The organism is Streptomyces shenzhenensis (assembly GCF_003688995.1).
GTDB classification, from domain to species: domain Bacteria; phylum Actinomycetota; class Actinomycetes; order Streptomycetales; family Streptomycetaceae; genus Streptomyces; species Streptomyces shenzhenensis_A.
On record NZ_PENI01000006.1, the window covers coordinates 1 to 57,037 of the forward strand.

The following is a 57,037-nucleotide window of genomic DNA, read 5'->3' on the forward strand; positions in this document are numbered from 1 at the left end:
GCTGTACCGACCGGACACCGACCCGCAGGTCGTGCGCGATGACCACGTTCTCCTCGCCCAGGACGAACCGCTCGGCAGCCTCCATCCTCAACTTCTCACGGAAGGCACGCCACTCGTCGGTCAGCCCACCCCCTTGCGCATACCTCATGCAATCGGCATACCGCAGGGATCACGAACCGTCAGCCCCCACCGACACCACGCTTTGAAGCTCAGTAACAACCTGGTGTACTTCAGTTGGGTCACGCGTTTCTCCTCACTCGATCGGCACCCGGCGTACTGGGGAAGCAGATGCAGGACGAACGTGTCGGCACGTCCTCGGAGTCATTGAGCAGACCAGCAAGGACTTCGGCTGCCGCGTAGAGGCGGTCGGCAAACACGGTGAGCCGACTGGTCAATCTCCGCAGTCGGCAGAGAGCCTGGGACAGGCCGGAGGCCGGGCCGTCCGGCCCGGCGCGGGACGGCCCCGGAATCTGGCTGCTCCCGGGGAAGGAGTTGTAGATGGTGATGTGGTGAGCCGATGCACCGTGGAGAGCGGTGCCCCACCCCACGTACTGTCCGGCGAGAGGCGGGGGTGTGGTCCAGTCTGGATCGGGATCGGCCGGGTCCGATGCCGTGCTCACGAGCGGTCCGGAGCACGCCGAGACGCCTCATGATGGTGAACGTCACGCAAGGTGCTGTCCATGATGGCGACGCCGGACGTCACATGTTGGATGCGCGATTGAATCGGTCGCGGCGCGGCAGGGCTGGCACCGTCAGTCTCTTTCGTCGCCCCAAGCACGGATGCGGCCTGGGCGGTGGGGTGACTGAGCAGGCCACCGGAGGGTGACGGAACGTACATCCACGCGGTCTGTGTGAAGCCCTTCCCCGCGACCTCGGCCCGGACCTCGGTGAAACGGGAGGGCGGCACAGCGCAGTAACCTCCGAGAACCGCCGCGCGATGGACAGCGTCGGAGACGATGACGACGAGGGGTGTGCCGTCCTCGCCCGCGTCGGCGAGCCACCTACGAGTGGCCTCGCAGTCCAGGAGGCGGTGCGCCTCGCTGCGAGGAGCGGCGTTCCCGTCGCCAGCCGTTCCCGAAGCAACGGGAACTGGCCCGACGTGGATGCTCATCCGAAGCCTGATGTGCGGGTCGGCTCCGGTGTTGTGTCGCTGGAGAAGAGTGTCCAGCACGTCCGCGAACGGACTGATGACAAGCGGAAGCCACGACGGATCAAAGCCGAAGGCGAGCCCGTCCCCAGTATTGCACTCGAACTCCCTGCGCATCTCACCCAAGCCTGCGAATTCCAGGCCACGGTAGATAATTTCGGTGATGGTCCTGCTGAGCGGAGCGTGCTGAACCGACGGCAGTCGGGTCGAATCCTTTGCGTCCACCGCCAGAAGACCGAAGTAGGGCGGCAGAGGACAACTGTCGGCCCTGACCGACCGGGACCGTTTGGACATAGAAACTCTCCCAGAAGAAAGACCGGGCACTACGGACGAGTTCAACGATCGGGAATCGACGGGAATGCCATGCAGAAAAAATTCCGCTTCGTGCAGTGACGTCAGTCACCTCAGGAGCAGGCACCGTCGGTATATCTGCACTCTCACGCTTCACTCCGGGCCAGTTCCTTCAACACCGCCTCATCCGTGAGGTGGACCACGGGCCAACGCGCTGAGATCGCACCACGACGCTCCAGTTCGGCGACTGCCCCGTACAGCGTCCTGGGCGTCACGCCGAGGGCGTAGGCCAGCACCTTCTGGGGAATCCCTGCCAAGAAGGGCGTGCTGGCGGTTCGGGCCAGGTCGAGCAGTAACCGGCTCAGCCCACTGACCACGCCGAATCGCCGTACACCGACCCGCACATTGGCCGTTCGGTGCAAGTGTTGTGCATCCAGCAACATGACCAGGACGTCGTTGCATCCGAGTCCGGCAAGGAACCGTCCGTGGCCGACTGCCTGGACGACGGTGCGACAGACAGCCGTCACATCCGCGTTCCGCAGCGCACCCGATAAGGCCGAGGTCTCCCCCAGGAGCTGACCCTTTCCGCGGATTTCGAGAAAAGCACGCGTGCCATCCGGGTACGGCTCGGTCACCAAAGCCCATCCTTCGACGATCCGTAGGACATTTCCTTTCTGGCTGCCTTTCAGGAGCATAGGCTGCCCTGACCGGTAGCAAATAGTCCTAGACCGTTCGAATATTCTCCCCCATGGCGGATCAATATCCATCGCGCTTCCTCCATGATCTCGCTTTCTCGTTGACACCAGCACCCCTTCGCAACTACCTCGAGAAATAGTGGATGCTCACACATCCTTGATAAAAGGGCGCGCGAGGGGCCAATAGGGGCGCATTCGGACACCGATCGATGATCGTGTACTTCCACACGCCAGTCACAGTGGCGGACTTCAATCTTGCGCGCGCTCCGATCGACCCCGAGGTGCTGAATAGCCGAAGCAGCGTAGGCATCTGCCGCGCTGCGCTAGCTGCGGGACGAGGTGCCACGCTTCGTCGGGGCGCACCCTGTGGGACAGACGGCGTGATCGCCAGCGAACCCGGCAGAGCGTCCGAACGGCTCCGTCGTGGCCGTCCGTATGCTGCGCGGCGACACCGACAAAGGCAGATGAGACCTGATGGCAACTGATGGACTCACCCCCACTTGCCCAGCTACCGAGGTGAAGCTCTTGCGGAGCGCGCCCGGCTGACCGGGCGAATAGCGTGGAGGACGTTAAATGACCTTTAGCCCGGCGCCGGTCGACGGCCAGCCGTGACTCGGGGACGGCCGATCACGCCTGCAGGCACGTCAGCAAACCCGCAGCCGTCGGCACCGGAGACAGCCGCAGATCGGACAGGCCAAGCCCCTCCTCCAGGTCCGGAGCACTCAAAATCAGGGCTGGCCAGAGTTGAGAACGTCATGGCTGTGGGGCGGCGCACCTTGCTGGTCTTCAGCCGCCCCGCCACTGCCAGGCCCTCTCAACCTTCGGATCACTCCCGAGGAGAGCCAGGAGGCAATGAAGGTCACCGAGCGCCTGCCGGCCCAGGCGTACTTCATGGCCTTCACTCACCCCGATGACCAACATCTCGTCACGGACCCTCGACCCGAAGTCGGCCCGCTCCAGCACCTCGAGCAAGCCCGCGTTGCGGGGGCCGCTCCGAGCCGCCTCCGCCCCGAACTGTCCGGTCGCCGCTGAGCCCTCCTCGATGTGCTCCTGCAACGGCGCCCTTCCGGCCAACGCTCGTTTCCAGGGCTCGGCCGCTCGCCGGTCACCAGGAGGGGCCGTCCACGCCTCTGAGTCGACGGCGTGCCCATAGCGTGCCCTCAAGCCTGGTGATTACTCGACCGCGTTCCGGGCCTACTGGGCACACGAAGATCGGGCACGCGGAGGCCCGAGTGCTGGGTGGCCGCAATCTTGCCCACGGTTGTGTTCTGCTTCAGCTCCCGGGAGGTTCGCCCGGCTGGAACTCTCAGCCTGCTCTTCTCCAGGGGCATCGGATGCGAACCAGGCAGGGCCTTGCTGGAAGACATGCCTTGTGACGACCCAACGGGCACACGGGCCGGGGCACGGCGAGCCAGGACACTTCGGCCGCGTCGAAGCACTCGGTGCCGTCGGTCCCCTGCGGACTGCTGGATGGCCTTCGGGGCCTGGCCCGGTCCGTACTCGGTTGCCATGTGAAGCGCGGCGGCAGCGGCAACTGTATGGCGGCGCCGATCGCCGCAAGCCGCCCTGTTCAGAACGGCTGGTCCGTAGGCACCGGCACGGTCGCCGCGGACACCCCGGCGCGCGGCGCCGGCCGCTCGGGCGCGCGTGTCGTGCGGCCCAAGCCGTGGTAGGCCGCAGTCACGGCGACCGCGCGGGGCGGTGGGCGTCGCCGGGTCCCAGGCCGTCGGGGTCAGCGGGCGTCGGCGTAGTCGTCGGCAACGGTGGCGGGTGCGGTGGTGGTCGAGCCGGCGAAGGCGTAACGCCAGTAGCCGTCCGCCGACGCCTTCACCGTGGTCTTCAGCTTTCCGGAGCCGTCGGTGGTGATCGTCTTCACGGTCGTGTACGTGGACGTCCCCTTCTTCCGGAGCTGCAGCTTCACCTTCTGACCGGAGTAGCCGTGATAGCCGCCGCAGGCCACCGGCTCGGGAGCCGCGTCGGCCGTCAGCTTCGCGTAACGCAGGACAGGCACCGACTCGGCGGCGTGCAGGTCGACGTGGCCCGCACCGTCCGCGGACTCGGTCCAGGCAGCCAACTTCCAGGTGCCGGCAAGGGCGTTGCGGCCGAGGTTCCAACGCGGGTGGATATAGGCGAAGTTCGCCTCGCAGGTGGACGTGGTCGCGTTGGCCTTGGTGCAGGCTGCCGGCTTCCTCGTGTCAGAGTGGGAGGTCGTCGGGGAGGACCCGGAACGACTTGTGGCGGCTCAGCGGGCGCACGGCGCGGAAGTCGCGGCGGTCGAGGGTGAGAATCGCGTCGGTGTCGTAGTCGGCGGCCAGGGCCACGTTCACCGCGTCGGCGAGGTCGAGATCCAGGGCGCGGTAGCGGACACGAATCGTCTGCGCGGCGCTCAGGTGGTCCTCCGTGACTTCCGGGACGACGACCCGGCCACGGCGCATCCAACGGCGGATGTCATCGACGGCGCTGAGGGCAGCCTCGCGGCCGAGCTCACGTGTGGTGACGTGGTCGAGCTCCGCCAGCAGGAGCGGTGACGTGATCAAGAGGCCGGCAGCCATGATCGCCTCATTCGCTGCTCCGTGGTCCGGATGCGTCGAGTCGAGGGCGGCCAGCAGCCCGGACGTATCGGCGATGACAATGATCACCCGGTGGCTCCGGCATCGCGGCGGACCGCGTCCGCGACCGTGTCACGGACCTCCGACTTGGACGGCGTACGGCCCGGCCCCTCGAAGGTGCGCGAGAACAGGGGTTCGTCCCAGACACGGTTCGCCATCGCCGCGAGGTGGATCCCCTGGCGGATGATCTCAGCCTCGCTTATTCCTCGACGCTTGGCCGCCTCCTTGATGATCGCCAGGTCCTCGGGGTCGGCGTAGACGTTGGTGCGCTTCATGGACATGTACCAAGCTTAGTCCATGTACCGAAATGATGTACGTTCCTGGCCGTGCTCAGCAGACGCGCTCAGCAGACGCGCTCAGCAGACGCGCTCAGCAGACGCGCTCAGCAGACGCGCTCAGGCGATGAGGATCCTCCCGGCTCGGCCGCGGTCGGCCGTCCAGGAACGTGATGCGGTACGGCCCGCCGGAGTCGGGGGCGGGCCGTACCGGATCAAGAGGTCAGTTGGTGAAGGTGATGTACTTCCAGGCGCCGTGCGTCGTGGAGTTGACGGTGTCGCCGGAGGAACCGTTGATGTACGACGAGCGAACTCGGGCACGGATGCCGGACTCGCCCGGTGCCCCCACGCGCACGGCCGACTTGCCGTTGGTGGCCAGGGCGAAGTACTCGGAGCCCGAGTCGTACCAGGAGCCCTGGTAGTACACCTGGAGCTGGAGGCGCTGCTTGCGGCCGGAGTAGTAGTTCATGGTCGTGGTGAACACCGGGTCGGTGTTCTTGCGGAAGTAGTAGTACGTCCTGGAGCCGATCTTGCCCGTCTTGTAGTGCCGGGAGACGGCGGTGGAGACCTTCGCATGGGCGTACGCGGTCGACTTGACGGTCTTGGCGGCGTAGCGGGCGTCGCCGGCGAAGACTGCGGTGACGGCGGTGTCACGGGTCATGTCGACGGTCGCCGACAGTTTGCCCTTGGAGTTGACCTTGGCCGTCTTCAGCAGCTTCTTCGGCTTGTCGGAGCCGAAGGGGTCCGCGTAGATCGAGACGGTGCGGTTCTTGTACGTCGTACCGAGGTGCGCGGTGAAGGTGACGTCCTTGCCGTACGCGTACAGCTTGCCGTTGTTGTTCAGGGTCAGCGCGGTCGCCTTGCGCGAGACGTTCACCGCATCGGAGCCGGAGGCGGGGGCGTGCGTGGCGTCGCCCGCGTAGGAGACCTTGTAGGTGACCTTGCCGCCGGCGGGCGGGGTGTCCGTGAAGGAGAAGCTGCCGTCCGCCTTCGTCTTGACGGGGGCCAGTGCCTTGCCGCTCGGCGACTCGATGTCCGTGCGGGTCACCTTGAGGCCGGTGCCCGCGGGGAGCCGTGTCTTCGAGGTCAGCTTGCCGGTGACGGTCAGCTTCTTGGCGCGTTCCGACGCGGCGGGAGCCGACACCTTGACGGTGGGCAGTTCCTTGGTGGGGTCGGTCAGGGCGCGCAGCGTGAAGGTGCCGTAGTGGTTCGCGGAGACCGCGAAGACCCGGCTCGCGTCGGGCGCCCAGGCGAGCGCTCCGGATACGAGGGTGTCGGAGCCGCTGCTGTTGTCGGTGTCGGGGAAGTCGTACTCCCGTACCGGCGCCGGGTCACCGGGCCGGTAGATGTGCACGTCGGGGTCGTACCAGGATTCGCTGCCGCCCGCGACGCTGCCGTCGGGCGCGACGCGCACGGCGTTCGGGTACGGGTCGATGGGGTAGCCGGCCAACTCGGTGAGGTCGGTGGTCGAGTAGGTGCCGAGGCCGTAGCCGCGGTCCGGGGCGCCCCACGAGGTGAGCACCTGGCTGCCGTCGGGCGTCAGGTCCAGCTGCTCCACGGCGGTGTCCATGTCGCCCTTGACGCGAAGGGCGGCTCCGTCGGCCGAGACGTCGTACACGGCGAGCTGGCCGCCGTTGCCCGCCACCAGGACGCCCGGGACGGCCGGGTCGGCGGCCAGGAACATCCCGAAGGCGCCGTGGAAGTCGACGTCGCCGCGCTGGGCGAGGTGGACGACGGGTTCGGCGCCGGAGACGTCGAGCGAACCGAAGTCGGTGCCGTGCGCGAACCAGATCCGGCCGTCCACCACCTCCAGATCGCCGGGAGCCGCGCCGACCGGGTAACTCGCCGTCTGGGTGTACGTGCCCGTCTCCACCGAGACGATCCGGTTGCCGTTCTTGACGGCCGCGTACACCTGTCCGGAGTCGGCGGACAGCGCGAGGCCGGTCACGCCGGTGAGCCCGGTCAGCGTTGCCTTCACGGTGCCCGAGTAGTCGGTGACGACGATCTTGCCGCCGGTCGGATCGGACACGTAGACCCGCCGGTGGGCGCCGTCCACGACGATGTCGCCGACCGACTTCACCGGAAGGACCTTCGCGGCGTCGGCCGCCGCCGGACCCGCCATGCCCGTCACCAGGGCCGCGGAGCTGAGGACGACCGCGAGTGCCGTCGCGGTCGAGATGCTGCGCCTGCGCACAGTGATGTGAACCCCCACAGAAGAAGCCCGGTGGTCACCGGGCGGAGATGAAAGAGGCCGCGCGTCCCCCCTCGCACCGACGACGGGTGCGTGGACGCTGCCGAAGAAGCAGCGTATGGCATGCAAGTGACAGTCGAGGACTGGATTTGTCGCGACAACCTGGCTCTCGTCGCGACAACCTGACTCTCGTCCACGAGAAGGCCGGGGATCCGGCCCGGGCCGTACCGCTCGACTCCGCCGTCGCCCAGTCGGCGCGGGTCCCGGGTGACACCCGTCCCGACACCTCGGTGGCCCGCCACAACCTCGCCGCCGCTCGCCGGAAAGCCCGAGCCGCGCAGCAGCCCGGTACGTCGGCCCCGGCAGCCGCGTCCACCCGGCGCCGCTCCGCGGACCCCTCCTACGCTCCTCCGCGTGGGCCGCGCCGCGCGCCACGGCTGCCTGCTGCATTGGCAGCACGGACGTCACCGGGTCGGGGGACTGCGCCGTCGGCTGCCGCGCAGGACATACCAGATCGGTGTGACTATCACTCCAAGCGACACGCCAACTCCCGAACGTCACCACGGAGGACCATCGATGAACATCACTCTGAAGCGCCTGCTCGGCGCGACCGCGGCGGTGACCACGGGCGCGGCGGCGCTGCTCGGTGCCGGTGCCGGTACCGCCAGTGCCAAGGGCAGGGTGCACTGCGACCGCGCCGAACGGGTCATATGGAGCAGCAACGGGCCCGCCACCGAGGTGATCGCCCACGGGTGCGACCTGCCGGACGACAACCACCGCTGGTACAGAATCGATATCGACACCCTCGTACACACCCACCACGAGATGGACTATCAGAACGGAAAGGTCGACCGGACCAAGACCTTGCACGACAGAACCGTCAGATGCCTGGGCCACATCGCCAAGAAGGACACGGTGCTCTGGTTCGGCTGCCCGCCCTCCTGATCCACCCGCCGAGGACTGCGCTGCGCCTTTTGGACCGCCCGCCCGGCGGGCCGCACCGCACCGGACGCGACGGGGGCGGCGGAACCGACCGCCGCCCCGGCATCGTCGCCGTCGCCCTTCTCGAAGGGGGTCGGACGGAGGGTCGGACGAACTGCACTCCGCACACGCCGACCGTAAACCGCGCAGGTACGGCACCTGGCTGAACGCGCTCCCCACGGAACGCGCTCCCTACGGAACGGGCGCCCGCCGACGCGGGCGGCGACGCGGGCGGCGACGCGGGCGGCGCAGGGTCTCGGTGGACACGGTCCGCGCCCATATACGCGCCGTGCGCTCGCCGCGGGGCGCTGCATCGGTGGGGTGAGCGATCGGTGGCCGTCCCTCCTGGGAGCTACGCGCAGGTGCACTCCGTGGAGTGACGATTTCGGGTCGGCGGATCCATAGATTTCAGGGGTGGGCGCCGCGCTCCAGTCGAGCATCTGGCGCAGGGGCCCTCATGGGGAATGCGGTGCCGAGTTCCTGTCGGACCGCCGCCGCAATCCCCCTCCTTGTCTCACCCCATGGCCTTTTGGGAGGGCTCGATGATGCGCGCAATCAGGGCGACCGCGATGACGGCGCTGTGCTGCACCGTGGCCGGCGCGGGGCTTCTCGCCCGCGAGGAAGCCACCGCGACGCAGTTGCAGCCGGCATCCGCCACGACCGTACAGAAGGCCCACGGGTCTGCGTTTTCCGGAGCCAGGAAGATTCGCGTCGCCGGCCATTCGGTGAACGTCTCCTGCTCCGGACGTCCTGCGGCCGGCAGGCCGGTCGTCGTGCTGATGGCCGGAGGGGGCGACGGGTTGGACAAGCTGGCCGACCTGCAGAAGACCCTGAGCAAGAAGGACAGGGTCTGCTCCTACGACCGGCTCGGCGAAGGCGCGAGCGACCGGCCCGACGGCCTCCAGACCTTCGCCGACAGCGGAAGGATCCTGACCGCGGTGCTCGACCGGATCGCCGGGGACGGTCCGGTCGTCCTGGCCGGCCACTCGCTCGGCGGGCTGATCGCCGCCCGGTATGCCCCCGATCATCAGGACAGGGTCAAGGGGCTGGTGTTGATGGACGCCACCATACCGACGTTGAGCGCCGACATTTCGAAGGTGATTCCCGAGTCGGCCACCGGCCAGGTCGCGGAACTGCGGGCGCAGACCCTCGCGGTGAACGAGGGCCAGAACCCCGAGAAGATCGTCATCGCCGACGCGGAGGTCCGCTCCGCCGGAGACATTCCCGTGGAGATCATCAAGCACGACAAGCAGTACGACTCGGTTCCCGAATACGGGCCCGCCCTGGAGCGGATGTGGTCCGAGGGCCAGCGCCGGTGGCGCGCGATATCCAGCCGCAGCACCCTCGGCACCGCCGCCGGAAGCGGTCACTACATCTACGTCGACCGGCCCGACCTCGCGGTCCGTGCCGTTCAGCGCGTCACCGCACAGGCCGCGGGCCACGGCAGCCGCCCCACCCGGTAGGGCACGGCCCGAACACCCCACCGGCGCCCTACCGTTGGCGGTGTCAGGTGACCAGGCCCTGGCGGTAGGCGTAGACGACCGCCTGGACGCGGTCGCGCAGTCCGATTTTGGTGAGGATGCGGGAGACGAAGGTCTTCACGGTTTCCTGGCTGATCTGGAGGGTCGCGGCGATCTCGCTGTTGGAGAGGCCGTCGGCGATCTGGCGGAGCACCTCCAGCTCGCGGGGCGTCAGGGGGATGTCGTTCGTGCTGCCGCCCTCGGCGGGCCGGATCCGGGCGGCGTAGCGGCCCACGAGCTGACGGGTGACCTCGGGGTCGAGCAGGGCCGCGCCGGTGGCCACCGTTCTGATGCCGTGCAGGAGTTGGGCGGGGGGTGCGTCCTTGAGGAGGAAGCCGCTGGCACCGGCGCGCAGTGCCTCGTAGACGTACTCGTCCAGGTTGAACGTCGTCACCACGAGCACCTTCACGGGGTGGTGCACGCCGGCGCCGGCCAGCAGGCGAGTGGCCTCGATGCCGTCGAGCACGGGCATGCGGACGTCCATGACGACGACGTCGGGGTGCAGTCGGCGGGCGAGGTCGATCGCGGCCTTCCCGTCCGCGCATTCGCCGGCGACCTCGAGGTCGGGCTGTGCGTCGATGATGGTCACCAGGCCGGTGCGCACGAGCATCTGGTCGTCGCAGACCAGGACCCGGATCGGGCCGGTCATGAGGGGTTCCCTGCGGGTATGCGGGCCCGTACCAGGAAGCCGCCCTCTGCCCGCGGGCCGGCGCTGAAGTCGCCGCCCAGGACGTCGACCCGTTCCCGCAGGCCGGCCAGGCCGCGTCCGCTGCCGCCCGGTGAGGCGGTCCGTGAGGCGGACGCGTCGGTGCTGACCTCCACGGTGATCTCCTTCTCGGTGTGCTGCACCCGGACCGCGGTGCGGCTGCCGTGCGCGTACTTGAGGGCGTTCGTGAGTGCTTCCTGGACCACCCGGTAGGCGACGAGGTCGGCGCTGCCCGTCGTCGGTGCGGGCGTGCCCTCCTCGGTGAACTCCACGGGCTGTCCCGCCTCGCGTGTCTGCTCCACGAGGGTGCGGAGCCGGCCCGCCGACGGGGTCCGGGTGCCGGTGCCGTGGTCGGGGTTGAGGAGGTCGAGCAGATGGCGCAGGTCACTGATGGCTCGTCGGCCGGTGTCGGTGACGGCGGTGAGGGTCTGGTCGAGGCGGTCGGGTGCGGCGGTCAGATAGCGTGCGGCCTCGGCCTGGACGACCATCGCGGTCACGTGGTGGGTCACCACGTCGTGCAACTCGCGGGCGATACGGGTGCGTTCGGCGGTCCTGGTCTCCTGCGCGACACGGCGGCGGCGTTCGGCCTCCGCGGCCCGCGCCGAACGCAGCCACCCGCCGATGCCCCAGGCGAGGACCAGCGCCAGGTAGAACAACACGAACTCGCCCGGCGACTCACCCGAACCGAGCCGGTACAGCGCGAGGGCCAGCACCGCGTACGCCGCCGAGAAACCGAGCGCGGTGGCGCGCCGGTGCCGCTCCATGCGGGAGCCCACGGCCGCCAGAGCGAAGGGCAGCGCGGTGCCCGCGAGCGAGTGGTAGCCGCGCAGTTGGTCGATGGCGAAGCCCACCGACACCAGCGCCAGACAGGCCACCGGCCACCGCCGGAACACCGTCAGCGGGAGGCATTCCAGGGCGATGGCCAGAACGGCGAGCGTGTCGAAGGGGCGGGGCGGCAGACCGCCGAGCTGGGTGCCGTGGCTGTGGAACGCCGGCACCAGCGACGCGGCCAACAGCAGCGGGCCGAGCGGCAGATACCAGGCCGTGATGTCGAATCCGCGCCGCAGCCCGGCAAGCCGCCGAAGGCTGATCACCGGGCGAGTGTAGCGGTGGTGGCGCCGGCTCGTTCGGTGCGCGGGCGGCGGGGCTTGAGATGGCCGCGCCGGTGGGCGAGCCACAGGAACACGATGGTCGTCAGCACGCCGAACACCACGGTGTACAGGCTGCCTTCGGGGCCGAAGTCGCCGCCGCTGATCAGCGAGGGGCCCGAGGTGGCGGCGTCCAGCAGGCCCTGTTGGGTGTCGTTGCCGGAGACCTCGGTGCTGAAGATGCCGCCCAGGGCGAAGTTCCAGCCGAAGTGCAGGCCGATCGGCACCCACAGGGTACGGGTGGCGATGTACGCGGCGCCCAGCATGCCGCCGGCCTCGATCGCGATGGCGATCGCACCGACCAGGCCGGCGTGCGGGTTGAGCAGGTGCGCCAGACCGAACAGCACACCGGTCAGCGTCAGCGCGATCCACGTCCCGGTGCGTTCCTCGATGATCCGGAACAGGAACCCGCGGTAGAGGAGTTCCTCCGTCACCGCGGCGGCGGCCATTAAACCCAACAGGCCCACCGCGCCCGTCGGCGAGCCCAGGCCGCCCACCGTGTAGTAGCCGAGGAAGGCCAGGTTCGCGATGACGGCCCCGCACAGCACCACCCCAGGCATTTCCTTGCAGGCTCCTTGCAGCACCCTTGCCGGAGGTATCGCGGGCTCGTGAGGGGGTGTGGGGGGGCGGCATGGGCGGGAGAACAGCGCGCCTCGGCCGCGCGAGCTGCTGGTGGGGTACCTGGGACCCGCCACCTCCTCGGGTTCCGGGGCGTCTCGGGCTTCGTCAGGGCCGTAGGGCCGTTGTCCAGGCGCTGGTTGGGCCGAAGGTCAGGAAACCTGATGCCGCGCCCGCCAGCTCGTCGGCGGCGGGGGTGAGGCGGGCCGCCAGGGTGGTACGCAGGGCCTGGTCGTCGAGCTCCAGTGCCGCAGCCGCCGTCAGGCAGCACAGCGCCTCGTACATCAGGTCGGCCGGGGGCTCCGGCAGGGACCGTAGCGCCGCGTGGGCCTCCTCGGTCCGGCCCGCACCGAGCAGGGCGAGCGGCTGGACCCACGGGCGGTAGGGGCCCCAGTCCTCGGCGAGGTCGACGCGGGCGGCGGGCGGGCGGCGGCCCGGGCGGAGGGCCAGGGACAGCCGGGTCAGCGGGATCAGGCCCGCCGTCAGGCCGGGCATGCCGCAGCCGTCGAGCGCGGCGTACAGGGACCGGTAGGCGCGCTCGGCCTGCGTCGGGGTCGCGGTGGCGGCGGCGCGCAGGGCGGCGTACCCCGTGGTGAACACGGTCACGAGCGGCAGTTCGTGCCGCCCGGACAGCCGGTCCGCGGCGGCGGCGTGCGCGTCGGCCGCCGCGAAGTCGGCGAGGGCCGCACGGGCCTGCACCCGGATCAGATGGCCGAGCACCTCGTAGGTGACCAGGCCGTGCCGGGCGGCGAGCGCGACGAGTTCCGCACCGGTCGCGTCCCGGACCGGGGCGAGGCCGGCGCGGGTGCAGGACTGCATGAAGACGCCGTTCAGGGCGAAGGCGAGCAGCGCGGGGTCGTCGAGGCGGCGTGCGCTCTCCTCGGCCTCGCGGGCGGCGGCCGGGCCGCGCGGGGACCGGGTGCCGCGCATCTCCACGGCGACGGCGGCGAGGAGACGGCAGCGGGTCGCCTCGTACGACGCGTCCGGCGGCAGCGCCGTCAGGGTGCGCTCGGCCGCGGCGACGATGCGCGACGCCGCCTCCGGGTCGTCGGCGCGGGTCCACAGCGCGGGCACGTCGAAGGCGCCGATGACCCGGGCGGTCAGCTCCGCGTCTCCGGTCTCCTCCGCCGCGGTCACCGCCGCGAGCCGGTGCTCGCGGGACTCCGCGAGACCGCCGCCGCCGGTGACCGCCAGGTTCCTGAGCAGGCCCACGGTCGACTCCAGCCGGGCCCGGGCACCGGCGGCCACCGTGCGGTCGTACGCCTCGGTCGCCCGCGCCCACAACCGGGCCGCCGCCACCGACGGTTCGGCCGGGCCGTCCAGGCGCGGGTCCTGGGCGAGGATCTCCGCCTCCAGGCGGCGCAGCTCGGGGCCGGGGTCGACGCCGAGCCCGTCGGCCAGGCTCGCGCGGGCGCGGCGCAGCACGGCGAGCGCGTCCGCCTGCCGGCCCGTGCGGTACAGGGCCAGCGCCAGCAGCCGCCGGGCGTGCTCGCGCCAGGGGTGAGCGGCGGTGTGGGCGTCGAGGTCGGGCACCGCCTCGGCCGCCCGGCCCAGCGCGAGCAGCGTCTCGGCCCGCCGCTCCACCGCGTGCAGCAGCAGTTCGGTCAGCCGGGCCCGCTCGCCCCGGCACCATTCCTGGCCGGCGAAGTCGGCGTAGGCGGGCCCGCGCCACAGCGCGAGCGCCGCGTCGAGCCGTTCCAGGGCGCGTTCGGGCCCCAGCGCGGCGGCGTCGGCGACGGCGTCCTCGAACCGCCGGGCGTCGACGGAGCCGGGCACGGCGCGCAGGACGTACCCGGGTCCCTCGGTGACCAGGAGCCGGGCCGGCGCCCGCGGCGGCCGCTCCGGCTCCAGGGCGCGGCGCAGATCGCCGACGAAGGTCCGCAGGGCGCCGACGGCGTTCGGCGGCGGTTCCTCCCACAGGTCGGCGACGAGCCGGTCGACCGGGACGACCCGGCGGCGGGCCACGATCAGCCGGGCCAGCACGGCGCGGTGGCGCGGGCCCTTCAGGGCGACCGCGGCACCGTCGCGCTCGGCCCCGACCGCCCCGAGCACCCGGAACACCGTCCGCTCCATACGTCCGCCTCCATACGTCCGCCTCCCTGCGTCCGCCGCGACGCCGCCGCATGCCGATCAGGTGCCGATCAGGGTGCTGATCGGGTGCTGATCGGGTGCTGATTCGCGGGCGGCAGCCTCGGAGCATGGATTCCCACGACACCACGATCCCCGGTTTCGCCCCGCACCGCGTCCTCGTAGCCGACGGCGTCGCCCTGCACGCGGCCGTCGGCGGCAGCGGCAGCCCGGTCGTGCTGCTGCACGGCTTCCCGCAGACCCACCTGATGTGGCGGCACGTGGCCGCCGACCTCGCCGCCGACCACACCGTCATCTGCCCCGACCTGCGCGGTTACGGCGCGAGCGACAAACCCGCCGAGGATCCCGACGGGACCACGTACGCCAAGCGCACCATGGCCGCCGACGTCGTCGCGCTGGCCCGTGCCCTGGGCCACGAGCGGTTCGCCCTGGCCGGGCACGACCGTGGCGCGCTGGTCGCGTTCCGGGCCGGCCTCGACCATCCGGCGGCGGTCGACCGGCTGGCCCTGCTCGACGTCCTGCCCACCCTCGACATGTGGGACGTCCTGCACGGCAGTTCGGCGGCGGTCGCCTTCCATCTCTATCTGATGGCCCAGCCGCCCGGCCTGCCCGAGCAGCTGATCGCCGGGGCGCCGGACGCCTTCTTCGGTCACTTCCTCGATGTGTGGACCCGGGACCCGGAGGCGATCCCCGCCGCGGTGCGCGCGGTGTATCTGGCGGCGGCGCGGGCCGCCGTACCGTCCGTGGTCGCCGACTACCGGGCCTCCGCGGGCATCGACGTGGCGCACGACCGCGCCGACCGGGAGTCGGGGGCCGAGCTGCGCATGCCCGTCACCGTGCTCCAGCAGGACTGGGGCGCCGCCCTCGGCTACGACGCCGCGGCCCTGTGGCGGGCCTGGGCCCCGGACCTGGACCACCGGACCGTCGCCTGCGGGCACTTCATGGCCGAGGAGGACCCGGCCGCGGTCACCGCGGCGCTGCGCGCCCTCCTGAAGCGCTGAACGCACACACGCAGAGACCCGGGTCATACCCCCGGACACACGAACGGTCCCGCAGAGCACGGGGAAACGTGCTCCGCGGGACCGTGTACGACCGTGCGCGACGGCTACTTGAGGTAGACGAGGCCGTCCGTGGTGATGGTCGGGCGGCCGCTGGTGCCGACCACGACGATCTTGACGGTGTGCTTGGCGCTGCTGGACCAGGACTTGGTCCAGATCGCCTGCCGGTACTGCGTGCTGGACGACTTCAGGTCGACCGTCGCGACCTTGGTGCCGTCGACGTACACGTACGCCTGCCCGGAGCCGGCGGCGCGGGAGACCACCCAGGCGGCCGAGCGGCCGGTGAAGGTCCAGGTGAGGCTCGCGTTCTTGGCGGAGCTGGAGTACGACTTGCCGCCGAGGTAGCTGGAGCTGGAGCGGGTGGACCAGCTGCCGGCCTTGGTGGCGGAGCTCTCCTGCAGTATCACGGGGGTGTAGGAGGGCGAGGAGGTGCGGTAGTTGCCGGCCCAGTCGTACGCCCGCATCGACCAGGTGGCGGCGGAGCCGGACGCGGCGGTGCGGTTGGAGCCGGTGGTGGTCGCGCCGAAGGTGGCGGCCGTCGGGGACAGCAGCTTCACCTGGCGCAGGGCGGTCTCGTCGGCCGCCTTCCAGCCCAGCGCGACCGGGACGGCGGTGGTGTTGACGGTGCCGGTGCGCAGGGACAGCTTCGGCGAGCTGGTGAAGGTGGGGGCGGTGGTGTCCGCCACGACCTTCACCGAGGCGCTGGTCGCCGTCCTGCCCGACTGGTGCACGGCCCGCACGGCGACCGTGTGGCTGCCCACGGCCAACGTGGTGCCGGCGGAGGTGGCGGAGCCGGCCAGGGTGGCGACGGACTTGCCGTCGACCAGCAGCTCGTACCGGGAGATGAGTGAGGCCGGCGTGGTGGCCGACCACTTCACGGTGACGGCGCCCTTGGTGTAGTAGGTCGAGCCGTTCTGGGTGGCGCCGGTGACCGAGGTGACCTTCACGCCCTGCACCGGGCCGGCCGCGAGGGTGCGGATGGTCGGCAGCTGCGCGTAGAGCGCGTTGCCGGGGCACTCGGTGTTGTAGCCGTCGCGGTGCGCGGAGATCCGCGGGAAGGGGTACTTCACGCCCGCGGTGAAATTGGCGCCGAAGTAGTTCTTCTGGGTGGCGCCCGCGGTCAGCTGCACGGTCCCGGACGGATCGGCGCCGTACTGCCCGAGCTTCCAGGCCGCGACCCGGGCGACCGAGGTCAGCGTGGCGTCCGAGGCGCTGACGGTGGTGTTGGTGCCGAGCACCGCGATGCCCGCGGACTCCCGGTTCCAGCCGTAGGTGTGGGCGCCGAGCACCGGCCGGTCGACGCCGCCCTTGCGGCCCTCGAAGACGGTGCCGCACTTGTCGACCAGGAAGTTGTAGCCGATGTCGTTCCAGCCGTTGGTCTTCACGTGGTACGTGTAGATGCCCCGCACGATCGCCGCCGAGTCGGCGCACGAGTAGTCGTTGGCGCTGTCCGTGTGGTGCACGAACACGGCCTTCACGTCCGCGTTGTACTCCGACGGGTCGGGGCTGATGGACTCGTCGGCGCCCCAGCCGGCCCGCGCGACCATCGTGGGCTGCGGCACGGTGGACGGCGGTGCCTCGGGAACGCCGGCCGACGCGCTCGCGGAGGGCGACGCGGAGGCAGACCCGGCGGCCGAGGCGGACGGGGACGCGGGGTCGGCCGGAGCGGCGCCGGGGCTCTCCGCGACGGCGAAGGCGGCCGGGTCGGCGTCGCCGCCGGCCTTCAGCTCGGCGTCGGTCACCACGCCCGGGTCGACCAGGTTGACCTGAAGCCCCGGGGGCAGCGCGCGGGTCGCACCGTCCTCGCGGACGACCTGGGCCTGGACCCCGTCGGAGGGGCCGACCCACAGCGGGTCGGACGCGCCGCGCACCCCGGCCTCGGGGTCCTCCAGCGGGTCCGCGTTCACCTCCAGGTCGTGCCAGGCGCTCCAGTCGCCGGTTTCCAGGCTGCGGGTGCGCACCTGCGCGGTCCCGTCCAGCCGCTGGGCGGCGCCCTTCCAGGAGACACCGAGCATCGAGAACTGCTGGGTGCTCGTCCGGGCCAGCTCCCGCTTGTTGCTCGCGGCGCCCTTCAGGGCGAGGGCGTAGACCTTCACGGGGCGCTTGGAGCGGGCCTCGGCCCCGTGCCCGTCGGAGGGGCTGGCCACGGCGTAGCCCACCACGCCTCCGCCGCCCAGGACGACCGCCCCCAGCGTCAGCCACGCCCGGCGCTTCAGGCTCAACGGTCTGTACGCATGCGACGTACGACGACTCACGACGTAATCCACCCCTAAAAGGCCGCTGTGGGTCGCTCGGACCCGCGGCAGGAAGTCACGGAAGGCACACCCGACACACAGGTGCACTGTTTTCTTCAGCGCGCCGGGAGCGCCAAGCATCACTCGGGCCCCAAATGTATGGGTATGCCCGCGCCGGCCGCGGGTGGGACACGGCCGTGGACGACACCGCGCATTCACGTCGGGTCCATCCGCTGATCGCTCGGGCGTGCGAACGTCCTCCGGCGACCGGGCGCACGGCAGCGCCGGTTCGCATGGGAGGGAGCATCATGCGTGGAGCGAGTGCCGGAGACCGGTCCGGCACCGGCCGGAGACGGCGTACGGCGGCGGCCCTGACGGCCGTCGCCCTGGCGGCCGGAGCGATCGTCACCGGGGCGGGCGCGGCCCAGGCCAAGCCCCAGCCGCAGGACTGCGGTGCCGGGCGGGCGGCCTACGCGTGCGTCCGGCCGGGCGAGCTGCTGGACGTCACACTGGGCGAGCTGCACCCGACCCAGTCGGCCGTCGGCTACGACGAGATCTACTACAAGCTCGGCCGCTACCGCCTGGACAAGGACGTGGCGGCGGGCGACTTCAACAAGCGGTTCGACGACTGGTGCGAGGCCAACGGGCAGGGCGAGACCGCGTCCGCGCGCCCCGGCGCCCGCCTGGACGACCCGGCCAGCTTCTCCTGCACCGTGCCGCTCGGGCAGGAGACGGCCGACAGCGTCGCCCCGATGAAGACGGCCGTGGTCGGCCCCGGCGGCAAGCTGTACCTCACCGATGGGCACCACACCTTCACCGTCTTCGACGAACTTCCCGACGGCGGGGACGATCTGCACGTCCGGGTGCGCATCACCGACAACTTCAGCTCGCTGTCGACCGCGGCCTTCTGGCAGCGGATGACGGACGAGAAGAAGGTGTGGCTGCGCGACGAGAACGACCGGCCGATCACCGTCGGCCAGTTGCCGGACCGCCTCGGTCTCGCCCACTTCCACGACGACGCGTACCGCAGCCTCGTCTACTTCACCCGGGACATCGGCTACGCCGTGCCCGACGACGCGAGCGAGTTCCTGGAGTTCTCCTGGGGCTCGTGGCTGCGCGGCCGGCTGCCCGTGAAGCCGTCCCAGCTGAACGACTCCGCGCCCTACTTGAGCCTGGTCAAGCAGGCCTCCCAGGCCATGGTCGCGCTCGCTGACGACGATCTGGTCGCGGGCGGCCGGACGGCCGCCGAGCTGGGCAAGATGGCCGAGTGGAACGACGGCAAGAAGGAGACCGGCGGCGAGTTCGCCAAGCTGAGCAGGGCGATCACGGAGGCGAAGCCCGGCAAGCTCGCCTACGCCCTCGGCTTCAAGGCGGACGTCGCCCCGGCCCCGTCCTGCACCACGACGCTCACCGGCACCCGCAGCGGCCCGCTGACCGTCGGCTCCGGGGTCACCTGCCTGGACCGGGCCCGGCTGACCGGCCCCGTCACCGTCCGCGCGGGCGCCTCCCTGATCTCCCGGGGCAGCACGGTGTCGGGTCCCGTGGCCGCGAGCGGCGCCCGTACGGTGCAGTTGTGCGGCACGACCGTCAACGGCCCCGTGTCGATCACCCGCACCGACGGCCCGGTCCTGCTCGGCGGCCCGGGCTGCACCGCGGACGCCGTCACCGGCCCGGTGGCGCTCACCGGCAATACCGGCGGCGTCACGGTCTCCGGCGGCACCGTCACCGGTCCCCTGGCCTGCTCCGCCAACAGCCCGGCCCCGTCCGACGCGGGCAAGCCGGTCACCGTCCGCGGCCCCAGGTCGGGCCAGTGCGCGACGCTCTGAACCGACCGGAGGGCATGGGATCATGACCCCATGTTCGATGCCCTGAAGAACCTGAAGGACCTGAAGGACAAGGCCGAGGACCTCGCCGAGGACCACGGTGACAAGATCAGCGCGGGCCTGGAGAAGATCGGCGACCTCGTCGACGACAAGACCGGCGGAAAGTACAGCGACAAGATCGACACCGGCGTGGACAAGGCGCAGGACTACGTCGAGCGCCTCGGCGAGCGGAAGCAGTCGGACTGACCGGTCACGGCCCGGTCCGGGCCCGGAGTTCTCCGGGCCCGGACCGGGCCGTCGTCATGCCGCCGCCGTCACCCGGCCCTCCTCAGGCGGCCGGCTGTGGGTGCAGGAGGCGGGCGAGCAGGTCGTCCAGGGTGACAAGACCGGTGAGGCGGCCGTCGCCGTCGCGGACCACGGCGAGCGAGGCCCGGTGCCTGCGGAGCTGCTCGATCGCCTCACTGACCGTGTCCCGGTCGGTCAACTCCGGTACCGGACGCGCCAGTTCGCGGGCGGTGACGCCGCGCCCCCGGGACCGCGCGATCAGCGCGTCGCGGGCGTGCACGGAGCCGACGATCCGGTCGCCGTCGCGGACCAGCAGCCGGTTGCGGTCGTGCGCGGCGGCGGTGGCGAGCACGGTGTCCGCGTCCGCGTCCGCGGGTACGGTGGTGATCCGGTCGGCCGGCACCTGAAGCGCGGCGACCGGGTTCTGCGGCTCGGTCAGCGAGCTGGTGAGCAGCTCGGAGTCGCCCTTGCTGATCAGGCCGAGCCGCTCGGACTCCGCGACGAGATGGGTGAGCTGCTCGCGGTTGTGGACCGCGGCCAGCTCGTCGCGCGGGGTGACCCGGCACAGCGCGACCAGCGCGTTGCTCATCCGGTTGAGCAGCCGGATCAGCGGCCGTACGGTCCGTACCACCGCCCGGAACGCCGGGGAGAGCAGCATGGCGGACCGCTCGGGATGGGCGATGGCCCACGACTTGGGGGCCATCTCGCCGACCACCATGTGCAGGAAGACCACCACGATCATGGCGACGGCGAAGGAGACGCCGTAGCTGACTCCGCTCGGCAGGCCCACCTGGTGCAGCAGCGGGTCCAGTTCGTGCGAGATCGCGGGCTTGGACACCGAGCCCAGGCCCAGCGTGCACACGGTGATGCCGAGTTGGGCGCCGGCCAGCATCAGCGACAGCTCGCGCATGCCGGCCAGCGCCGCCTTCGCGCCGCGCCGCCCGTCGGCCGCGGCCTTCTCCATGCGGTGCCGTTTGGCGGCCACCAGCGCGAACTCGGCGGCGACGAAGAACCCGCTGCCGATCAGCAGCAGCACGGTGACGAAGAGCGCCATCGGGAAACTCATGCCTGCCCCTCCTCACGCGCGGTCCCGGCACCGGCGCCGGCGGCGGGCGACCGCTCCAGGCGGACCCGTTCGGGGACGTGCCGGTCGAGTCCGCGGACCTCCAGGACGGCGCGGCCGCCGTCGGCGAGGTCCACGGTGATCCGGTCGCCCACGGCGGGGAAGCGGCCGAGCCGGTCGACGATCAGGCCCGCCACGGTGTCGTAGTCCTCCTCCTCGGGCAGGTCGATCCCGGTGGCCTCGGCGATCTCGTCCAGCCTGCGCCCGGCGTCCACCAGCCAGCCGGTGCCGTCGGCCACCGCGGGCTCGGTCACCGTGTCGCTCTCGTCGGCGATGTCCCCGACCAGCTCCTCGGCGATGTCCTCATAGGTGACGACGCCGGCCACACCGCCGTGTTCGTCCAGGACGACCGCGAACTCGTCGTCCTGCTCACGCATGCGCCGCACGGCGTCCGGCAGCGGCAGCGTGTCGGGCAGCAGCAGGGGCCGCCGGGCCACCGCGCCCGCCGTGGTGGCGGCGAGACGCCCGGCGGGCAGGGCGGTCAGCTCCCGTACGCCGAGCACTCCGGCGACGTCGTCCGGGTGGTCGCCGAGCACGGGGTAGTTGGAGTGCCCGTGCACGGCGATCAGCTCGACCGCCTCGGCCGCGGTGGCGTCCTTGCGGACGAAGACGGCGTCGGCCCGCGGCACCATCACCTCGTCCAGGGTGCGCTCGGAGAACTCCAGGGCGTGGTCGAGCAGGTCGGCGGTGTCCTTGGGCAGCTCGCCCCGCTGGTGGGACTCGCCGATGAGATGGCCCAGCTCCTCCAGGGTGGCGCCGTGGTGCAGTTCCTCGACCGGTTCGATGCCGGCCTTGCGCAGCAGTCTGTTCGCGGCGCCGTCGAAGACGTGCACGAGCGGGCCGACGACCTTCAGATACGCCAGTGTGGACCCGGCCAGCGCCTTGGCCAGCCGCTCCGGCACGGCGATCGCGAGGTTCTTCGGGGCCAGTTCGCCGAGCACCATCTGGACGACGGTGGCCCCGGCGAAGGCGAGCACGACGGAGACTCCGCTGACCGCGGCGTCGGGCAGGCCGAGACCGGAAAGCGCCGGCCGGAGCAGCGCGGACACCGACGGTTCGGCGATGAAGCCGACCACCAGTCCGGTGACGGTGATGCCGAGCTGGGCGCCGGACAGCATGAACGACAGCCGCTCCAGCACCTTCAGGGCGCGGGCGGCCTTCTTGTCGCCTGCCTGTGCCTCGCGCGCGAGGGCGAGCCGGTCGGCGGAGACGTAGGCGAATTCCTGGGCGACGAAATAGCCGGTGGCGGCGGTCAGGACGAACACGGCCAACAGGCCGAGCGAGGCGCTCGCGGCACTCATCGAACACCACCCCGCCACGTGCCGTGCTCGGAAAGGATCCGGCGGGATGGTCGGGGACTGTGCCCCGGGGGGTCCGTCGATCTGGCGGACAAGGCTGGTGCTCCTCCTCTTGGGGGTGGGACCGGTGCAACGATCGTGGCCGCGGGTGGGTTCCCCGGGCCTGCGGTGCGGCGCTGCCCGCGGCCGGGCCGGCCGCGGGCAGGGCGAAGGGGCGACGCGCCGGACGCTGACGTGTCTGACGTCGCCGCGCCGGGGCGCCGGACGCTGACGCGCCGGGCGTCGACGCGTCAGACGTTGACGCCGAAGTCGGCGGCGATGCCGCGCAGGCCCGAGGCGTAACCCTGGCCGACCGCGCGGAACTTCCACTCGGCGCCGTGCCGGTACAGCTCGCCGAAGACCATCGCCGTCTCGGTCGAGGCGTCCTCGGACAGGTCGTACCGGGCGATCTCCTGGCCGTTCGCCTGGTTCACCACCCGGATGAACGCGTTGCGGACCTGGCCGAAGCTCTGCCCGCGCGGCTCCGCGTCGTGGATGGAGACCGGGAAGACGATCTTGTCGACGTCGGCGGGCACGGCGGCGAGGTTCACCTTGATGCTCTCGTCGTCACCCTCGCCCTCACCGGTCAGGTTGTCGCCGGTGTGCTCCACCGAGCCGTCCGGGCTCCTGAGGTTGTTGTAGAAGACGAAGGACGCGTCGGAGGCGACCTTGCCGGACGCGTTCAGCAGCAGCGCGGAGGCGTCCAGGTCGTAGTCCGCGCCGGTCGTGGTGCGCACGTCCCAGCCGAGGCCGATCAGTACGGCGCTCAGGCCCGGCGCCTCCTTGCTCAGCGATACGTTGCCGCCCTTGGCGAGGGAAATTCCCACGGCTCGTCCTTCCGGTGTGTGGTCCGTCGGTACCGTCACTGAGATCCAACGCGGACCTCGCGCCTATGGTTCCAATCCTTGCGCAACAACTAAAGTGTTCTCGGCGCAGACACGACGGCAAGGGCAAGGGGTGTCGGATGTTCACGGACGTGGGCCCGCTCGAACTGGTCACCCTGGCGGTCCTCGCCGTCCTCCTGTTCGGACCGGACCGGCTGCCGGAGTTCATCGAGAACGTGACCGGGTTCCTGCGCAAGGTCCGCGCGTTCTCCGAGGACGCCCGGCAGGAGGTCCGCACCGCGCTGGGACCCGAGTTCCAGGACTTCGAGTTCGAGGACCTGCACCCGAAGACGTTCGTCCGCAAGCACCTGCTCGACGGCGACGACCTCGACCTCGACGGGATCCGTTCCGCCCTCGACCCCAGGGCGGAACTGACGGAACTGGCCGAGGCGGTCCGCGACCCGGCCCACGACGCCCCGGCGGCGCGGCGGGTGTCCCTGACGAAGACACCACCCGCCCACACGGCCTTCGACCCCGACGCGACCTAGGGCCTCTCGTTTGGATCAGGCCGGGCGGCGGGGGTGTCCAGTGTGCGCAGCAGGGTCAGCGAGCGGTCGAGGAGCAGTTGCGAGGCCACGGCGTCGTACGACGGGAGCGTGCGGTCGGCGAAATAGTGCTGGTCGCCCGGGTAGAGGAACAGCTCGGCCCGGTCCGCCGACGCGACCAGCTCCCGCGCCGCGTCGAGGTCGCCCTCGTCGGCGAAGAGCGGGTCGGACTCCTTGCCGTGCACCTGGACCGGTACGTCGTCGGGCCAGGCGGGGCCGAACTCCGTGGCCGGCACGCACGAGTAGTACAGCAGCGCCCCGCGCGCACCCGGCCGGGTCTGCGCGAGCATCTGAGCCGGCAGTACGCCCAGCGAGAACCCGGCATAGACCAGCTCGGCGGGCAGGTGCTCGACCGCGCGGGCCCCGCGCTCGATCACCTCGCCGAAACCGATCTGCCCGACATGGGCCATCCCCTCGTCCAGGGTTGCGAACGTGCGGCCCTCGAAGAGGTCCGGGGTGTGCACGGTGTGCCCGGCACGCCGCAGCTCGTCGGCGAAGCCGGTCACCCCCGGGGTGCGCCCGAGTGCGTGGTGGAACAGGACGACGTCGGCCATCCCTGCCTCCTGTGGTGCGTCGGCGACTGCGATCGGCCCATGAACCTACTGGCCCCCACCGACAACCCGCCGTCACCTGGGGTGATGCGGGCAGCGGTGCGGTTCGACGGCAGTTTATGTGACAGACACCACAGAGCGCGCTGCAAGTTTTACCCAGGGCGATGATCGGCCGGTGCGGTCGCTGCGTACCTCCGAATACGAGTCGTTCGCCCCAGGAGGCACCATGCGCATGTCCCGCAGCACGATCGGCACCGTCTTCGTGGCCGGCGCGCTGGGCATGACCCTCACCGCCCTCGCCTATCCCGCCATGCTCGGTGTGCAGAAGACGTCGGACAACCCCTCCCTGGTCATCGCCAACACCCGTTATGGGCCGCTCACCGAGGCCGACCGCGACTTCGTCATCAAGGTCCGCTCCGCCGGGCTGTGGGAGTACCCGCTGGGCGAGATGGCCCTGGAGAAGGGCTCCACCCCGCAGATGAAGGAGGCCGGCAAGCATCTGATCGTGGGGCACGCGGGGCTGGACGAGCTGTGCCGCAAGATCGCCCCGGAACTCGGCATCACGCTGCCCAACCAGGCCACGCCGCAACAGCAGCAGTTCGTGGACACCTCCGCCGCGCAGTCGGGCCGGCAGTTCGACACCACCGCCGCCAACATCATGCGGATCACCCACGGCCAGATCTTCCCGACGATCGCCAAGATCCGCGCCGACACCCAGAACACCCTCGTGCGCGAGCTGGCCGACCTCGCCAACGACACCGTGCTCGATCACATCACCGTGCTGGAGAAGACGGGGGTGATCAACTTCGACCAGGTCAATTTCCAGCAGACCACCCCGCCCAAGCTCCCCAAGGAACAGCTCACCCCACCCCCGCCCCAGCCCGGCGCCCCGGTCGTCGCCCTGACCCCCCGCCCCGACCTGAACATCAACACGAAGTCCCCCACCCCGAGCCCCTCGACCGGCTGACCCCCTCACCAGAAGCCCGGCGCAAGCCGAAAGCGGCCCCACTCCGCGAGCGACACGACCGAAACGGCCCGTCGCACCCGCGGAGCATCGTGCTGCCACCAACCCGTCACCGCCCCCGGCAGAGGGCCGCGACGCGGGCGCCCAGCGGCGGCAGAAGCACGGGCCACAGCCGACGGGAGACTGGGCCCGCAGGCCAGATGCCAGGCGGAAAGAGCGGCATCAACCCCCCTCCACGGGCCACGCGACCGACAGAGCCCGCAGCACCCGCGGAGCGGCAGCAGAAACACGGGCACGGTCAGCGGAAAGCTGGGCCCGGGGCCACGAGCCCGGCGGAAGCCACCAGGCAGAGCTGGATCTGCCCCACCCCGGAGCGGGGCCCCATGCCATCGCCCTGGGCGCCTGGCGCCCGCGGATCCGACCGCTTCGGCGACACCCCCAGCCCGTTCAAACGGCACAAGGCGACGGGCCGCAGCCGACGGAGGCTGGGCGGAAAGACCGGCGCCAAGCCCCTCCACGGGCGACCCGACCCGAAAGGACCCGCAGCACCCGGCCACAGCCGGGAGATCCCAGCGGCAGCAAAAACAGCGGCCGCAGCCGACGGAAGCTGGGCCCGCAGGCCAGGTGCCGGGCGGAAAGAGCGGCATCAACCCTCTCCACGGGCCACGCGACCGACAGAGCCCGCAGCACCCGCGGAGCATCACGCTGCCACCAACCCGTCGCCGCCCCCCGGCAGAGGCCACGGCACGGGCGCCCAGCGCCAGCAGAAACACCGGCCACAGCCGACGGGAGACTAGGCCCGCAGGCCAGGTGCCAGGCGGAAAGAGCGGCATCAACCCTCTCCACGGGCCACGCGACCCGAAAGGACCCGCAGCACCCGGCCACAGCCGGGAGATCCCAGCGGCAGCAGAAGCACCGGCCACAGCCGACGGAAAGCTGGGCCCGCAGGCCAGGTGCCAGGCGGAAAAGGCGGTATCAACCCTCCCGCGACCGACAACGCCCGCAGCACCCGCGGAGCATCACTCCGCCCCCAGCGGCGGCAGAAGCACCGGCCGCGGTCAGCGGAAAGGTGGGCGTCGGGCGCGTCAGCCTCGTACGCACTCCCCGCCCCGCGAACAGACCGGCCCCGTAACCCGACCCCGCGCCCCGAAGACAAGGCGACCGCACGGGATCTGGTGCTGAATGCAGGCCGGAGGGAACGCGGCGGCGTTCGGCGCCGTCCTCGGGGGCGGGGACGCGTCGGGCGAGGAGAAGAGGGGCCGTGTCCAGTCGGCAACCGGACAGTGACAGACCGAAGGGCGAGGGCGACGGCACTCCGCCCGTCCCGGACACGGTGTGGCAGAAGTTCCTCGACGACACCGAGCGGGCCATCCGCAGGTCCGCGCCCAGGGAGCCGTCCGCCTGGGAGCGGACCGCACCGCCGCCGGAGCCGGACGCGGTCGGCGAGCTGTGGCAGCGCCCCGACCCATGGCCGGGCCCGGCCTGGCGGGACATGGACCGCCCCGCCAGGCGCCGCCGAGTGGGCCGCGTCCTCGGCACGCTCGCCGCGGCGGCACTGGCCCTGTCCGCCCTCTCGCTGCTGCCCGCGGGCTCGGGCGGCGGCCCGGCGAGTGCCGACGACGCCACCTCGCAGCAGTCGGAGGACGTCCCGGATCGGCTGCCCACGGCGACCGCCTCGCCGACCCTCCCGACGCCGGCTGCCCCGACGCCGACGGTTCACTCCGGGTAGGACCTGCCGTCGCGCCGCCACAGGAGGACACTGAAAGGCGAGAGGTGTCTGTCGGTGCCGCAAAGGGGGTGTCGACCATGGCTAGGACACAGCTCCGCCGGGTGCGGACCTGGCGCTGGCGCCGTAATCCGCTCAGGCGCCGCAGTGACGTCGTCGAGGCCTGGATCGTGCTCGCGGCATGGGTGATCGCCCTGGTCGGCAGCGCGTTCGCGGGACTGCTCGCGGCGTCCACGGTGGGCCGGGACCTGGCCCAGCAGCGGGCGGAGCGGCACACGGTCTCGGCCGTCGTCACCGAGAAGGCGCCGGTCGGCCCGTCCGCCCAGACGCTGGACGGCGGTCATGTCTGGGCCACCGTGCGCTACGCGTCCCCGGACGGCTCGACGCACCTCGCCCGGACGGAGGTGCCACCCGGCGCTCCGCAGGGCACCCGGGTCACGGTGTGGACGGACGCGCACGGCAAGGTGACGTCGAAGCCGCTGGCCGGCGGTGACGCGACGTTCCAGTCGGTCTGGACCGGCGTCCTGGTGGCGGTGGCCACCGCAGGCGGCGTGGCCGGCTGCGCCCAGTTCGCCCGCTCCAGGCTGGAGCAACGCCGTATGGACCAGTGGGCCGAGGAGTGGGAGCGCGTCGACACCCGCTGGGGCGGCAAGACGGGCTGACCCCGCCCCCGCCCCGCCCGACACCAAGGCGCGCCCCGCCCACCACCAAGGCGCCCCGCGCAGCGCCGCACACCGGCCCGCCCAACCGGGCCCACACACCGCACACCAGCCCGCTCAACCAGACCCACACACCGCACACCTCACGAAACTCCCACGCCCCACCAAACACCTCCGCACCGCCGCACGCCCCCACCGCGTGCGGCGAATCTGCGCAGGAGTGCCACACGGGCTGCACACAGACATTCGAAAGGATCGTTAGCGTTGCTGGCCGCTCGTCCGGTGTGCGAGCGCGATCAGGCCGTGCCCGACGGGCCCACGGCGCCAGCGACCCAGGAAGACCGCGAATGGACTACTGCTCCTCGTGTCGTCGGTACCTCAACGGCGCCCTGGTGTGTCCCGGGTGCGGCGCCTACGCCCCGGACATCGCCCCCGACCTCACCGCGCACGGCACCGCGGCCACCGCTGTCGCCCCGGCCCTGCCGGCCCTCGCGGCCGACACCCCGGCCGCCCGGCCGGCCACGGCGTGGGACACCTGGCAGGACCCGGCCGCGCCCGACGGGCCGGGGTCCGGGCCCGACGCCACGGACGCCACGCCCGCGGCCGATGACCTCGCGAGCCCGGAACCCACGGGCGAGGGCCGCGCGGCGCGCCGCCGGCAGCGGGCCCGGTGGAAGAAGAACCAGCGCCGTGCCGTGGTGGCGACGGCCGTCGCGCTCGTCGGAGGCGGCCTCACCCTCGCCTCGCTGGACCGCCATTCCGGCGCCAGGCCGCAGGCGGCAGAGGCTCCGGACAACCGCAGCATGGGCCTCGCGGACGAGCTGCCGGAGCAGACCCGCCCGGCGGCGCCGACCGCCGACCGCACCTCGACCACCGCTCCCCGCTCACAGGATCAGAAGACCGGCGACGCCCCGCGGCAGCGCGCCGTGGCGGTGGCCGCGCCGCGCACGACGTCACCGGCCACCCGCCCGGACGCCGCCGGCGCACCTCGTCCGGCCGTCACCTCCGTACCGGGGCAGCCGAGCGCCACGCCGTCCGCCGCCGCGTCGGACCCGGCCCGCACGGGCACGGCGGCGCAGCAGCCGAGCGCGCCCGAGACCGCCACCACCACGGCACCGGCCGAGGACACCCCGCAGACCGACACCCCCGCCTCGTCGGCGCCCGCCGCAGAGCCGACGCGGCTGTGCCTGCTCGTGCTGTGCCTCGGCTGACGCCGGGTCACCCACCGTCCGGCACCCGGTCACCCCACCCCGCACCCCGCCTCTCCTCCCGCCCGCCACCCGAACAGAAGGAGCAGATAGGGCAGATGGGGGCATAAGTCGCCGCGCCCGCTCATCGCTGCCATAGTGCGGCCATGAAGATCAGGAAGGCGTCGGCCCTCGTTCTCACCGGTGCCGTCGGGATCACCGGTGCCGCCCTCCTCGTCGGCACCCTCCCTCACGACAGCCGCCGCGCCCCTGCCCGCTCCGGCGCCCACGCGCCCGTCGCGGCCCCGTCCCCCGGCGCCCCCGGCATCGGCGACCCGCTCGTGCCGCTCGACGGCAACGGCGGCTACACGGTGCGCCGTTACACCCTCGACTTCGACTGGCGGGCGCCCCGGACGCCGTTCGCCGCCGGTGCCACCATCGACGCCACCGCCACCCAGGCGCTGTCCCGCTTCGACCTCGACTTCGCGGGCAACACGCTGCGTACGGTCACCGTGGACGGCGCCCCCGCGCGGGCGGTGCGCGAGGGCGACGAACTCGTCGTCACCCCGGCCCGGCCGATCCCGGACGGCGCCGCCTTCACCGTGCACGTCGCCTACACCGCCGACCCGACGCAGCAGCGCCACCGCGACGACGCGATCGGGTCCTACGGCTGGATGCCGACGGCCGACGGCACCGTGCTGTGTCTCCAGCCCGACGGCGCCAAACTGGTCTTCCCGGCCAATGACCACCCGAGCCAACGCGCCCCGGTCACCTTCCGCGTCACCACCCCGCCGGAGCTGAGCGCGGTGGCGGGCGGCCGGCTGGTCGAGCGGGTCCGCCGGCCCGACGGCCGGATCCGCTGGACCTACGACTCCGAGCAGCCGGTCGCCGCGCAGCTGGTGCAACTGGCCATCGGCAGGTTCACGTTCACCGAGAGCCGCGGCCCGCGCGGGCTGCCCGTGCGGGACGCGGTGCCGCAGGACCTCGTGGACGGCACCGCGGCCTACCGCGCGCTCACCCCGGAGCACCTGGACTGGCTGGAGCAGCGGCTCGGCCCGTACCCGTTCCGCCGCTACGGCGTGCTGGTCGGCGACACCGGTCTGCCGGTGGCCCTGGAGACGCAGCAGCTGTCCGTCGTACCGAGCGCCAGGCTGCTCGGCGACCGGGTCGGCGCCGAACGGGACCTCGTGCACGAGCTGGCCCATCAGTGGACCGGCAACAGCGTCGCCCTGCGGCGCTGGTCCGACCTGTGGCTGAGCGAGGGTCACGCCCGTTTCTACGAACGCCTCTACACCGACACGCACGGCGGCCCCGGTCTGGAGGACGCGATGCGGTCGGCGTACGAGCAGCACGACCGGTGGCGGCACGACGACGGGGCGCCCGCCGAGCCCACCGAGCCCTCGCTGTTCCGTCAGATCCGCTACGACGGCTCGGCGCTGGTGTTCTACGCCCTGCGCGAGGAGGTCGGCGAGGAGACCTTCGAGCGGATCGAACGCACCTGGGTGACGCGGTATCAGGGCCGGGCCGCGGGCACCGGGGACTTCATCGCGCTCGCCTCCGAGGTCGCGGGCCGGGATCTGCGGCCGTTTCTGACCCCGTGGCTGTACGGGGAACACGCCCCGCCGATGCCCGGTCACCCCGACTGGCGGGTGCGTCCGGTCGAGGACTGAACGGGCCCGTCGGCGGGGCGGACGCACTGCCGCCGACCGGGTGGCCTGTGCGGGGCGGATGGTCCACGCCGGTGACCTTCGGCGCGCGCCTGCGCGCCCGGCACGGAAACGTACGAGAAGTGGCGTGCGGGGCAACTCCCTTGCCCTGGTTGCGCTTGTCCGTGCTGCGACGAGCCCGTTGGAGTCACCCGCAATGAGAGAACGTGTCGCCTCCCGTGTCCGCGTCGCCCTGCGCGGACACCGCCTGACGGTCTGTGTGGCCACGTCGTCGGTGCTCGCGCTCCCGCTGCTGGCCTTCCCGCCCGGCGGCGACACGGTGGACGAACGGACCCTGCAGCACGATTTCCAGGCCGCCGCGAAGGAATACCGCGTGCCGCAGAGCGTGCTCATGGGCGTCTCCTACCTGCAGTCGCGCTGGGACACGCACTCCGGTGCCCCGAGCGTCAACGGCGGGTACGGGCCGATGCACCTGGTGGACGGGGCCCGGACGGCGCCGGCGGCCACCTCGGCGCCGCCGCGGACCGGCGACCGGAACCTCGCCGGGCCGCCGCCGGAGGCACCGCTCCCGATGAGCCCGTCACTCCAGCCGGCCGAACTGCGCCGCGCCGCCCGGCTGACCGGCGCCTCGGCGGAGCGGCTGCGCACGGACCCCGCGGCCAATGTGCGCGGCGGCGCCGCGGTGCTGGCGGAGACCCAGCGGCAGCTCGGCAAGCCGCTCAGCGACAACCCGGCCGACTGGTGGGAGGCGGTGGCCCGGTTCCCGGGTGCGGCCGACACCGCCGCGGCGACGGCCTTCGCGAACGACGTCTTCTCGCTGATCCGCAAGGGCGCGCAGCGCACCACCGAGGAGGGGCAGCACGTCACCCTGGCCGCCCAGCCGGGTGTGCGCCCGCAGGTCCAGCCGAGTGCGCGCCCGCGCCCCCAGCCGACGGTGCAGGACCCGGACCGGCCCGAGCAGGTCGAGTGCCCGGCGGAGGTGATCTGCGGCTGGCTCAGCGCGCCGTACGTCCAGTTCGACGACCGGTACGGCAATCACGATCTGGCCGACCGGCCCCGGGACGAGAAGATCGAGTACATCGTCATCCATGACACCGAGGCGTCCCTCGACTCCATGCTCAAGACGGTCCAGGACCCGTCGGAGGCGTCCTGGCACTACTCGGTGCGCTCCAGCGACGGCCACATCACCCAGCACATCAGGACCAAGGACGAGGCCTGGCACTCGGGCAGCCAGTTCGTGAACGCCCGCTCGATCGGTATCGAGCATGAGGGTTTCCTCACCCGGCCCGACGCCTGGTACACCGAGGAGATGTACCGGTCCTCGGCCCGGCTCGTGCGCTATCTGGCCGAGAAGTACGACATCCCGCTGGACCGGCAGCACATCTTCGGCCACGACAACGTGCCCGCCCCGACCGGCGACTCCATTCCCGACATGCACGACGACCCGGGCCCGTTCTGGGACTGGCGGCACTACTTCGACCTGCTCGGCGCGCCGCTGAAGGCGACGGCCGGGGCGGACAGTTCGATGGTGATGATCCTGCCGGACTACACCGCCCACAGGCCGGCGTACACGGGCTGCGCCGGCGCCGGTCTGCCGTGCGCGGCGCACGGGTCCAGCGCCGTGCGGCTGCACACCGAGCCGCGCGAGAACGCCCCGCTGATCCAGGACCGGGGCCGCCGCCCGAACGGCGAGGAGTCCACGAAGGACGTCAACGACCTGGGGTCGCGGGTCTCCGCCGGCCAGACCTACGCGGTCGCCGGGCGCCAGGGCGACTGGACGGCGATCTGGTACCTGGGCCAAAGGGCCTGGTTCAAGAACCCGAAGAGCGCGCCGACGGCCGTCGGCGCGGCGGGGAAGACGGTGACGCCGAAGAGCGGCCTGGCCGAGATCCCGGTGTACGGACGGGCGCTGCCGGAGGCCGACGCCTACCCGGCGGACATCGAGGAGGCACCCGAGGCGCCGCTGCCGTACACCGTCAAGGCGGGCCAGCGGTACGTCACCCAGGCCCGGCTGACCGGCTCCTACACCGACCGGTCCGCCTTCGCCTACTCGCCGAGCCCGGTGGTGCAGGGCAGCGAGGAGTACTACGAGATCCAGTTCGGCTACCGGCTCGGCTACGTCCGGGCGAGCGACGTGGAGGTGGTGGACGCGCCGGGGCCGGCGCCCGAGCAGCCCGCGCGGCCACAGTCCAAGTGACGGCGGCCCGGCCCCCCGCTTTCCATACCTGTTGCATAGGAAACCCGCATACGGTCGCCCGCATGGATCTGTCCGGGCCGATCATCGTCGCGGGGGCCCTGGTGGGCTTCGCCGTGGGACTCACCGGCATGGGCGGGGGAGCCCTGATGACCCCGGTCATGGTCATGGTGTTCGGGGTGAACCCCACCGCCGCCATCGGCAGCGACCTGGCCGCGTCGGTGTTCATGAAGCCGTTCGGCGCGTTCGTGCACCACCGGGCCGGCACCGTGCGCCTCGACCTCGTACGGTGGCTGCTGCCGACCGCCGTCCCGGCCGCGTTCGGCGGGGTCTTCCTGCTCCGCGCCCTCGGCGACGGCGACGCGCTCCAGCAGCGGGTCAAGTACGTCGTGGGCGCCACGCTGGTGCTCGCCGTCGCCGGGATGCTGGTGCGCATGTGGCTCGACCGCCGCCGGACCGCCTCGGACGCCGAGGACGCCCGGGTGCCCGTGCGGCCCGTGGCGACCCTGCTGATCGGCCTGGTGGGCGGCACGATCGTCGGCATGACGTCGGTCGGCTCGGGCTCCCTGATCATCGTCATGCTGATGCTGGCCCACCCCCGGCTGAAGGCCAACCACCTGGTGGGCACCGACCTGGTGCAGGCGATCCCGGTGGTGGCCGCCGCCGCGCTGGGTCATCTGCTGGTCGGGGACGCCGATCTGGGGCTCGCGGGGACGCTCCTGATCGGCGCGGTTCCCGGGGTCGTCCTGGGCGCCGTCGTCTCCAGCCGGGTGAGCGGCCCGGCGGTGCGCTGGGCCCTGGTGGTGCTGCTGACCGGATCCGCCCTGTCGATGCTCCAGGCCCCCTCCGCCGTCCTGCTGCCGGCCTGCCTCGGCATGGCGGCTCTAGGCCCTGTCGTCAAATTCACGCCTGCCCCGCGACGCCATGCACGCACTCTCGCCGCACCGGACACAGGCCCAAGTACGTCCAGTACGAGGACCCGCGCCCGGCACACCGAGAGCACGCACCTGACGCCGCAGGGCCCGCCCTCCGGGCGGACGACGGGAATTTGACGACAGGACCCAGGCGTGCTCGGCACGGTGCGCGCCCGGCGCCGTGCCGGGCCGGACCCGGTGCGGGCCGAGGGGCCGCGGGGCGAGCGCGCCGCCGTGTGACCGCCGCTCAGTCCGTCCGCGCGGCGCGGGCGCGGTCCGGAGTGGCGGCGTCCCGCCGGAACGCCCATTCCATCCGGGGTTCCATGACGAACCGGAACATCCGCTGCACCGGCGGTGTGCACAGCAGGGTCACCCCGGCCGCGGCGACCAGGGTCACCACGACCGCGCCGGCCGGCCGGTAGAGCCACTCGGGGTCGTACCAGCCCGCGGGCTTGGACCACTGCAGGACGAAGCCGTGCAGGAGATAGCCGTACAGGGTGCCCGCCCCCAGCGCGGTGCACCACAGACGGCGCCCCGGCACCCAGGCCAGGAAGCAGGCGACCAGGGTCACCGAGCAGCCGAAGACGACCAGCGTCAGCACCGGCCCGTACCAGGAGGGCGCGGCCAGTTGCTCGGCGCTCGTCCGGTGGAAGAACCAGGCGTAGTTCATCCGCGGCACCGCCCAGTACGCCACGGCCAGCGCGACGGCGAACACCGGCACGGCCGCGATCCGCGCGGCGCGGCGCCGCACCAGCCGGAAGTGCTCGGGGCGCAGGCACAGGCCGAGCACGAAGTACGGCAGGAACTGCAGGACGCGCTGGAGGTCGAGGTCCTTGCCGATGGACGGCGTCAGGGTCGCGAGCATCGCGATGCCGAGGGCGACCGGCAGCGGCCACCGCACGAGCTTCCAGAGGGGCGTGGTCAGCCGCCAGATGAACAGGGCCGCCAGGAACCAGGTCAGATACAGCGGGTCCAGCAGGCTGATCGGCCGGTCCGGGACGTCGTCCGTCCACCGCGTGAAGTACGTGTACGCCACCTCGAAGACCACGTAGGGCACGGCGACCCCGGTGATCAGCCGCTTGAGCCGGGTCGGGCTCGCGTCGAAGTTCCGTGAGAAGTAACCGGAGATGACGATGAACGCCGGCATGTGGAAGGCGTAGACGAGCATGTAGAGGGCGGTGACGGCGCGGCTGTCCGAGCGCAGCGGCTCCCAGGCGTGCCCCACGGCGACGAGCACGATCGCCGCGTACTTCGCGTTGTCGAAGAACGCGTCCCGCCGGCCGCCGTGGGGCGGCGGGGCCGGTTCCGGACGGGGGCCGCCCGAGGGCGGCGTGTCGGTGACGATCGCTTCCCGACGGAACCCGGACAGAGCGGAACACCCCTTCACATCGTTGGGAGGGGAACGGCGACGGTCCCCGTCCGGCACCGTAGTCACCTGTCGTCACCCTCGTAAACCCGGCCGTGACGGGCATCACATCTCCGGGAAACTTGCGCAACCTCTAAACTGTCAGCGTGAATGCGAGCGACGTGACGGGCCGGGAGAGCGCGGTCCTCGACGGAGGACCCGCGGACGGACTGCGCATGGAGGTCTCCGGCCGGCCGCGGGTGATCCAGGTGACGTTCCCCTGCGAGGTGGACGCCCCGCCCCGGGCCGGGGTGCGTGCGGAGGCGGTGTTCGTCTACCGCCGCGACTTCCGGGTGAAGGACGAGCCGCTGCGCTACGGCTACGACATCGCCAGCCCCTGACCGGGCACCCGGCGGCCGGACCGCGCCGCCGGACTCCCGTCTGCGCCCGGTCCGTTCAGTGGGCCGGCCGGCCCTCCGTGGCGGGGCGGGCGGTCGCGGTGTCACCCGGAGCGGACCGGATCAGACGGGGTGCGTCCTCGGCGGGCGCGGCGTCGGACCGGACGGTGCCGGGCTGCGCGGCGTCGGACCGGGTGCCGTCGTCGTCCTTCATGGCCTTGGTCTCGCTCTTGAGGATGCGCATCGACTTGCCCAGCGCGCGGGCGGTGTCGGGCAGCTTCTTCGAACCGAACAGCACGATGATCACGATCGCCACGATCAGCAGGTGCCACGGTTCCAGTCCGTTGCGGAGCATCGGCCCTCCCCTTTTCCTCGCCGGACAGTGGCACGGGCCCGGGCGGCGTACCATCTGCCATCGTTGCTACATTGCGCAACTGTACAACCATGGGACGGGGCGATGCGTCCCCTCTGTATGAGTCGGATGGACAAGTCGGACGGATGAGGGCGCGCGGATGACCACCACCAGGGACGTTGACACACCCTCGTCTCGCCGGCGCCGGGACACACCGTCCCGGCGCCGCGCGCCGCACGGCCGGCGCGCGGCCCGTGGCCGCAGGCGCAGCCCGTGGCGGACCGCGCTCCTGGTCACCCTCGCCCTCGTGGTGCTCGGCACGGCGGGCCTCGGCTGGATCTACCTCAAGCTGAACGGTGACATCAGCACCTTCGACGCGGACGGCCTGTCCAGGAACCGCCCCGACGCCGCCGCGTCCAAGGGCCAGAACGTCCTGGTCATCGGCTCCGACGCGCGCACCGACGGCAACGCCGCGCTCGGCGGCGGCAGCAAGGACGACATAGGCCGCTCGGACACCGCGTTCCTGCTGCACGTCTACGCCGACCACAAACACGCGATAGCCGTGTCCGTCCCCCGCGACACCCTGGTGACCATCCCGCCGTGCAAGCTGCCCGACGGCAGCTGGACGAAGACGCAGACCAACGTCATGTTCAACGCGGCGTTCTCCATCGGACAGACCCAGCAGGGCAACCCGGCCTGCACCCAGAACACGGTGGAGCAGCTCAGCGGGATGCGCGTCGACCACACCGTCGTCGTCGACTTCAAGGGCTTCGCCGCGCTCACCGACGTGGTCGGCGGGGTGAAGGTGTGTCTGCCCAACGACATCTACCAGAACGATCTCAACCCCAACCGCCCCACCCGCGGCGACCGGATCTTCGCCAAGGGCGAGCAGACCGTCTCGGGCCAGAAGGCCCTGGACTACGTGCGCATCCGGCACGGCATCGGCGACGGCTCCGACATCGGCCGCATCAAGCGCCAGCAGGCCTTCGTCTCCAGCCTCCTCAAGCAGATCAAGAGCGAGGGCCTGACCCCGACCAAGCTGCTGCCGCTGGCCACCGCCGCCACCCGGTCCATGACCGTCGACCCCGGCCTCGGCACGGCGGACAAGCTGATCTCGTTCGCGATGTCGCTCAAGGACATCGACCTGCACAACACCAAGTTCGTCACCATTCCCTGGCGCTACGAGGGTTCGCGGGTCGCGGTCGTCGAGCCGGACGCCTCCGACCTGTGGGCCGCGCTCAGGGCCGACCGCACCATCGACGGCAAGGACGCCAGCGGCAAGCAGGGCAAACACAAGGCGACGGCCACCGCGTCCGCCTCGGCCAGCCCCACCGAGAGCGTCTCCGGCGAGGGCGTCTCCGTCGCCGTCTACAACGGCACCACGACCCGGGGCCTCGCCTCCGAGGCGGCGCAACTGCTCACCCGGCACGGTTTCACCGTCACCGGCACCGGCAACGCGAGCAGCCGGCAGCACACCAGCACGGTCGTCCAGTACGGGCCAGGACTGCAGACCCGGGCCGAGACGGTCGCCAAGCTCTTCCCCGGCGCACGGCTGGAGGCGATCGGCGGCGCCGTGCTCAACGTCGTGGTGGGCACCTCCTACGCCGACTCCGCCGCGGCCGTGCCGACCCCGACCGCCGTGCCCGGCTCGGTCGCGGACGACGCCCGGTCGGCCGACGACGACCTGTGCTCCGACCTGACGTACGGCGCGGGCGGCTGACCCGGACCATCCGACTCCCGCGGCCGGCCCACTCTCCCTTGGCCGGCCGCGGGTCCCTCCTCGTCAACAGCGGATTCCGCGGCCCGCGAGCGACCGCTCGTCCCAAGAAGCGCGCAACACGCGACCGATACCACGGCCGGCCCGAGCACCGGGCCGAGCGGCGACGGGGCGATCCGCCCCACGTCAGCAGCGGATTCCGCGATCCGCGAGCGACCGCTCGTAACGGCCCCGCGCCCGGATCAGTGCGGTGGCGTAGAAGGCGAGGACGACAGCGAGGAGCAGGTAGTACGCGACCGGGAGCGTGGCCAGCCCGAGTACCGGGCCGAGCGGCGACGGGGGCAGGGCGATCCCGATGACGGCCAGCCCGGTCGCGGCCCAGCCGACCGGGCCGAGCGCCCGCTCCGCGACCAGCCGGCGGCCGGTGCGCAGCAGCACCATCACCAGGGCCTGGGTCAGCAGGTTCTCGGTGAACCAGCCGGAGTGGAAGATCGCCTCGTCGTCGCCGGTGCCCGGCCCGTGCAGGGACAGCGCGAGGACGGCGAACGTGGCCAGGTCGGCGAACGCGTTGAGGATGCCGAAACCGGTGATGAAGCGCAGCACCTCGCGCGGGCTGAGCACCGTGGGCCGGCGCAGCACCGACGGGTGCGGGCGGTCGTAGGCGAAGGCGAGCTGGACGGTGTCGAAGCACAGGTTCTGCACCAGCACCTGCGCCGGGAGCATCGGCAGGAACGGCATCAGCAGGCCCGCCGCGAGCATCGCGATGACGTTGCCGAGGTTCGACGACAGGGTGATCCGCAGATACCCGGCGACATTGCCGCCGCTGTGCCGGCCCGCGTCGATGGCGTGCCCGATCGCGGTGAGGTCCTTCTCGGCGAGGACGACGTCGGCGCTCTCCCGGGTCACGTCCGCCGCGTCGCGCGGGGCGATGCCGACGTCCGCGGCGCGCAGCGCGGGCAGGTCGTTGACGCCGTCGCCGAGGAAGCCCACGGTGTGCCCGCCGGCCCGCAACGCGGCCCCGACCCGCGCCTTGTGCTCGGGGGTGCAGCGGGCGAACACGGTCGTACGCCGGGCCAGTGCGGTGAGTTCGGCGTCGGTGAGACCGTCGAGCCGGTCGGCGGTCACCACAGCGTCCGGGCCGAGCGGGATGCCGAGGTCGCGGCAGGCGCGGGCCGCGGTGCCCGGGTGGTCGCCGGTGAGGACCTTGACGCCGACCCCCTTCCCGGCGAACGCGGCGAGCGCGTCGGCGGCGGTGGGCGCGAGGGCGTCGTGGAAGGTGACCAGGCCGCGGAAGGTCAGCCCGCGCTCGTCGGCCGGGGTGTAGTCGCGGGCCCGTGCCGGGCGTTCGGCGGTGGCGACCGCCAGGACCCGCAGCCCCGCGCGCGCCGTGCGGTCGGCGAGGTCCGCGAGCCGCTCGCGCTCCTCGTCCGGCAGCGCGCAGCGTTCCAGGACGGCTTCCACGGCGCCCTTGACGACGAGCGTGTGGGTGCCGAGGCGGTGCGGGGTGCGGACGACCGCGGTGGACAGCCGGCGCACGGAGTCGAACGGCAGGGCGGCCACCCCCTCGTACGCCATGAGGCCGGCCTCGTCGGCCGCGTCCAGGACCGCCTCGTCGAGGGCGTCCGGCGCGGGCAGGTCGGCCAGGTGCAGGGTCCACCAGGCGTTGACGGCCGCCCAGCGCAGGACGTCCGGGTCGGTGCGGCCGTCCGCGTCGAGACCCCGCTCGACGACGGGCCGGTCCTGGGTGAGGGTGCCGGTCTTGTCCAGGCACAGCATGTCGACGGCGCCCAGGTTGTGCAGCGCCGGGAGCCGTTTGACGATCACGCCGTGGGTACGGGCCAGCAGGGCCGCGCCCCGGGTCAGACAGGTGGTGACGACGACCGGCAGCATCTCCGGGGTGAGCCCGACCGCCACGGCGACCGCGAACGGCAGGGTCTCCAGGCCGCGCCCGCGCAGGGCGGCGCCCGCCATCAGCACCAGCGGCGGGGTGAGCAGCATGAAGCGGATCAGTATCCACGAGATGCCGTTCACCGACTGCTCGAAGGCGCTCGGCTCGCGCGGCCGGGCCACCTGCCCCTCGGCCGCGGCCAGCCGGGTGTGCGCGCCGGTGGCGACGACGACGGCGGTGGCGCTGCCGGAGACGACGCTGCTGCCCTGGAAGCAGAGCTGCGGCTGGTCGAACCCCACCGCGCCGTCCGGATGGGGGGCGTCCGCCGCGCTCTTCGCGACGGGCGCGGACTCCCCGGTCAGCGCGGCCTGGTGCACGGTCAGCCCGTCGGCGCGCAGCAGGCGTACGTCCGCCGGGACCAGGTCCCCCGCGCCGAGCCGCACGATGTCCCCGGGGACCAGGTCCGCCACCGGGATCTCCCGGGCGGCCGGCGCCGTCGCCTCGTCGGCGCGGCGCAGCACGGTGGAGGTGGTGGCGACCAGCTCGCGCAGCCCGGCCATGGACCGGTCGGCCCGGTGCTCGCCGGAGGCGCGCAGTACGCAGCTGACCGCGACCAGCAGCAGGATCACACAGGCGGTGCCCCAGGCGAACACGGCGGCGGAGACCAGGCCGAGGCAGAGCAGCACCGCGGTGAACGGGTCCCGGACGCCGCGTACGACGAGCCGGAGCCAGGAGGCGTCGTGCCGGGCCGGGAGGGTGTTCTCGCCGGCCCGGGCCAGCCGGGCGGCGGCCTCGTCGTCGGTCAGCCCGCGCGGCCCGGTGTCCAGGTGCCGCAGGACCTGGAGGGTCGTGGCCGCCGCGGACCGCGGATCCGCCGTCCCGACGGCGCCCGGCCCCGCGGCCTGCCCGAGCGGGTCGGGCGCTGTCCGCTGCGGTTCGACCACGCCGCGAAGGGGCGCGGGGAACTGCGCGGCCAGCCACGACGCGGCCACGGACGGACGACGGCGCACGGCCGATCCGGCGGAGCGCCTAGCCACCGGTTCCGTGCGCTCGGCGGGGCGATACGGACGGGAACTCGGCGCGCGCGGCCAGCTGTCCGACCATGAGCCGGACCACCGTGACGACGTCGGGGTCGTCGACGTAGTAGACCTGCCTGCGGCCCTCGCGGCGGGAGCGGACCAGCCCGGCCAGCTTCAGCTTCGACAGATGCTGGCTGACCGCGGGCAGGGCACCGCCCACCCGGTCGGCGAGGTGGGTGACATCGCTCTCGCCCTGGGACAGCGCCCACATGATGTGCAGCCGGGCCGTCGAGGCGAGCAGTCCGAACGCGGCGGCCGCCTCCGCGAGCACCTCGGGGGAGGGGTCCTGGAAGCCACCGACGAATCGCCCCACGACTCTCTCTCCCATCCACCCAGATCCCGGCATCCACACGCCGGCCCAGTGTATGTGCCCGACAGCGCGCCCGGAGGGGCGCGGGGCTGTATCAATATGCGGCTCCGCCGCGCGGGCGCGACCAGCCACAAAGCCCCCGCGGACGAACGACGACCTATCACGGCCAACCCAGCGGAGCGCTAGTGCAGCGCCCGCGATCACCCATAAGCTTGCGCAAGCAAGCAACTCACCCCCAAGCGGAGGACAACGACGTGGGCATCATCAGCTGGATCATCCTCGGACTGATCGCCGGAGGCATCGCCAAGATCCTGCTGCCCGGCCGCGACCCCGGAGGCCTGATCGGCACCACCCTCATCGGCATCGCCGGTGCCTTCATCGGCGGCTGGCTCTCCGCCCGCTTCTTCGACCGCCCGGTGCAGAAGGAGTTCTTCGACCTCTACACCTGGGGCGCGGCGATCGCCGGCTCGCTCGTCCTGCTCGTGGGGTACCGCATCCTGTTCGGCAACTCGCGCGACTGACCGCGGGCGCGCGGGCGTGGCGAGCACGTCGTGCGGCTCCGGCGGCCGGGTGCCGCCCGGGGCCGCGCGGCGCTCCGCCTACTCCCCCTGCTCCCGCTTCTCCTCCCGTTCCCCCTGCTCCCCCTCCTCGTCGGCCGCCGTCACTCCCCGCGTCACGCCGGGCTCCGGGAGTTCGGCCCGCGCGGCGCGGATGTGCAGCACGTCGCCGATGAACAGGTCGTACACGAGCACCCCGACGACCCCGCCGATCAGCGGTCCGACGATCGGGATCCACCAGAAGCCGCTGAACGAGCCGGACAGCGAGCCCGGCAGCGCGAGTTCGTTCCATCCGGCCATCCAGGTGAACAGGCGCGGCCCGAAGTCGCGGGCCGGGTTGATGGCGTACCCGGCGTTCGCCCCGAAGGACATGCCGATGGCCGCGACCGCGAAGCCGATCAGCAGCGGCCCGAGGTTCGCCTTCACGGCCGTGTTGCGCAGGTCGATGAGGGCGACGATCAACAGGACCAGGAGCGCGGTGCCGACGATCTGGTCGACCAGCGGCCCCCAGTGACCGCCGTGGAAGTACGGCGCCGGGAAGGTGCCGAAGATCGAGAACGTGGCGAGCGTGTGTCCGTTCGTCTTCGGAGCCGTCACCGTCTGGTCGAAGGTGTTGATCGCGTCGTGGTAGACGCCGTACACCAGGGCCGCCCCGACGAAGCCGCCGGCCACCTGGGCGAGCCAGTACGCCGGGACCTTGGCCCAGGCGAACTTGCGGCGCACCGCGAACGCCAGCGTCACCGCCGGATTGATGTGGGCGCCGCTGACACCGCCGGCCACGTACACACCGAAGACGACGGCCATGGCCCAGCCCCAGGTGATCAGCAGCCAGTCCCCGGAACTGATGAAGAAGGTCGTGGGCCCCGCCGTGCGGCCCGACCCCGGAAGACCCACCACCGCCACCGCGACCGAACCGCAGCCGAACGCGACGAGGACGAGCGTTCCCAGGAACTCCGCCAGGCATTCCCCCAGCAGCCCTCCGCGCTGCTTGAGCACGGAGGGCTTGACCAGGGCAGGGATTTCCACAGCCATCGATACCCCCTCGCAGGGAACATTCCGGTCAGTAGCACCATCGTTGCGCAGAATCCCCATTCCGCCACCGAAAGAACCACCGACCGGATGGGGGCGATCACATACGGCAATCACCCCCGACCCCGGCCATGAGGCACCCCGGGCACCGGCGACGGCCACGGCCACGTCGCCGCGCTGGGCGCCGGTCCGGATCGCCTCCCGCGCCCGGCCGAGGCTCGTCGTACGGGCCGACGCGGCCGACACCCGGCCAGACCGGTCGGCGAGGAAGGCGCGGGCCTGCGCGACGGCCGCCGGATCGGTCCCTGCGCGACGGCCGCCGGATCGGTCTCTGCTCGCCGTCCGCGCGGGCGAACGGACCGGCACCGGCCGCGCAGGCCCCGGCGCGGCCCGCGCCGTCGGTCCGTGCTGCCGTGCTCCGACTTCGTGCGCCTTCCAGACCTATCCGCGTGCCGACGTGAAGAATTTGAGTGCCGTGCTGGTCGCGCTCAGGGCGGTGCTGGTCGGTCCGAAGCCCTCGGGCGGGGTGATGGCCGAGCCCGGCCAGCTGTGGCCCGCGTCGTGCACGACGATGAGCTGGACGTCCGCTCCGGTGGGTCCGGGGCGCCAGACCGTGCGGTCGAAGCCCTTCTCCGACTCGGTCGCCGCAGGGCCCGCCTTGTTCGCCGCGGCGAACATCTCCGCGCTCGCCCGGGCCGAACGGGTGGGGGTGACGGGTTCCTCACCGGCCGGGGCCGGGTCGGGGTGGGGCAGTCCGGCGAGCGGGCGCACCGGGTCGTCGGCGCCGTAGACGATCAGCACCGGAACCGGTCCCGTCGGCCTGACCGCGGCGGGTCCCGAGGGGAGCTGCCCCGACACGGAGGCCGCGCCCGCCAGCAGGCCGGGGCGCTCGGCGGCCATGCGCAGCGCCATCGAGCCGCCGTTGGAGAACCCGACGGCATAGGCCCGTTGCGGGTCCGCCCGCTCGGTGCGCACCAGTTCGCCGATCAGCGCCTCGACGAACCGCACGTCGGCGTCCGTGTCCGGCCGCTGCCGCGTCACCTGCGTGCCGGCACCCCACGCGGTGCGCAGGCCCTCCGGGTAGACGACCAGCATGCCGCGCGCCCGGGCGTCCTCCTCCAGCCGGCTCTGCTCGCGCATCTCGGCGGCGGTGGCGCCGCGGCCGTGGAAGGCGACGACCAGCGGCCGGCGGCCGTCACCTCCGCCTGCGGGCCGGTGCAGCAGGTAGGCGCGGGTACGGCCGTCCACGCGCAGGTGTTCCCGGGTGAGCTGGGCGGTCGCGGTCGCGGATGCCGTCGCGGTCGCCGTCGTCGTCGGGCCGGTGGGCCGGCCCGTGTCCCGGTCGGCCGCGGTTCCGCAGCCGGCGAGGGCGAGGACGAGGGCCAGCGCACCGTACCAGCGGCGCGAGGGATGCGATGTGGGGTATGCAGCCATGCCCCGAGGACAGCAACACCGCAACCGTTCTGTCCAAGTTCACTATCGATCTCGAACCCATCAATTCTCGATATGATCCCAGCTCATGGACCTCGTACGGCACCTGGAGTGCTTTGTGACTGTTGCAGAAGAGTCACACTTCGGACGTGCCGCGGCCCGCCTGGGCATGGCCCAGCCGCCCCTGTCGCAGCGCATCCAGCGCCTCGAACGCGAGCTGGGCGTCCGGCTCTTCGAACGCACCAGCCGGCGGGTGACCATCACCGAGGCCGGGACGCTGCTGCTCGCCGAGGCCCGCGAACTGCTCGCCCGCTCCGAGGCGTTCCTGGCCACCGCCCGCCGCATCCGGGACGGCGAGACCGGCCTGCTGCGCGCCGCCCTGTCCCCGGACCTCGCGGGTGCGACCGTGGCCGCCCTGCTCGCCGGCTTCCCTCGCCGCCACCCGGGCCTGGAGCTGGAGCTGCACGAACTGTCGACCGCCCAGCAGCTCGCCAAGCTCGCCGCGCACGAGCTGGACGTCGGGCTCATCCACCACCCCTGCGACGTCACCGGCCTGGAGCTGGGCCCGGTCCTGCGCCGCGAACTGGGCGTCCTGCTGCCCCCGGACGCCCCGGCGGCCCGGCTGGCCGAGGTACCGCTCGCCTCGCTGACCGGCTACGACCTGATCCTCTTCCCGCGCGCCGGCGCACCCGCGGTCTACGACGACCTGCTGACCACCTGCGCCCGGGGCGGCTACACCCCCGCCGCCGTACGGCACGGCCAGGGCGCCAGCTTCGTCCGCGGCCTGGTCCTGTCCGCCGGAGCCGTGGCCTTCGGCCCGCGCGACACGCACGACGACGCCCAGCCCACGGACGTCGTCTGGCGTCCGCTCGCCGGGGCCCCGCTGGCCCTGCGGCACTCCGTGGCCTGGCCCAGGGGCCGCGGGGACGCCGCCGTCGGCGCCTTCACGGACGCCGCCACCCACGCCCTGCGGACGACGGCCGGCGCCACCCCCGACGTCACCACCCGGCCGCTGCACCTACGCCCGGCATCGGAGTACTGGCTGTGACCGACGTCCCCGCCCGCATCCACGCGGCCTTCGCCGAGGCCGGCGTCACCGGCCGGCTGCACGCTCTCGACATCGACTCCGGCGCCCAGCTCGACGTCGGCGCCGACCAGCCGGTGTGCACCGCCAGCGTGCACAAGCTGTGCCTCCTCGTCGCCCTGCACGAACAGGCCGCCGCCGGCCGCCTGGACCTCGGCGAACAGGTCGAGTGCCCGCCGGCCGGCCGCACCGCGGGCTCCACCGGGCTGGCCGCCATGCTCGACTCCGCCCGCCTGTCCCTGCGCGACATCGCCTACCTGATGATGGCCGTCAGCGACAACGCCGCCGCCGACCTGCTGCTGCACCGGGTCGGCCTGGACGCCGTCAACCGCACCACGGCCCGCCTCGGCCTGACCCGTACGCACGCCGTGCACACCTTCGGCGACCTGCTCGCCACGATCCGCGAGGACGCGGGACCGGCCGGCGTGCGGGCCCTGGCCGATCCGCATGTCATCGCCCGGCTGCGGGCCCTCGACCCGGCCCGCACCAACCGCAGCACCCCGCGCGACATGACCCGGCTGCTCGGCGCCGTCTGGCGGGACGAGGCCTGCACCCCGGAACACGGCGCGGCCGTCCGCCGGCTGCTCGGCCTCCAGGTCTGGCCGCACCGGCTGGCCGCGGGCTTCCCCTTCGACGACGTACATGTCGCCGGCAAGACCGGCAGCCTGCCGACGGTGCGCAACGAGGTCGGCGTCGTCGAGTACCCGGACGGCGGCCGGTACGCCGTCGCCGTCTTCACCCGCACCCCCAACCCGGCCGCCACCCTCCCCGCGGCCGACGCGGTGATCGGCACGGCGGCCCGCATCGCCGTGGACGCGTTGCGCGCGGGCCGCGGCACCGGGTGACCTCCCGGCGTCCCGGTGACGCGCGGGCGGGCCGGTCAGGCGTCGAGGTCGTCGGCGAAGTGCCGGAAGCCGTGCCGGTCCCGGTGCAGCCGCCACAGGGTGTCCGCGAGGACGCCCGGGTCCTTGCGTTCGTGCCCGGCGACGATCGCGCCGGGAATGATGAGCTGGGCGACGTGGACGCCGTCGTCCGCGAGCGCGTGGTGCAGCAGTTGGCCGTACGCGCTCTCCGCGGCGAACGCGATCGAGGTGCCCGCCCGGTCCTGGTGCGGGAGCACCGCGGTGCCGCCGTTCACGAACAGGATGGTGCCGCGGCCCAGTTCCCGCATCCCGGGCAGCACCTGCTGCACCGCGGTGACGGGCCCGTACACCGAGAACTCGACCGGACCGACCAGATCCAGGTACGTCGTCTCCAGCACCGGGCGCATGAAGTCCCGGCGCGGCAGCGGGCTGTACTGCAGCACCTCGACGGGACCGAGGTGCGCGGCGGCCCGGTCCAGGGCGTCCCGCAGCTGCTCCGGCTCGCGCACGTCGGCGGAGAAGCCCCGCGCGTTCACCCCCTCGGCACCGAGGGCGCCGGCCAGCGCGTCCAGCCGGGCCTCGTCCCGGGCGACGAGCGCGACGTCGAATCCCTCGCGGCCGAACCGGCGCGCTACGGCGGACCCCAGGCCGGGGCCCGCCCCGATGATGGCGATCGTGGTCATGGTGCGACCGTACTCGGCGCACCGGACGGTCACACCCGCTCGCCCGCCGAACCGTCCGCGGCGGCCGGCACCGGCCCGCCGGCCGCGCGCTCGTCCTGGACCGCCGTGACGGCCCGTACGACGAACACCGCGGCCACGGCCGCGCCGACGACGGCCGCGTCGGACACCAGCAGCTGCCACACGTCCGTGTAGGCGCGCGCGATGACCTCGTCCCGGGAGTCCTGGTAGAACAGGCCGACCCCGCTCAGCATGCCGATCAGCCACAGCGCCCACCACACGTTCAGCACGGGCGGCAGCCGCCGGTCCGGCGCGCTCGCCCGGTGGACGTCCGCGACCAGCCCGCGCGGCACCCAGAGGTTGCCGACGGGCACGATCCAGCCCAGGTAGACCCAGATCCCGTGGTACTTGGGCGGCCGGCCCGACAGGGTCCGCGCGTTGTCCCGCACCCGCCACAGCCACACGAGGAACGCGACCGCGCAGAACGGGACGACGATGTCGCCCACGGCACCGACGATGTGGTACGAGTCCTCCAGCGAGGTCAGCGTCCGGTGGCTGCCGCCGCCCTGGTCCGGCGGGCCCGAGGCCGGCTCGCCCGTCACCGCGAGTCTGATCTCCCAGACGGCCCGGACCAGCCAGGCGGCACCGACGACGAGAAGCGCGCCCGTCGCCATGAGGGCCGCGGGCCGTACCGGCCGCAGCACAGGCCGCTCCGCTGTCTGTTCGTTCACCGGGCCATTCTTTCGCACGCCTCCCGACACACACCAGAACGCCCGCCGCGAACAAGGCAGTTGCCCACCCGGCCCGCACCGGCCCACCGCCCCAAGCCGCCCCAAGCCGCCGTAGGCCGCCGTAGGTTTTGCCAACTCCAGAGGATCAGGGAGGGGGTTGGGGCCGTACTGGTCGGTGGTTGCAGGCGTCGAGCGGTGGGAGGCAGGGTGCTGGTGTCGCGGAATGCCGCGGGGACTCTCTTCGTGGGGGGTGCCCTGAGCCTGACCCTCGTGGCGCTCGCCTATCCGAGCATGCTCGGGGTGTCCACCGTGTCGAGTGCGCCGTCGCGCGTCATCGCGCAGACGCAGTGGGGCCCGCTGACCGAGGCGGACCGTGACTTCGTGGTCAAGGTGCGGGCGGCGGGGCTGTGGGAGTACCCGGTCGGGCAGATGGCGCTGAAGAAGAGCACGTCGAAGGCCGTCCTCACCGCGGGACAGCACCTCGTCTCCGGGCACGCCGGACTCGACGCCGCCTGCCGGAAGATCGCCCCCCAGCTGAACATCACGATCCCCGACCAGCCCAGCCCCCAGCAGCAGGGCTTCGTCAACACGCTGAACGCGGACACCGGCAAGAAGTTCGACTCCGACTTCGCCAACATCCTCAGGGTGACCCACGGACAGATCTTCAACACCATCGCGAAGATCCGTTCCGAGACGAAGAACACCCTGGTACGGGAGCTGGCGGACCAGGCCAACACCACGGTCCTGGACCACATCTCGGTCATGGAGCAGACCGGTCTGGTCGACTTCGACCAGGTGCTGTTCCAGGAGACCACCCCGCCGAAGCTGCCCGCCGAGGACCTGACCCCGCCCGCCCCGGCCCCCGGTCAGCCGCAGGTGGTCCTCACCCCACCGCCGAGCAGCAGCCCCACGGTGGGGTGACAGGACCCGGAGCCGAGACGACCCCGCGGTCCCGCTACGCGCCGAGCCAGGCCGTGGTGTCCGGGGGCAGCACGGTGGCGTTCTCGGACAGCGGTCCGCTGGTCAGCAGGATCTCCCCCGGCGGCAGCGGCACCGGCGCCCCCGACAGGTTCGCCACGCACCGCCAGCCCTCCGAGCGGGCGAAGTGCAGGACTCCGGGCGGGACGTCCGGCGCCCAGCTCAGCGTCTCACCGTCCAGCAGCTTGCGGCGCAGCCGCAGCGCCGTGCGGTACAGCTCCAGCGTGGAACCCGCCGTACCGGCCTGCGCCTCGACCGCGTACCCGGCGAAGGCGGCCGGCTGCGGCAGCCAGGCGGCGCCAGGCCCGAAGCCGTACGAGGGGCCCGTCGTCGTCCACGGCAGGGGCACCCGGCAGCCGTCGCGGCCCTTGCGGAGCTGGCCCGTCTGCTCCCAGACCGGGTCCTGGAGCACCGCGGCGGGCAGGTCGGCGACCTCGGGCAGGCCGAGTTCCTCGCCCTGGTAGACGTACGACGAGCCGGGCAGGGCCAGCATGAGGAGGGCCGCCGCGCGCGCCCGGCGCAGGCCCGCCGCCGCGTCCACGGCCGGAGCCTGCCCGCCGGACAGCAGCCAGGCGTTGTCGTCGGTGCCGGGCGGCAGCATCAGCCGGGACGCGTGCCGGATCACGTCGTGGTTGGACAGCACCCAGGTGGCGGAGGCGCCCGCGGCGCGGGCCGTGGCCAGCGAGTCGGTGATGACCCGGCGGAGTTCGTCCGCGTCCCAGGGCGCCTCCAGATACTCGAAGTTGAAGGCCTGGCCGAGTTCGTCCGGGCGGGCGTACAGGGCGCGGCGCGGGCCCGGCACCCAGGCCTCGGCGACCGCGGTGCGCGGCGGGGTGTAGGCGTCGAAGATCTTGCGCCAGTCGCGGTAGATCTCGTGGACCTCGTCCCGGTCCCAGTAGGGGTGCGAGCCCGGCGGCACCCGTTCGAGGGCCCGCTCCCCCGTGGCGCCGATGTCGCCGACGTCCCGCAGTGGTTCGGTCAGGTCCTTGGCGAGGGCGTGGGCCACGTCGATGCGGAAGCCGTCGACGCCGCGGTCGGACCAGAACCGCAGCGTGGTGCGGAAGTCGGCGCGGACGTCCTCGTTGTCCCAGTCGAGGTCGGGCTGTTGGGGGGCGAACAGGTGCAGGTACCAGTCGCCGTCGGCCACCCGCCGCCAGGCGCTGCCGCCGAACACCGACTGCCAGTCGGTGGGCGGCAGTTCGCCGTGCGCGCCGCGGCCGGGGCGGAAGACGTAGCGGTCGCGGGCGGCGGAGCCGGGTCCGGCGCGCAGGGCCTCCTGGAACCAGGGGTGCTGGTGCGAGGTGTGGTTGGGGACGATGTCGACGATGACCTTCAGGCCCAGCCGGTGCGCCTCGGCGACCATGGCGTCGAAGTCGTCCAGGGTGCCCAGGCGCGGGTCGATGTCCCGGTAGTCGGCGACGTCGTAGCCGCCGTCGGCGAGTTCGGAGGGGTAGAAGGGGCTGAGCCACAGCGCGTCGACGCCGAGTGCGCTCAGGTGGGTGAGGCGTTCGGTGATGCCCCTGATGTCGCCGAGCCCGTCGCCGTCGGCGTCGGCGAAGCTGCGCGGATAGACCTGGTAGATCACCGCCTGTCGCCACCAGTCGGGGTTCCTGGACGAAATGTCGGTCACACCAGCTCCCTTGGACACGGACTCCGATCGGGCCTGCACGCCGAAACTCTGTCCACAACGCCCAGAATGCGAACCTCCCCGCCCCAAAGGGGCGCGGGGCTGTATCAATATGCGGCTCCGCCGCGCGGGCGCGATCAAACGCCGAGCCCGGCCCAGCCCCCAAAGGGGCGCGGGGAACTGCGCGATCAACCACGACGGAGCCGCACCCGACCGACGACGCACCCCGCTCTTTCCAGCGAAGCGCCTAGCCCTCGACCGTGTTCAGGTACAGGCGCACGTACCGGTCCACGTCCACGTCCAACCCCACGTCCACCAGGGTCTGTTCGCGGATTCCGCCGTGGATCTCGGCCTCGCCCGGCCGGGGCCTGCGGTCGACGATCGTCTGGCCGCGGGTGGGCCCGGGGGCCAGGGCGACCTCCACGGGCAGCCGACGGGTGCCGAGCCCGGCCGGGTCGGCGACCGCGCACACGGCGCCCGCGTCGCCGAGGCCGCCGGACGGGTCGTCGCCGTCGGGGTCGGGCCCGGCCGGGCGGTGGGCGAGCAGTTCACCGGCGAGGCGGGCGCCAGCCTCCGTGCTCGCCCGCAGCCGCTGGACGTCCGCGCCCGGGACCACGACCCGGGTGAACACGTCGAGGCCATACATGGTGATCGACACCCCGGCGGTGAGCAGGACCGCGGCGGCCTCCGGGTCGTGCCAGACGTTGAACTCCGCTACGGGCGTGGCGTTTCCGGTGCCCGCCGTGCCGCCCATGAACACGATCCGCTCGATGTTGCGGGTGACCTCCGGGTGGGTGCGCAGCAGCAGCGCGATGTTGGTCAGCGGCGCGGTCGGGATCAGGGTGACCGGGCGGGGCGAGCCGAGGATCTCGCGGCGCAGCAGGGTCACCGCGTCCACGTCGACGGGCCGGCGGGCCGGTGCGGGCAGCCCGAGGTCGCCCATGCCGTCCTGCCCGTGCACATGCCGGGCCGGGCGCGCGGGTTCGATCAGCGGGCGTTCGGCGCCGCGTGCCACGGGGATGTCCGGGGCGCCCGCCTGGTCCAGCACGGTCAGGGTGTTGCGGACCACGCCGTCCACGTCCGTGTTCCCGGCCACGCAGGTGACCGCCCGCAGCTCGAGGCCCGGGTGCCGGACGGCGAACAGCAGCGCCAGCGCGTCGTCCACGCCGGTGTCGCAGTCGATGATCACGGGGGTGGCCGTCGTCGTCCGCTCGGTCAAGGCGAGGCTCCTTCGCTCCGGTCCCGGACCCACCCGGGCCCGGCCCCGACCCTATGCCCACGGATCACTCCCAGAGCATGGTTCCCCGCGCCTCGACCCGGGCGGCGATCCGGCCCAGCAGGTCGGCCACGGGCAGCGACCCCGGGCGGCGCCCGTCCCGCAGCCGTACGGCCGCGAGCCCGCTGTCGGCCTCCCGCTCGCCGATCACGGCCAGGTACGGGACGAGGCGCGCCGCGCGGATGCGGGCGCCGAGGCTGCCGTGCTCAAGGCCCGCGGCCTCGGCCCGCAGCCCCCGGGCGCATGCCTCCCGCACCACCGCACGGGCGCACTCCTCCTGAGCCTCGGCGACCGGCAGCACCACGAGCTGCACGGGCGCCAGCCACGCCGGGAGGGCCCCGCCGTGTTCCTCGACGAGGTGCGCCACGGCCCGTTCCACGCTGCCGATGATGCTGCGGTGCACCATCACCGGCCGGTGCTTCGCCCCGTCGGCGCCGGTGTAGTGCAGGTCGAAGCGGGCGGGCTGGTGGAAGTCGAGCTGGACGGTGGAGAGGGTGGCCTCCCGGCCGGCCGCGTCCACGACCTGTACGTCGATCTTGGGCCCGTAGAAGGCGGCCTCGCCCGCCGCCTCCTCGTGATCGAGCCCGGCCCCGGCGAGCACCTCCCGAAGCAGAGCACCGGCCCGCCGCCACAGCTCCGGATCGTCCACGTACTTGCCGCCGGCGCCGGGCAACGAGAGCCGATACCGAGCAGCCCGGATACCGAGGTCGCGGTAGGCGCGGGCAATCATCTCCAGGGCCCCGCGGGCCTCGTCGGCGGCCTGTTCCAGGGTGCAGAAGATATGGGCGTCGTTGAGATGGATGGCCCGTACCCGGGTGAGTCCGCCGAGCACCCCGGACCGCTCCGCCCGGTACATGGCGCCCAACTCGGCGACGCGCAAGGGGAGTTCGCGGTAGCTGCGGGAGCGGGAGCGGTAGACGAGGGCGTGGTGGGGGCAGAGGCTGGGGCGCAGCACGACCTCCTCCGCGCCGAGCCGCATGGGCGGGTACATGTCGTCGCGGTAGTGGTCCCAGTGACCGGAGATCTCGTACAGCTCGCGCTTGCCGAGCACGGGCGAGTACACGTGCCGGTACCCGGCGCGGCGTTCGGCGTCCCGGACGTACTCCTCCAGGGTGTGCCGGACCACGGCGCCGTCGGGCAGCCAGTACGGCAGCCCCGCGCCCATCAGCGGGTCGGTGTCGAACAGTTCGAGCTCGCGGCCGAGCCTGCGGTGGTCGTGCATGGTCGTCTCCTTCGGACGGAGGCGAGTGACCACGCGACGAAGCCCCGGGGCACTCGCCCCGGGGCCTCGGACTGGATCAGGTGTCAGCGCGCCGGGACGGAGTCCGGCGTCGTCGTGGCCGACGGTTGCGGCTGGGCGCGCTTCATGCGGGGACCGTAGCAAGCGGCGCGGCGGACGGGCGACGTGTTTTCGGCGGCGCTCACCCGGACGGACCGTCGGGGTGGTGGCCGGGGCTGGCTGGTGGTGGCGTGGGGACAACGATCAGACGAGGAACGAGGAAACTCCGACTCGGTCACCGGCCCCAGGAGCCCGCGATGTCCCTGCCCCCGGCCCGCCTCCGCGCCGTCCGCGGTCTCGCCCTCACCGCCACCGTGCTGCTCACCGTCTCCGGGTGCCTCACCAGGGAGCCCGAGCGGGCGGCGGCGGAACCCGGTGCCGTACCGCCCTCGACCGAACACCGCACCCCGGACCGGACGCCCGCCCTCACCGCGGCGCAGGCGCAGGACGCGCTGATCACCGTGGCCGACCTGGGCGTGCCGTGGGGGCCGTCCGAGGGCGCCGCGACCTGGCGGGACGGGCTGCTGAAGGCGGCCACCGACATGCCCGAATGCCAGCAGCTGCTGGACGCCCTGTACACCGAGGAGCTGTTCGGCGACGTGCCCGGCACGCGTGCGGTGACCGCGCTCGACGACGGCGACCAGGGCGGCCAGCTGCGCTACCAGGTCGCCACCCGCGGCCAGGCCGCGGTGAACCGCACGCTGGCCTGGCTGAACGGGCTGCCGCAGACCTGCGGCCGGTTCACCGCGGAGACGCAGAGCGCGGGCCCGCAGGACGTCGAGGTCGCGGAGATGGAGCTGCCGCAGGTCGGCGACGCCCGGCAGGGGCTGCGGATCACACTGACCGGCGAGCCCGCGACCGAGGACGACGCGTACCCCGTCCTCACCCTGGAGGTGGCCGCCGTACGGGCCGGCGAGGAGGCGATCGTCGTCACCAACGGCACCCTGGGCGAGGTGTCGAAGGACGCCACCGACCAGGCCCTGGAACTCGGCACCCGGCGGCTGACCCAGATCCGGGAGCAGGGCCGGGCGAAGGCCTGACGAGGAGCCGCCCCTGGCCGGTCACAGGGGCGGCTGTGCGGGCGCCGGTCCGAGCGTGGTGGTGCCCGGGGCCGTACGGTGTCCGAGGCCCGTCCGGTAGGCGTCCAGCGCGGCCTCCACCCGCCCGGTCCGGCGCAGCAGATCACCGAGGAGCCGGCACAGGTCGGCGAGGTCACCGGCGGCCCCGGCCCGCTCCAGCAGGCTCAGCGCGCGCACGTAGTGCTCCTCGGCGGCCTCCGTCTCCCGGGCGTCCTCGGCGATGATGCCGAGCAGCCGGTGCGCCCCGGCCGAGTGCACGGCGCCGCGCTCCGAGGAGAGGTCGCCGAGCACGTCGTGCAGCAGCTCGGCCGCCTCCTGCGACTTGCCGCGCCGGTGCAGCACGTCGGCGAGTTCGACGGCGACCTGACTGCTGTAGAGGGCCGCGCGCGTGGCGGAGAGCATCGTCAGGGCCTGGCGCAACTCGGCCTCGGCGCGCTCCAGTTCGCCGTCCTGGGCGTACACATAGCCGCGCATCCAGTGGCAGTTGGCGAGTTCGGTGCGGATCTGCAGCTGCCGGTACAGCTCGACGGCCTTGGCCAGCGAGGCGTCGGCCTCGGCGACCCGGCCCTCGGCGAGCAGGGTGCGGGCGACGGAGCGGTGCATACGGGCGACCAGCGCGGGGTCGGCGACCTGCGGGGCGAGCGCGAGGGCGAACTCGGCGGCCTGGGCGGCGCGGGCCTGGGCGCCCATGTCCATATAGGGGCCGATGACGCTGGCGTAGAGCAGCAGCAGGGCGTCGGGGTCGTGCAGCCCGCCCCGGTTCAGCTCGTCCAGGGTGGACTCCAGCAGATAGACGGCGTACCGGAGTTCACCGGCCAGGTAGTGGGCGACGGCGCGTCCGCGGACGGCGGGCACCCGGACCGGCAGCGGTTCCCCGGCCATGTGGTCCTCGGCCCGCTCGAAGTACTGCCGCGCCTCGGTCAGCTCGCCGGTGTCCAGGGCGCACTCGCCGAGTCCGAGCAGGGCGGTGGCCTGCTCGTGCGCCAGCCCATGGGTCTCGGCCTCGGCGTACAGGGCGGTGTACTGGGCGGCCGCCTCCTCGGCCGCGCCGGTGGCCAGGGTGCGCTGCGCCTCGGTGAGCCGCAGCCGCAGATCGGTCGCGAGGTGCGCGGGCCGTCCGATGGCCAGTTCCTCGAAGGCGACGCCGAGCCGCCCTGCGATGTGCCGCAGCGCCTCGTCCGAGGCGCGCACCCGCCCGGCTTCCAGGGTCGAGATATAGGCGGGCGTGTACGCGGGTTCGGCCAGCTGGCGCTGCGTCAGCCCGCGGGCGGTGCGCAGCTGTTGCACCCGCCGTCCGACGGTCTCCGGATCGTCTCGCTCCTGCATCCTGCGGCTCCCCCAGCTTGCCCCGGTACCCCTTGCCGTTAGGCTCCTGCAGCCCCTAGGTTAAACGGCGGGTTAAGCATGTTTAATACGCCGCTGATGTTGCGAGGTAGCCGTGCTCGGACGTTCATCCGCGCGTTACGGACGCCCCACATTCCCCCACCTCCGGCTCCGTTCGCTCTGGGGTACCGCCCCCGCGCGCGGCCTGGCCGCGGCCGTACTGGCGGCGGCTGCCCTGATCACCGCCGCGAACGCAGGTCCGGCCCGGGCGGCCCAGGAGACCCCACCCCCGACGGTCACGCAGCAGTCACCGCCACGCTGAGAAGCTGTTGTCTTTCCGGGCGTGATCGCTGCGTTTCCGCTGGTCGGGATAGGACCGGTGCTTCCGCATCGAGCATCGCGCGGTGGCCGTAGCCCCCGGGCTGCCCGCCCCGCCCCTGGGGCCAGGCCGGCACCGGCAGCAGCGGCCGGACCTCGGCCCACTCCGCGTCCGTCATGTCCGTCGGACAGCCGAGGGGAGCAGTCGGATCCCTCAGCGTTCACGACGAAGCTGATCGATCGGAGAGACGGTGTTCAAGTAGGCTCTCTGCCTGCATTGGATCATGTCCATGACCTTGGGGGCCCCATGGGAAAGATCTCGACCGTTGTCACGGCCACGGTGGCCTGCCTGACGCTCGGCGCCACAGTGACCGGCTGTTCGGGCGACGCCGCAACGGACGAGCGCTCCGCCCAGCAGTTGCTCGACGACGCGTACAAGACCATGAAGTCGCTCACGTCGGTGACCATCAACGGGGAAACCACCGTCACCGACGGGGAACATTCCACCACCCTTCTGACGACCGACCTCAAGACCACCTGCACATTCAAGTCGTCCTGGGAATCAGGCGCCGCGCTCGATCAGATCCGGATCGGAGAGACGGACTACATCCGGCCGAACCGCGCCTACCTCGATCAGTGGTCGGGGCAGAAAACGCCGAGTGCGGCGGAGCAGGACCGCTGGGTCAAGAAGTCGTCCAGTGAGTCGGTGCCTGGCGACGGGCTTTCCGACTGCACCTGGCCGTTCGACGCGTTCGGCAAGGCGAAGAAGAGCGAACCGACCGAGGTCGACGGCCGCCCGGCCATCGCGCTGGTGGTGACCGACGTGGAGGACAAGGGCGGCACCTACACGTTCCACGTCGCCACAGAGGGCAAGCCCTACCTGCTCAAGGTCGACTACAAGGGCACCGACTTCCGCACCACAACCACGTTCAGCGCCTTCGAGGAGCCCTTGAAGGTGGATCCGCCGGACGATGACGAGCTGTTGGACCTGAGCGGCATCGGCGGCTGAGTAGGTCCCCGAGCCGTGCCCGGATCCGGTCGGGCCGCGGTGTCCTCTGCCTGCCGAGCAGCCCCAGGCGGGCCTTCTGCATCCCCGAACCCGCATCGGTTGTCGCCGAGGTCAGTTCAGGTAGCGGCGCACGGTCTGCGGGTGGATGACGAGTCGGACCTGGTCCGCGGCCAGCATCGCGGCGAGTTCGTCGGCGCGGGCCGGGTCGTCGAGGTTCCAGTAGCGGGCGGCCAGGCGGGCGCACAGGTCGTGTGCTCCGTCGGGTTCCACCGTGGTGCGGCCGGCGACCGAAATCCAGCGCTCGCGTTCACCGACGGGGGCGGCGACGACGATCGAGGCGCGGGGGTCGCGGCGCAGGCGCCGCACCTTGAGCGTGTCCGGGCCGGTGAACAGCTGGAGCGTGCCCGCGTCGGTGGCCTCGAACCACACCGGCCGGGGCTCCGGCGGAAGCGGCCCCGCGGCCACGGACAGGAACCCGTACAGGGGCCGCCGGAGAAACTCCAGATCCTCGGCGGTCAGCGAACTGGCGTCGGCAGTCATCACGATCCTTCCAGGGGGCAGGGGGGATTGATCCCGAGGTCATGGACCAAGGCACCGACTCGTCCAGAACGGCGCGCCGAGGGCGAGGGTGGTGTCGTTGGTCATGACGCCGATTGAACACGGCCCGCTCGGACCATCCCATGGGCAGGAAGCCGGATTGCCTGTGTATTCGTCCGGCCTCGTCGTCCAGTCTCGCTGAGGTGGACGTGTTCAGTGACGACTACTCGTCCTTGGGTAAGCCTGCGGCCAGCCGGGGAGCGAGCGCCTCGCGGTTGAGGTCGGTGAGCAGCACGCCGGCTGCCGCGCCGCCGGGCGCGGAGACGACCAGCCCGGGGTAGACGCGTCCCTCCAGCACGGCAGCGCGCCACCCAGGCGCAGAGGCAGGACGCCGGGCGAGTATGCGCCCCAACAGGGCCCCGAGTACGGCGTCGAACTGGAGCGTGCCGTAGCAGAACAGCACGTCGGGACCGAGTGAAAGCCGGTCCCTGCGGCCGGCGGTCTGTGCGTCCACTCTGTGTGTCTTCCCTTCAGGGTGTTGGTACGCCGTCGCGGAGGTAGAGCGGGCGTCCCGCCGTGAGAGCGGTCATGGAGGCCGTGAAGCGGCGCCGGACGCGTTCACCGAGCCGGGCGCCGGCCTCTTCCGACTCGACGAACGCGATCTCGGCAAGCTCTCCGTCCCGTGGGTACAGCCGGTCGGCCTGGTCCTGGGGCAGCGTGCCGCCGT

At 72.4% G+C, this 57,037-nt stretch carries 50 protein-coding genes and 2 pseudogenes (1 of these 52 cut by a window edge); 21 read left to right on the plus strand and 31 right to left on the minus strand.

The genetic code is table 11. From position 1 onward, the window contains the following. The 7 genes and pseudogenes from CTZ28_RS49950 to CTZ28_RS11680 form a co-directional block, all read right to left on the minus strand. A pseudogene (locus tag CTZ28_RS49950) lies at positions 1-148 on the minus strand (IS630 family transposase); the annotation flags it as partial. 468 nt (positions 149-616) lie between these two features. Beyond that, positions 617-1,441, minus strand: a complete 825-nt coding sequence (locus CTZ28_RS11650; protein WP_121889261.1) for a hypothetical protein — start codon at positions 1,439-1,441, stop codon at positions 617-619. A gap of 143 nt (positions 1,442-1,584) precedes the next feature. Continuing rightward, complete coding sequence (locus CTZ28_RS11655; RefSeq protein WP_121889262.1) at positions 1,585-2,205, minus strand: Crp/Fnr family transcriptional regulator; 621 nt, start codon at positions 2,203-2,205, stop codon at positions 1,585-1,587. 1,660 nt (positions 2,206-3,865) lie between these two features. Beyond that, entirely contained in the window at positions 3,866-4,207 is a 342-nt protein-coding gene (locus CTZ28_RS11665; protein ID WP_121889264.1) for a hypothetical protein, read from the minus strand. Between the two features lie 121 nt (positions 4,208-4,328). Next, positions 4,329-4,772 carry a PIN domain-containing protein gene (locus CTZ28_RS11670; RefSeq protein WP_121889265.1) on the minus strand — a complete coding sequence of 148 codons (444 nt, stop codon included), beginning with the start codon at positions 4,770-4,772 and terminating at the stop codon, positions 4,329-4,331. Beyond that, positions 4,769-5,023 carry a ribbon-helix-helix domain-containing protein gene (locus CTZ28_RS11675; RefSeq protein WP_121889266.1) on the minus strand — a complete coding sequence of 85 codons (255 nt, stop codon included), beginning with the start codon at positions 5,021-5,023 and terminating at the stop codon, positions 4,769-4,771. Before CTZ28_RS11675 ends, CTZ28_RS11670 begins: the two co-directional genes overlap by 4 nt. A gap of 217 nt (positions 5,024-5,240) precedes the next feature. Then, the gene (locus tag CTZ28_RS11680) at positions 5,241-7,211 is read right to left on the minus strand and encodes a YncE family protein (protein ID WP_121889267.1); all 1,971 of its coding nucleotides are present in this window, start codon (positions 7,209-7,211) and stop codon (positions 5,241-5,243) included. 573 nt (positions 7,212-7,784) lie between these two features. Between CTZ28_RS11680 and CTZ28_RS11685 the strand changes: the two genes are divergently transcribed. Both CTZ28_RS11685 and CTZ28_RS11690 read left to right on the plus strand, forming a co-directional pair. Further along, positions 7,785-8,153 (plus strand): hypothetical protein, encoded by a 369-nt coding sequence (locus CTZ28_RS11685; protein ID WP_121889268.1) that lies wholly within the window; start codon positions 7,785-7,787, stop codon positions 8,151-8,153. Between the two features lie 578 nt (positions 8,154-8,731). Continuing rightward, on the plus strand, positions 8,732-9,652 hold the full coding sequence (locus CTZ28_RS11690) for an alpha/beta fold hydrolase (protein WP_121889269.1): 921 nt from the start codon (positions 8,732-8,734) through the stop codon (positions 9,650-9,652). 43 nt (positions 9,653-9,695) lie between these two features. On the opposite strand, the gene CTZ28_RS11695 is transcribed toward CTZ28_RS11690, so the two are convergent. From CTZ28_RS11695 to CTZ28_RS11705, 4 genes and pseudogenes are all read right to left on the minus strand, one after another. After that, entirely contained in the window at positions 9,696-10,358 is a 663-nt protein-coding gene (locus tag CTZ28_RS11695) for a response regulator (protein WP_121889270.1), read from the minus strand. After that, entirely contained in the window at positions 10,355-11,509 is a 1,155-nt protein-coding gene (locus tag CTZ28_RS48170) for a sensor histidine kinase (protein WP_183154356.1), read from the minus strand. Before CTZ28_RS48170 ends, CTZ28_RS11695 begins: the two co-directional genes overlap by 4 nt. Continuing rightward, positions 11,506-12,117 (minus strand): annotated as a pseudogene (locus CTZ28_RS48175) (lysostaphin resistance A-like protein); the annotation flags it as partial. The pseudogene CTZ28_RS48175 and the gene CTZ28_RS48170, both read right to left, overlap by 4 nt. 172 nt (positions 12,118-12,289) lie before the next feature. Next, the gene (locus tag CTZ28_RS11705) at positions 12,290-14,254 is read right to left on the minus strand and encodes an AfsR/SARP family transcriptional regulator (RefSeq protein WP_121889271.1); all 1,965 of its coding nucleotides are present in this window, start codon (positions 14,252-14,254) and stop codon (positions 12,290-12,292) included. Positions 14,255-14,379: 125 nt separating this feature from the next. Between CTZ28_RS11705 and CTZ28_RS11710 the strand changes: the two genes are divergently transcribed. Next, entirely contained in the window at positions 14,380-15,270 is an 891-nt protein-coding gene (locus CTZ28_RS11710; RefSeq protein ID WP_121889272.1) for an alpha/beta fold hydrolase, read from the plus strand. A 104-nt stretch (positions 15,271-15,374) separates the two neighbouring features. Here the strand turns inward: CTZ28_RS11710 and CTZ28_RS11715 are convergent, their stop codons facing one another. Beyond that, positions 15,375-17,543 (minus strand): peptidoglycan recognition protein family protein, encoded by a 2,169-nt coding sequence (locus CTZ28_RS11715; RefSeq protein ID WP_259471581.1) that lies wholly within the window; start codon positions 17,541-17,543, stop codon positions 15,375-15,377. Positions 17,544-17,869: 326 nt separating this feature from the next. Between CTZ28_RS11715 and CTZ28_RS11720 the strand changes: the two genes are divergently transcribed. After that, positions 17,870-19,387, plus strand: coding sequence for a ParB/Srx family N-terminal domain-containing protein (locus CTZ28_RS11720; protein WP_121889274.1), 1,518 nt, complete (start codon positions 17,870-17,872; stop codon positions 19,385-19,387). A gap of 30 nt (positions 19,388-19,417) precedes the next feature. After that, positions 19,418-19,630, plus strand: coding sequence for an antitoxin (locus CTZ28_RS11725; protein ID WP_121889275.1), 213 nt, complete (start codon positions 19,418-19,420; stop codon positions 19,628-19,630). Positions 19,631-19,712: 82 nt separating this feature from the next. Here the strand turns inward: CTZ28_RS11725 and CTZ28_RS11730 are convergent, their stop codons facing one another. The 3 genes from CTZ28_RS11730 to CTZ28_RS11740 form a co-directional block, all read right to left on the minus strand. After that, positions 19,713-20,735 carry a hemolysin family protein gene (locus CTZ28_RS11730; protein WP_121889276.1) on the minus strand — a complete coding sequence of 341 codons (1,023 nt, stop codon included), beginning with the start codon at positions 20,733-20,735 and terminating at the stop codon, positions 19,713-19,715. Beyond that, positions 20,732-22,093, minus strand: coding sequence for a hemolysin family protein (locus CTZ28_RS11735; RefSeq protein ID WP_121889277.1), 1,362 nt, complete (start codon positions 22,091-22,093; stop codon positions 20,732-20,734). Before CTZ28_RS11735 ends, CTZ28_RS11730 begins: the two co-directional genes overlap by 4 nt. Positions 22,094-22,380: 287 nt before the next feature. Beyond that, positions 22,381-22,956 carry a TerD family protein gene (locus CTZ28_RS11740; RefSeq protein ID WP_121889278.1) on the minus strand — a complete coding sequence of 192 codons (576 nt, stop codon included), beginning with the start codon at positions 22,954-22,956 and terminating at the stop codon, positions 22,381-22,383. A gap of 137 nt (positions 22,957-23,093) precedes the next feature. Between CTZ28_RS11740 and CTZ28_RS11745 the strand changes: the two genes are divergently transcribed. Beyond that, positions 23,094-23,501 (plus strand): sec-independent translocase, encoded by a 408-nt coding sequence (locus CTZ28_RS11745; RefSeq protein ID WP_121889279.1) that lies wholly within the window; start codon positions 23,094-23,096, stop codon positions 23,499-23,501. Here the strand turns inward: CTZ28_RS11745 and CTZ28_RS11750 are convergent. Continuing rightward, the gene (locus CTZ28_RS11750) at positions 23,498-24,145 is read right to left on the minus strand and encodes a dienelactone hydrolase family protein (RefSeq protein WP_310887607.1); all 648 of its coding nucleotides are present in this window, start codon (positions 24,143-24,145) and stop codon (positions 23,498-23,500) included. The two genes, CTZ28_RS11745 and CTZ28_RS11750, sit on opposite strands and share 4 nt — an antisense overlap. Before the next feature lie 190 nt (positions 24,146-24,335). Between CTZ28_RS11750 and CTZ28_RS11755 the strand changes: the two genes are divergently transcribed. The 7 genes from CTZ28_RS11755 to CTZ28_RS11790 all read left to right on the plus strand — a co-directional run bounded on the left by CTZ28_RS11755 (position 24,336) and on the right by CTZ28_RS11790 (position 33,558). Next, positions 24,336-25,076, plus strand: a complete 741-nt coding sequence (locus CTZ28_RS11755; RefSeq protein WP_121889281.1) for a DUF4142 domain-containing protein — start codon at positions 24,336-24,338, stop codon at positions 25,074-25,076. A gap of 1,258 nt (positions 25,077-26,334) precedes the next feature. Beyond that, positions 26,335-26,802, plus strand: coding sequence for a hypothetical protein (locus tag CTZ28_RS11760; protein WP_121889282.1), 468 nt, complete (start codon positions 26,335-26,337; stop codon positions 26,800-26,802). 77 nt (positions 26,803-26,879) lie between these two features. Next, entirely contained in the window at positions 26,880-27,461 is a 582-nt protein-coding gene (locus CTZ28_RS11765) for an Rv1733c family protein (protein WP_121889580.1), read from the plus strand. Between the two features lie 344 nt (positions 27,462-27,805). Further along, positions 27,806-28,669: an SCO2400 family protein gene (locus CTZ28_RS46940; RefSeq protein WP_183154358.1), complete on the plus strand. Its 864-nt coding sequence runs from the start codon at positions 27,806-27,808 to the stop codon at positions 28,667-28,669. 143 nt (positions 28,670-28,812) lie between these two features. Further along, on the plus strand, positions 28,813-30,315 hold the full coding sequence (locus CTZ28_RS11780) for a M1 family metallopeptidase (protein ID WP_183154359.1): 1,503 nt from the start codon (positions 28,813-28,815) through the stop codon (positions 30,313-30,315). A gap of 193 nt (positions 30,316-30,508) precedes the next feature. Continuing rightward, entirely contained in the window at positions 30,509-32,509 is a 2,001-nt protein-coding gene (locus CTZ28_RS11785) for an N-acetylmuramoyl-L-alanine amidase (RefSeq protein ID WP_121889285.1), read from the plus strand. Between the two features lie 62 nt (positions 32,510-32,571). Beyond that, positions 32,572-33,558, plus strand: a complete 987-nt coding sequence (locus CTZ28_RS11790; protein ID WP_121889286.1) for a sulfite exporter TauE/SafE family protein — start codon at positions 32,572-32,574, stop codon at positions 33,556-33,558. 109 nt (positions 33,559-33,667) lie between these two features. Here the strand turns inward: CTZ28_RS11790 and CTZ28_RS11795 are convergent, their stop codons facing one another. After that, positions 33,668-34,855 carry an acyltransferase family protein gene (locus CTZ28_RS11795; RefSeq protein WP_259471556.1) on the minus strand — a complete coding sequence of 396 codons (1,188 nt, stop codon included), beginning with the start codon at positions 34,853-34,855 and terminating at the stop codon, positions 33,668-33,670. A 77-nt stretch (positions 34,856-34,932) separates the two neighbouring features. Between CTZ28_RS11795 and CTZ28_RS11800 the strand changes: the two genes are divergently transcribed. Next, a complete protein-coding gene (locus CTZ28_RS11800) occupies positions 34,933-35,166 on the plus strand; it encodes a hypothetical protein (RefSeq protein WP_259471557.1) in 234 nt (77 codons plus the stop codon). A gap of 55 nt (positions 35,167-35,221) precedes the next feature. On the opposite strand, the gene tatA is transcribed toward CTZ28_RS11800, so the two are convergent. Further along, positions 35,222-35,518 (minus strand): Sec-independent protein translocase subunit TatA, encoded by a 297-nt coding sequence (gene tatA / locus CTZ28_RS11805; protein ID WP_121889288.1) that lies wholly within the window; start codon positions 35,516-35,518, stop codon positions 35,222-35,224. 157 nt (positions 35,519-35,675) lie between these two features. Between tatA and CTZ28_RS11810 the strand changes: the two genes are divergently transcribed. Further along, positions 35,676-37,235 carry an LCP family protein gene (locus CTZ28_RS11810; protein ID WP_121889289.1) on the plus strand — a complete coding sequence of 520 codons (1,560 nt, stop codon included), beginning with the start codon at positions 35,676-35,678 and terminating at the stop codon, positions 37,233-37,235. 183 nt (positions 37,236-37,418) lie between these two features. Here CTZ28_RS11810 and mgtA read toward each other — a convergent pair whose 3' ends face one another. Both mgtA and CTZ28_RS11820 read right to left on the minus strand, forming a co-directional pair. Then, entirely contained in the window at positions 37,419-40,130 is a 2,712-nt protein-coding gene (gene mgtA / locus CTZ28_RS11815; RefSeq protein WP_259471558.1) for a magnesium-translocating P-type ATPase, read from the minus strand. Positions 40,131-40,149: 19 nt separating this feature from the next. Then, positions 40,150-40,527, minus strand: coding sequence for an ArsR/SmtB family transcription factor (locus CTZ28_RS11820; RefSeq protein ID WP_121889290.1), 378 nt, complete (start codon positions 40,525-40,527; stop codon positions 40,150-40,152). A 236-nt stretch (positions 40,528-40,763) separates the two neighbouring features. On the opposite strand from CTZ28_RS11820, the gene CTZ28_RS11825 reads away from it, so the two are divergent. Beyond that, a complete protein-coding gene (locus tag CTZ28_RS11825) occupies positions 40,764-41,030 on the plus strand; it encodes a GlsB/YeaQ/YmgE family stress response membrane protein (protein ID WP_121889291.1) in 267 nt (88 codons plus the stop codon). A 78-nt stretch (positions 41,031-41,108) separates the two neighbouring features. Here the strand turns inward: CTZ28_RS11825 and CTZ28_RS11830 are convergent, their stop codons facing one another. After that, on the minus strand, positions 41,109-42,098 hold the full coding sequence (locus CTZ28_RS11830; protein ID WP_121889292.1) for an MIP/aquaporin family protein: 990 nt from the start codon (positions 42,096-42,098) through the stop codon (positions 41,109-41,111). 438 nt (positions 42,099-42,536) lie between these two features. Further along, positions 42,537-43,529 carry a CE1 family esterase gene (locus CTZ28_RS11835; RefSeq protein WP_121889293.1) on the minus strand — a complete coding sequence of 331 codons (993 nt, stop codon included), beginning with the start codon at positions 43,527-43,529 and terminating at the stop codon, positions 42,537-42,539. 85 nt (positions 43,530-43,614) lie between these two features. Between CTZ28_RS11835 and CTZ28_RS11840 the strand changes: the two genes are divergently transcribed. Together CTZ28_RS11840 and CTZ28_RS11845 are read left to right on the plus strand one after the other, a co-directional pair. Then, complete coding sequence (locus CTZ28_RS11840; protein ID WP_121889294.1) at positions 43,615-44,574, plus strand: LysR family transcriptional regulator; 960 nt, start codon at positions 43,615-43,617, stop codon at positions 44,572-44,574. Next, on the plus strand, positions 44,571-45,455 hold the full coding sequence (locus CTZ28_RS11845) for a serine hydrolase (RefSeq protein WP_121889295.1): 885 nt from the start codon (positions 44,571-44,573) through the stop codon (positions 45,453-45,455). Before CTZ28_RS11840 ends, CTZ28_RS11845 begins: the two co-directional genes overlap by 4 nt. Positions 45,456-45,490: 35 nt before the next feature. On the opposite strand, the gene CTZ28_RS11850 is transcribed toward CTZ28_RS11845, so the two are convergent. After that, complete coding sequence (locus CTZ28_RS11850) at positions 45,491-46,156, minus strand: SDR family NAD(P)-dependent oxidoreductase (RefSeq protein ID WP_121889584.1); 666 nt, start codon at positions 46,154-46,156, stop codon at positions 45,491-45,493. Positions 46,157-46,185: 29 nt separating this feature from the next. After that, a complete protein-coding gene (locus CTZ28_RS11855; RefSeq protein WP_121889585.1) occupies positions 46,186-46,827 on the minus strand; it encodes a DUF4328 domain-containing protein in 642 nt (213 codons plus the stop codon). 300 nt (positions 46,828-47,127) lie between these two features. Between CTZ28_RS11855 and CTZ28_RS11860 the strand changes: the two genes are divergently transcribed. Continuing rightward, the gene (locus CTZ28_RS11860) at positions 47,128-47,805 is read left to right on the plus strand and encodes a DUF4142 domain-containing protein (RefSeq protein WP_121889586.1); all 678 of its coding nucleotides are present in this window, start codon (positions 47,128-47,130) and stop codon (positions 47,803-47,805) included. Positions 47,806-47,839: 34 nt separating this feature from the next. On the opposite strand, the gene CTZ28_RS11865 is transcribed toward CTZ28_RS11860, so the two are convergent. The 3 genes from CTZ28_RS11865 to thrS form a co-directional block, all read right to left on the minus strand. Then, on the minus strand, positions 47,840-49,492 hold the full coding sequence (locus tag CTZ28_RS11865; RefSeq protein ID WP_183154360.1) for a glycoside hydrolase family 13 protein: 1,653 nt from the start codon (positions 49,490-49,492) through the stop codon (positions 47,840-47,842). A 244-nt stretch (positions 49,493-49,736) separates the two neighbouring features. Further along, complete coding sequence (locus CTZ28_RS11870; RefSeq protein ID WP_259471560.1) at positions 49,737-50,708, minus strand: nucleoside hydrolase; 972 nt, start codon at positions 50,706-50,708, stop codon at positions 49,737-49,739. A 64-nt stretch (positions 50,709-50,772) separates the two neighbouring features. Continuing rightward, positions 50,773-51,987 carry a threonine--tRNA ligase gene (gene thrS, locus CTZ28_RS11875; protein ID WP_121889296.1) on the minus strand — a complete coding sequence of 405 codons (1,215 nt, stop codon included), beginning with the start codon at positions 51,985-51,987 and terminating at the stop codon, positions 50,773-50,775. A 314-nt stretch (positions 51,988-52,301) separates the two neighbouring features. Between thrS and CTZ28_RS11880 the strand changes: the two genes are divergently transcribed. Then, complete coding sequence (locus tag CTZ28_RS11880) at positions 52,302-53,084, plus strand: hypothetical protein (RefSeq protein ID WP_121889297.1); 783 nt, start codon at positions 52,302-52,304, stop codon at positions 53,082-53,084. Positions 53,085-53,105: 21 nt separating this feature from the next. Here the strand turns inward: CTZ28_RS11880 and CTZ28_RS11885 are convergent, their stop codons facing one another. After that, entirely contained in the window at positions 53,106-54,449 is a 1,344-nt protein-coding gene (locus tag CTZ28_RS11885; RefSeq protein WP_121889298.1) for a helix-turn-helix domain-containing protein, read from the minus strand. Between the two features lie 655 nt (positions 54,450-55,104). Between CTZ28_RS11885 and CTZ28_RS11900 the strand changes: the two genes are divergently transcribed. After that, entirely contained in the window at positions 55,105-55,773 is a 669-nt protein-coding gene (locus tag CTZ28_RS11900) for a hypothetical protein (RefSeq protein WP_310887603.1), read from the plus strand. Between the two features lie 111 nt (positions 55,774-55,884). Here the strand turns inward: CTZ28_RS11900 and CTZ28_RS11905 are convergent, their stop codons facing one another. From CTZ28_RS11905 to CTZ28_RS11915, 3 genes are all read right to left on the minus strand, one after another. Next, on the minus strand, positions 55,885-56,313 hold the full coding sequence (locus tag CTZ28_RS11905) for a pyridoxamine 5'-phosphate oxidase family protein (RefSeq protein ID WP_121889301.1): 429 nt from the start codon (positions 56,311-56,313) through the stop codon (positions 55,885-55,887). 220 nt (positions 56,314-56,533) lie between these two features. Further along, positions 56,534-56,824 (minus strand): gamma-glutamylcyclotransferase family protein, encoded by a 291-nt coding sequence (locus CTZ28_RS11910; protein ID WP_121889302.1) that lies wholly within the window; start codon positions 56,822-56,824, stop codon positions 56,534-56,536. A gap of 16 nt (positions 56,825-56,840) precedes the next feature. Further along, positions 56,841-57,037 carry the final stretch of an NUDIX domain-containing protein gene (locus tag CTZ28_RS11915; RefSeq protein WP_121889303.1) on the minus strand. The gene runs 325 nt beyond the window's last position, so 197 of the gene's 522 nt are visible here — the last part of the coding sequence; its start codon lies beyond the right edge, outside the window; the stop codon is at positions 56,841-56,843.

Bases quoted from the DNA above. Each gene is read 5' to 3' on its own strand.
- CTZ28_RS11710 (WP_121889272.1), top strand. From the start codon at position 14,380: ATGGATTCCCACGACACCACGATCCCCGGTTTCGCCCCGCACCGCGTC.
- CTZ28_RS46940 (WP_183154358.1), top strand. From the start codon at position 27,806: ATGGACTACTGCTCCTCGTGTCGTCGGTACCTCAACGGCGCCCTGGTG.
- CTZ28_RS11855 (WP_121889585.1), bottom strand. From the start codon at position 46,827: ATGGCGACGGGCGCGCTTCTCGTCGTCGGTGCCGCCTGGCTGGTCCGG.
- CTZ28_RS11730 (WP_121889276.1), bottom strand. From the start codon at position 20,735: ATGAGTTTCCCGATGGCGCTCTTCGTCACCGTGCTGCTGCTGATCGGC.
- CTZ28_RS11885 (WP_121889298.1), bottom strand. From the start codon at position 54,449: ATGCAGGAGCGAGACGATCCGGAGACCGTCGGACGGCGGGTGCAACAG.
- CTZ28_RS11820 (WP_121889290.1), bottom strand. From the start codon at position 40,527: ATGGGAGAGAGAGTCGTGGGGCGATTCGTCGGTGGCTTCCAGGACCCC.
- CTZ28_RS11835 (WP_121889293.1), bottom strand. From the start codon at position 43,529: ATGGCTGCATACCCCACATCGCATCCCTCGCGCCGCTGGTACGGTGCG.
- CTZ28_RS11780 (WP_183154359.1), top strand. From the start codon at position 28,813: ATGAAGATCAGGAAGGCGTCGGCCCTCGTTCTCACCGGTGCCGTCGGG.
- CTZ28_RS11745 (WP_121889279.1), top strand. From the start codon at position 23,094: ATGTTCACGGACGTGGGCCCGCTCGAACTGGTCACCCTGGCGGTCCTC.
- CTZ28_RS11755 (WP_121889281.1), top strand. From the start codon at position 24,336: ATGCGCATGTCCCGCAGCACGATCGGCACCGTCTTCGTGGCCGGCGCG.
- CTZ28_RS11765 (WP_121889580.1), top strand. From the start codon at position 26,880: ATGGCTAGGACACAGCTCCGCCGGGTGCGGACCTGGCGCTGGCGCCGT.
- CTZ28_RS11725 (WP_121889275.1), top strand. From the start codon at position 19,418: ATGTTCGATGCCCTGAAGAACCTGAAGGACCTGAAGGACAAGGCCGAG.
- tatA (WP_121889288.1), bottom strand. From the start codon at position 35,518: ATGCTCCGCAACGGACTGGAACCGTGGCACCTGCTGATCGTGGCGATC.
- CTZ28_RS11690 (WP_121889269.1), top strand. From the start codon at position 8,732: ATGATGCGCGCAATCAGGGCGACCGCGATGACGGCGCTGTGCTGCACC.
- CTZ28_RS11720 (WP_121889274.1), top strand. From the start codon at position 17,870: ATGCGTGGAGCGAGTGCCGGAGACCGGTCCGGCACCGGCCGGAGACGG.
- CTZ28_RS11880 (WP_121889297.1), top strand. From the start codon at position 52,302: ATGTCCCTGCCCCCGGCCCGCCTCCGCGCCGTCCGCGGTCTCGCCCTC.
- CTZ28_RS11840 (WP_121889294.1), top strand. From the start codon at position 43,615: ATGGACCTCGTACGGCACCTGGAGTGCTTTGTGACTGTTGCAGAAGAG.
- CTZ28_RS11810 (WP_121889289.1), top strand. From the start codon at position 35,676: ATGACCACCACCAGGGACGTTGACACACCCTCGTCTCGCCGGCGCCGG.
- CTZ28_RS11830 (WP_121889292.1), bottom strand. From the start codon at position 42,098: ATGGCTGTGGAAATCCCTGCCCTGGTCAAGCCCTCCGTGCTCAAGCAG.
- CTZ28_RS11705 (WP_121889271.1), bottom strand. From the start codon at position 14,254: ATGGAGCGGACGGTGTTCCGGGTGCTCGGGGCGGTCGGGGCCGAGCGC.
- CTZ28_RS11685 (WP_121889268.1), top strand. From the start codon at position 7,785: ATGAACATCACTCTGAAGCGCCTGCTCGGCGCGACCGCGGCGGTGACC.
- CTZ28_RS11850 (WP_121889584.1), bottom strand. From the start codon at position 46,156: ATGACCACGATCGCCATCATCGGGGCGGGCCCCGGCCTGGGGTCCGCC.
- CTZ28_RS11735 (WP_121889277.1), bottom strand. From the start codon at position 22,093: ATGAGTGCCGCGAGCGCCTCGCTCGGCCTGTTGGCCGTGTTCGTCCTG.
- thrS (WP_121889296.1), bottom strand. From the start codon at position 51,987: ATGCACGACCACCGCAGGCTCGGCCGCGAGCTCGAACTGTTCGACACC.
- CTZ28_RS11790 (WP_121889286.1), top strand. From the start codon at position 32,572: ATGGATCTGTCCGGGCCGATCATCGTCGCGGGGGCCCTGGTGGGCTTC.
- CTZ28_RS11905 (WP_121889301.1), bottom strand. From the start codon at position 56,313: ATGACTGCCGACGCCAGTTCGCTGACCGCCGAGGATCTGGAGTTTCTC.
- CTZ28_RS11675 (WP_121889266.1), bottom strand. From the start codon at position 5,023: ATGTCCATGAAGCGCACCAACGTCTACGCCGACCCCGAGGACCTGGCG.
- CTZ28_RS11655 (WP_121889262.1), bottom strand. From the start codon at position 2,205: ATGGATATTGATCCGCCATGGGGGAGAATATTCGAACGGTCTAGGACT.
- CTZ28_RS11785 (WP_121889285.1), top strand. From the start codon at position 30,509: ATGAGAGAACGTGTCGCCTCCCGTGTCCGCGTCGCCCTGCGCGGACAC.
- CTZ28_RS11695 (WP_121889270.1), bottom strand. From the start codon at position 10,358: ATGACCGGCCCGATCCGGGTCCTGGTCTGCGACGACCAGATGCTCGTG.
- CTZ28_RS11650 (WP_121889261.1), bottom strand. From the start codon at position 1,441: ATGTCCAAACGGTCCCGGTCGGTCAGGGCCGACAGTTGTCCTCTGCCG.